This is a genomic window from Parasphingomonas halimpatiens, assembly GCF_036663795.1.
Taxonomy (GTDB): Bacteria; Pseudomonadota; Alphaproteobacteria; order Sphingomonadales; family Sphingomonadaceae; genus Sphingomonas.
The window spans coordinates 1-57,671 of sequence record NZ_JAXOJP010000025.1 but is presented as its reverse complement, the minus strand read 5'-3'; the positions used below and the strand labels follow the sequence as shown (position 1 = coordinate 57,671).

Below are 57,671 nucleotides of genomic sequence, written 5' to 3'. Positions count from 1 at the left end.
TGCATGGCAGCTTCAATCGCCCTCCCAAGCCGATCGACCCCGGCGCGGCAACATTGTTCGACCTGGTCAAGTTGGCTGGCGCTGATCTCGGTCTGGTCATCGGCTGGCGCGCGACCGGCGGGGTGTGCGACGGCAACAACATCGCGGCGTGCGGTGTGCCGGTGGTCGACACGATGGGCGCGCGCGGCGGCGCGATCCATTCTCCGCAAGAATTCATGATCGTCGATAGCCTGGCGGAGCGCGCCGCGCTTTCCGCCGTGACGATATTGCGCATTGCCGAACGAGGTGGCCTGTGACCTTCCTGATCCGCGCCGCGCGCGATTCCGACCTGCAACCGCTCTATGAAATGGCCAAGCTGACCGGGGGCGGTTTCACCAACCTGCCGGCGGACCGCAAGGCGCTACAGGCCAAGCTCGACCGCAGCCGCGCCGCCTTCGGACGCGAGGACGATGCGCTCGCCGACGACCTGTTCGTGCTGGTGCTCGAGAATAGCGAGACCGGCGAGGTGCGCGGCACCTGCCAGATCTTCACCCATGTCGGCCAGCAATATCCCTTTTACAGCTATCGCATCGGCACGCTGACGCAGCATAGCCGCGAACTCAACCGCACCTTCCGCGCCGACATGCTCGGCCTGACCACCGATCTCGAAGGGTCGAGCGAGGTCGGCGGGCTGTTCCTCCATCCCGGCGAGCGCGCCGGCGGGCTCGGCATGCTGCTCGCGCGCAGCCGCTATCTGTTCATCGCCGCACACCGCGCGCGCTTCGCGGATCGCATCCTGGCGGAACTGCGCGGGATCATCGACGAGGCCGGCGGCTCGCCCTTCTGGGACGGCCTTGCCGGGCGCTTCTTCGGGATGAATTTCCAGGACGCCGACCAGTTCAACGCGATCCACGGCCACCAGTTCATCGCCGACCTGTTCCCCAAGCACCCGGTCTATATCGCCATGCTGTCGGAAAGCGCCCGTGCCGCGATCGGGCTGCCGCACCCTTCCGGCCGCGCCGCGATGCGCATGCTCGAAAATGAGGGCTTCTCGTTCGAGCAATATGTCGACATTTTCGACGGCGGCCCGACGATGACCGCACGCACCGATCAGGTCCGCACGATCCGCGAGGCGCGAACGCATGAGATCGTCGCGATCGATGACGATGGCGGCGAGCAGGCGTTGGTCGCTGCGGGCCGGCGCACGGCGTTCCGCTCGGCCTATGGCCGGGTGCGCGAATGCGGCCACGGCATCGCGCTGAGCCGCGCCTGCGCCGCCGCGCTCGGCGTGGTCGAGGGAGACAGCGTCAGCCACGTCGCGCGGGTCTAGCTCCCCGGACGCGGCGCTCCAGGCGTCGGATTAACTTACAGCTAACCATCTGCGTTAAGGCGAAAGCACGCGAATCCGCGCTTGGCCCGGTCATTGCTTAGCGAACGGCATGTGGACCAGGATCGCCCGGCTGTTCATCATCAAGACCAAGTTCGAGGCGTTTGCCGTGATCTATGGCCTCGGCACCGGCGCGGTCGAGCGCGGCGTGCACTATCTCCAGCAATATCCCGGCATCGGCGGATGGATGCTGTTCGCGGTCTGCCCGGTCGCGGTGTTCATGGCCGGCGCGCGCATTCTCGATTCGGTCGAACGGAGCCAACGACCATGAGCACGGCTTGTTCGCCGCACAGCAATCGTTGGTCGCACATCGCACAAAGCACGCTATCAGGCGCAGCCATGACCAGCACCGCTCCCGCCGTCGATCAACGCACCGACGGTCAAATTGCCCGCGACGTCGCGCTCGCCGCCGCCGCCCTGCTGCGCGACCTCGGCGCCCCGGGGGGATGCCCCGACGCCGACTTGCGCGCGCGCGGGGACAGCGAGGCCAACACGCTGATCCTCGATCTGCTGCACGCCGCGCGCCCGGATGATTTCATCCTGTCGGAAGAATCGCATGACGATGGCGCGCGCTGTGCCGCGCGCCGCGTGTGGATCGTCGATCCGCTCGACGGCACGCGCGAGTTCGGCGAGCGGCGCGACGACTGGGCGGTGCATATCGGGTTGGCGATCGATGGCGCCCCGGCCGCCGGCGCGGTCGCGCTGCCCGCGCTGAACAAGGTGTTCACCACCGACGATCCCGCGCCGGTCTTTGCCGCGCTGCCTGCGCGGCCGCGCATGCTGGTCAGCCGCTCGCGCGCACACGCCATGGTCAACGCGGTGGCGCGCGCGATCGATGCCGAACTCGTCCCGATGGGATCGGCCGGCGCCAAGGCGATGGCGGTGGTCGCGGGCGACGCGGAAATCTATCTCCATGCCGGCGGGCAATATGAATGGGACAATTGCGCGCCGGTGGCGGTCGCCGCCGCGGCGGGTCTCCACACCTCGCGCATCGATGGCGCGGCGCTGGTCTATAATTGTCGCGATCCGCTGCTGCCCGACCTGCTGATCTGCCGTCCGGAATATGCCGCGACGGTGCTCGCCGCCGTGGCGGCATGGGTGCCGGCGTGCGAATGAGGGACATCGGTCCGATTTGATTGTTTCGCGTTGCTATCCACGCTAGCTCGCATGGGGGTCTCCGGGGGGCGGCCTGAAATAGGGGAATGGTACGTTGCGCTTGTTCGCCGGCCTTTACGTACGTCTGACCGCACAGGCCCTGCTCGCCGCGGCGTTGCCCGGCGCGCTGCTGGTATGGAATCTCGGTCGCGGGCATGACAGCTATGTCGCCGCGCAGGACGATCAGGCGCTCGCCGCGCTGACCGCACTGGTGTCCGCCGAGATACGCGGCGGCGCACCCATGTCGGGCGCCCTCGCCGCGGCACAACGCGATTTCCGCGACAATCAGCGCGACGGCGACCCCGCCGCGCCGCTGATCGGGCGTGTCGCGCTCTATGCGCCCGGCGGCGGCCGCATCGCCGGCGCGACGCCCGACGCCGATGGCGTCCGCGCCGTCCGTCCGCTGCAGGTCGACGGGAAGGAAGTCGCGCAGGTGCGCATCGTCCGCGCCCCGGTCGGCGACGGCGCCGGCTACACCTTCATGCGCGACCAGGTCGTCGGCATCGTCGCGGCGATGGCCGCGATCCTGCTGATCCTGCTCGTCGCCGGCTACAGCATCGCCGCCGCCTGGACGCGCCCGCAGCGCGCGCTCTACCGCGCCAGTCGCGCCATCGCCCAGGGCGATTACGACGCCGATGTCAGCGAGGAAGGGCCGGCCGAGACCCGCGCGACGATGCGCAACCTCGGCCGTATCGCGCGTTCGTTCGATCGGCTCGAAACCGCCCGCCGCACATGGCTGGTCAATGTCTCGGAAGAATTGCGCAAGCCGGTCCAGCTGCTCGGCGACAAGCTGATCGCGCTGCACGCAACATCGCCGGTCGACGACCAGGTCGCGTTCGAGGACATTGTCGGCGACGTCCAGCGTCTGTCGGAAATGGCCGAGGATCTGCACGCGGTGGCGATGGCCGATCTCGGCCGGCTCCCCGTCACCTTCGCGACGGTCGATCCCTGCGCGCTGATCCGCAACGCGATCTGGACCAGTAAACGCCGCGCCGATGCGCTGCGCGTGACGCTCGAAACCGGCCAGATGCCCAGCCACACCGTGCCGGTGAAATGGGACGGCGCGCGGATCGAACAGCTGTTCACCGCGCTGATCGAGAACAGTCTGCGCTACACGCCCGCCGGAGGCCGCATCGCGCTCGGGCTCGAGGGCCAGCGCGGCGCGTGGCGCCTGATCGTCGACGACAGCGCGCCGGGCGTCGACATCGACCTCGCGCGCGAACTGTTCGAGCCCTTCTACCGCACCTCGCTCGCGCCCGGCGAGTCGGTCACAACCTACGGCCTCGGCCTCGCCACCGCGCAGTCGATCGTCGAGGCGCACCATGGCCGCATCGAGGCGAGCCCCTCGCCGCTCGGCGGTCTGCGCGTCACCGTCATCCTGCCGGCCGCGCCGCCGACAGCGTGAGCCCGGGCGCCGGGGTTGACGTATCCGCGGATGCTTGGAGCAGGATGCGATTGAGCTGCATCGTATCCTGCTCTGTAATCTTTTGTTGTCGCGGGATTGTTGCGAAAACCGGTTCCCGCTTCTTCATATCCGGCTCTAACCAAGATCGGCCGCCGCCCGCTTTGACCGCCACGCCGGTCGGGATCGGGCTTCGCGGCTGAGACCTGCGCTTCCGCGGAATCACCTTCCGGGTTAAGCTAGAGTCATCCCGCTCTAACGTTCGTTGACGGCGATGGACGCACGCAGAACCAATGCGACGACGGATGACCGACAAGAAAACGGCGCGCGTTCCGCGAGGAACGCGCGCCGTAGACCGTTCCAGGGATATCAGGGTCCCCTAGAACTTGACCTGCGCTTGCATGGTGAAGGAGCGGCCGCGCGGATCCGCCACGCGCGGTTCCCACGAGCTGCCCGCACCCGTGTTCGAGTCATAGGTGATCGCGAAGGGCGGATCGGTGTCGAACAGGTTCTTCACGCCGGCGGTGAGCGTCAGGCGATCACCGAAGCGCTGCGAGATCGTCGCATTGTAGATGATGTAGGGCTTCACGCGCGGGTTGAAGTCCGGACGCGTCGCGCTCAACGGCAACTGCTGGTTGACATAGCTGTCGCGATAGATCTGCGAGAAGGTGAGGCCGAAGCCGTTGCGCTGGTAGGTGATATAGGCGTTGTACTTGAACTTCAGGCCGAGATCGCCCGTCAGCGTGAAGACGCCGAGCGTATTGGTATAGGCCAGGTTGGGCAGCAGCTTCTCCTTCTTGAGAAGCAGCAGCGTGCCGTCGAAACCGGCGCTGAAGGTGCCGCCAAGACCATCGATGTTGCCGTTGGCGGTGAAGTCGATGCCCTGGGTGCGGCGCGATCCGAAATTGCCAGTGCGCAGATCGACCAGCGTGATGATTCCGTTGGTCCGCGTGATGCGATCGGGGAACGCGCCGATATTGGCGAGCAATTGCGGTATCGTGATCGTGCCGATCACGTTATCGACATTAATCGACCAGAAATCGGCCGATGCGCTGAAATGGCGCGAGGGCTGGAACACCGCGCCGAAGCTGTATTGCTTCGACGTTTCCGGGTGCAGAGTCAGGTTACCGCCACTGAGCGAATCCGGGGTAATCGCCGCGCATCCTGCCGAGGACCCGACGACCGAACCCGCCGGACAGGTGGTCGGGTCGACCAAGGTGTTGCCCGGGTTGGGCGACTGCGTGACGCCATTGAAGATCTGGTTGAAGCTCGGTACGCGGAAGCCGGTGTTGTACGACGCGCGGAACATCAGCCAGTCGATCGGGCGGAACTTGGCGGTGAACTTCGGATTGAAGGTCGAACCGAAGCCGGTGTAATCGTCGACGCGGCCCGCTGCCGACAGTTCGAGCATGCTGAACACGGGGATCAGGATTTCGCCATAGGCCGCCTTCACGTCGCGCGACACCTTGCTCAGCGAGTTGACGTTGTCGAACGCCACGTTGAAGATGTCGGGCGACGAGACATCCGCCGCCGAAGAGCCGTTGAACGAATAACTCTCGTGACGGAAGTCGACCCCGAGCGCGACCTTCACCATGCCGCCGGGCAGCCTGAACAGGCTGCCGGAAACCGAGGCGTCGAACTGGCGCACCTCATATTTGCCCCCATAGAGCTTGACGCCCTTGGCCGAAACGGCGTCGAGAGCTGCAAGCGCCTGCGGCGTCTGCACCAGCGAGAAGGGGTTGAGGATACCCGAGTTGAACAGACCGACGATACCCGGGGCGCTGGCGCCCGGGGCGGTCGGCGCCCGGGGATCGGGGCCGCCCAGCACGGCGTTGGGATTGCCATTGGCCTTGGCGTAGGTGACGGCGGCCGCGGTCGCATAGACGCCGCGATAGCTGTAGCCGGTGCCGAGGACGGAATTGGCGACGCTGCTCGCGTAGGACGCGCCCGCCCGATAATCCCAGCCGGCAAACAACGGTCCGTCGATACCGACCGCAGCGCGGAAGGTCTTGGTATCGGTGCTGTATTCGCGCGGACCGCAATCGATGCAGCGCCAGCGGAAGGTTATCGGCTTGCCGTAATTCACGGCGACCCCCGGCAGCGTCGCCGCGATCGTGCTGTAGACGGCATTGTAGGTCGTCGCCGTCAGGGCATTGAGCGGATAGGCGATCGGCAGCGAGGTATTGTTCGAGGTATATTGATTGTTGGAGAAGATTTTGTCCGACTTGGCGTCGGAGCCGGTGACTTCGGCATAGAGTTCGTGCGAACCGAAGCGCGCGGTCGCTCGGCCATAATAGGTCAACGTCTGGATCGGCTGCTGCAGGGTCGCGGCCCGCCCGGTATCCCATGAGCAGGCGAGCGCGGCATTCGGCGTGTTATAGAGCACGGAATCGTAGTTCATTCCGCCATCGACCGAGGCGCAGCCGGCGCCGCCGCCCAGGCGGAGCGGGTTGACGCCGCCGATTGCCGCTGTTGTGGTTCCGGGAATGAAGAACCCGGGCGCATTGGCGAGATAGGCCGGATTGAAGGTGGTGCAATTCGGCGCCGTACCGGTGAGACACTGTGTGGTGCCGCCGAGCAAGGTGCCACCCTGCGTGATGCCGACGCCGGCGGCGGTGGGATTGATCGGGAATGCGGTGGCCAAGGGGGTGCCGCGCGTGTCGATCGACAGGCCGCGGTTGGGCTGGTTGCCGTTGACGAAATCGCGCTGGTTGCCGAACAGCGCGCTGTTCCAGCTCTTGCTGACCGCGCCCATCACGTTGAAGCCCTGCTCCTCGAGCTTGCCCCAGCCGGCGGTGGCCGACAGGCGATAGATCGGCGCATCGCCGCGCTGCGTGACGTCGGAGAAGCCGCTGACGTCGATGCCGGTGAAATTGGTCTTGGTGATGAAGTTGATCACGCCGCCGACCGCGTCGGTGCCGTAGATCGCCGAGGCGCCGTCCTTCAGAACCTCGATACGCTGGATCGCCGCGAACGGAATCTGGTTCACGTCGACGGCCGAGCCCTGCAGGCCGTGGGCGGCGACGCGGCGACCGTTGAGCAGCACCAAGGTCGCGGCGCTCCCCTGGCCGCGCAGGTTCGCGGCGGACAGGCCGTTGGTGCCGCGTGCGGCGCCCGTAACGACGTCGGAGTTCGAGGCAAGGTTATCGGCACCGTTGCCGTTGGCGGAGAGGAACGAAATCAGCTGCTCGGGGCTGTTGATCCCCTCACGCCGCAGATCCTGCTGGCCGATGATCTGCAGCGGCAAGGCGCTGTTGTTGGGGTCCTGCTTGATGCGCGACCCGGTGACCACCACTTCGGTCTCAGCCGGGGCCGCTGCCTCGGCCGGCTTGTCTTTCGGCAAGCTGGCCTGCGCGTATGCGGCGGCCGGCACCATCAGTGCGGCGAGCGCGGTTCCCGAAGCGAGCATGAATTTAAGATGCGTCGAGCCAAGCATATTCAAACCCCCTGTTACGCAGCCCCACTGCGAAGGCGGCATTAAGTAACAAGAGTGTCACGGCGCGCCATAGTTTCTGTTGGTCGCTCCATAACCTGATGGCAACTCCTGCCCCGAATTCGCCCAAAGCGTGGCGCGCGCGCAACAGTGCCGCGCAGGAACGCCATTGACCCGCGCCGCCGCCCGGTCGAGCGTGGCGATCGGCGTAGTTGGGGGATGGGTGAATGACGGCTGTTGCGAGCGATGCGTCTGTGATCAGCACCTCAAGAGTCGCATCAACCGCGCAGGTTCCGAGATCGCGTCTGCTGCTTTACATGCTGCTCGGCTTTTCCGCCGGACTGCCTTTCTACATGTTCAATGCCGTGCTGTTGCTGCGGCTCGCGCGCCACGGTGTGGACATCGTCACGGTGGGCTTCTTTGCGTGGGTCGCGTTGCTGCCGACGTTCAAGTTCGCATGGGCGCCCTTGCTGGATCGCTATGATGTGCCGGGCTTCGGACGCTTCTGGGGAAAGCGGCGTGGCTGGCTGATGCTGGCGCAGCTCGGCATCTTTGCAGCGATGGTCGCGATGGCGTTCACATCGTCGGACAGGAACCTGCCGCTGACCGCGATGTTCGCGGTTCTGCTCGCCTTCTGGACGACCACCTTCGAGGTTGCGGCGGACGCATGGCGGATCGAGCTCGCGCCAACGGCGGAACAACAGGGACCGATCGTCGCGGCCAATCTGTGGGGCTATCGCAGCGCGATGGTGGCTGCCGGCAGCGGCGCGATCTACATCGCCGCCATCGCGGACTGGACCACCGCCTATCTGGTCATCGCCGCTGCGGCTTTCCTTCCCTTCCCGATCCTCGCAGCGATGCGCCCCGACCCCGGCCAGGGTGGCCAGCGAACGACGGCCCTCGTCGCCGGGGTGCTTGCCAGCCTCGCCGCCGTGGCAGGCGTCGCCGCGATCACTGCGGCGATCGGCTGGGCGTTGCTGTCGGCGATCGGGTCGGTCGGGATCGAGGACCCCAAGGTGATGAGCTATTGGGTGTTCGGCATCGCGCTGCTGCCTTTCATCGCGATGGGCGCTGCCATCCCGTGGCTCAGGCGCTTGCCGGCCAGCGCTCCGGCACGCCGGTCGGCTGCCATCGGCCCCTATGTCAACGTGGCCTGGCGCTATGACTATGCCATCATCCCGATTCTGCTGTTCGTATCGGTTTATCGAATGGGCGACGTGATGGCGCTGACCTTGTCCCACCCGTTGTTCAATGCGCTCGGTTACGGTCTCAAACAGATTAGTGTCGCAGACGGTGCGGTCGCGCTGGTGTCGAGCATGGTCGGGGTCGCGCTGGGCGGATGGCTCGCGGCTCGCGCCCCGATGGGCCGGGCGCTGGTGATCGGCGCAATCGTATCGGCGCTCAGCAACTGGGTCTTTGCGTGGCTGGCGCATCAGCAGGCCGGCGGGGCCGTGTTGCTCTCGCTCTGGGGGGTGGGCATTACCAGTGGCGATCTGAAGCTCTATCTTGCGATGGGAATCGATCAGTTCGGGCATGGCTTCGAAGGGGCGGTGTTCGTCGTCTATCTCTCGCTGCTGGTAAATCCGCGCTTTCCCGGCGCCCAATATGCCCTGTTGTCGGGACTGGCATTCCTGTTGCCGCGGCTGCTCGCCGGCCTGTCTGGCGTGTTCCAGAAGAAGTATGGCTATGACGGCTTCTTCATCATGGCAGGCGCGATGAGCATGGCGGCGATCGTCTTCATCCCCGTGATCATCCGCACTCGTCCGCGCCCGGACGACGATGAAGAGGAGCCGGTGCCGGCATGATCGAAGCTGCCTTTGCGCCCGCCGTCCGCTACGTTGCCGAGGGCCGCATTCCCGGGGCGACGCTGGGCATCGTGACGGCCGATGGCCGGCGCGCGGTCAGGGTCGTCGGCCATGCCGCGCTGGAACCCGAACGCGAGACGCTCACCGAGGATCACTGGTTCGACCTCGCCTCGGTATCGAAGGTCGTTGCCACCACGACGATGATCCTTACGCTCGCCGATCAGGGCCGGCTCGACCTCGACCGTCCGCTGACCGACGCGATCCCTGATCTGCGCCAATATGACATTGCCGGCGCGCCGGAGCGCCGGCTGACCTTTCGCGACTGTTTGTCGCACCGCACCTTCCTGCCCGCGGTCGAGCCGGTCTACACCTATGGCGACGACCCGCAGCGGCTACGCACCTTCGTGCTGCAACGCGCATGGAAGCATGGGCCACCGGTCTATTCCGACATCAACTTCATCCTGCTCGGCATCGCGATCGAGCGGCTGACGGGGCAATCGCTTGCGGCATGGCCGCTCGGTGATGGTCTGAGCTATGGGCCGCCGCCCGGCCCGGCGGTCGCGACCGAGCGCTGCCCGTGGCGCCAGCGCGTGCTCAAGGGCGAGGTGCATGACGAGAATGCCGCGGCGCTGGGCGGCGCGACCGGCCATGCCGGGCTGTTCGGCACCGTCGCCGGGGTGCTCGACTTCGCGCACGGGCTGCTCGACGGCAGCGGCGCCTCGGAGGCGATGCTATGGGCGATCCGCACGCCCTTTTACGAAGACCGCACCTGCGGCTGGGAGCGGCGCTTCGCCGGCTGGTCGGGCGGGCAGGCCTGTTCGGCCGAGACGATCGGCCATACCGGCTTCACCGGCACCGGCCTGTGGGTCGATTTCGAGCGCGGCCTCGCCTGGACGCTGCTCACCAACCGCGTCCACCCGACGCGGCATTTCGACAGCGGCATCTTCGCGCTGCGGCCGGAGACAGGCGATGCGGTGGTTGCCGAGTTCGACGCGGCCTAGCGCCATTTCCCGTTCGCCCTGAGCTTGTCGAAGGGCTGTCCTTTTCTTGCCCCGCCCGAAAGAGCGAGAACGGTGCTTCGACAAGCTCAGCACGAACGGGAGGTAGATGCTCAGCTCTCGGCCGCCACGGTAAGTATCGCCTTGTCCATCGTCTCGAGCGCGCTGGCGCCGTCGGGCACGTCGTTGGCGAGGATCGAGAAGGTCAGCGTGCGGCCGCTCTTCGCGACGAGATAACCCGACAGCGCGTTGGTGGCGTTGAGCGTGCCGGTCTTGGCGAAGACCTTGTGATCGAGCGCGGTGCCGCCGAAACGGCGCCTGAGCCCCCCTTCCCCACCGACCGGCAAGGTCGCGCGCCAAGCCGCACCCCAGGGCTGCATCGCGATCCAGCGCAGCATCATCACCGTGCCGCGCGGCGCGATGCGGTTGTAGCTCGACATCCCCGAGCCATCAGCGAAATCGAACGCCGTGCGCGGCACGCCAGCCTGCGCCAGCATCGCGCGGACCGCGACCTGCCCGTCGGCGATCGAGCCGCTGCCCGCCACGCGGCCAATACGGCGCAGCATCAGCTCCGCATGGAGGTTCTGGCTGACCTTGTTGATGATCGTCAGGTCCTCGACGAGCGGCGGCGGCGACAGTCGCGCCAGCGCGTCGGGTGCGGGTGGCCGCGCCGCAGGTGCGCCCTTGCGGATCGCGGGGTCGTCGCCGGGCAGCAGCGGCCGATGGCGCACGCCGATGGGGCCCGTCACGCGCACGCCACGCGCGACCAGCAGATCGCGGAAGCGCCACGCAGCATAGCGTGCCGGATCGTCGATCCCGAAGCGGAGCTGCTCGGGCTTGGCACCGACCGCAATCGTCCCCGTCAACCGCACGACATAGCCGTTGGGATCGCGATCATCGCCCAGGCTGGTCGCGCCGCCCGCCACCGTAACGGCGCGGTTCTCGATCGTGTAATAAGCCGGCAGCTCGACCTTGGGCGGCAGACCGAAGGCGCCGGGCGTCACCGTCGCGGCGAGTTCATTGTCGTCGAGCGTCAGCGCCGAGATGCCGGTGCCCGAGCGCGTCGGGATGTTGTTCCAGCTCATCCCCGGGCTCCAGCGCTGGTCGGGGAACCAGCTGTCGTCGCCGATCACATCGCCGACGACGCGGGTCTTCGCCGCCACCGCATCGGCGAGGGTCGCGAGGCAATCGACCTTGCAGTCGGGCGCGCTCGACAGCCGCGCATCGCCCCTGCCCTCGAGCACCACATCGGGCGCCGCATGGCCATTATGCTCCAGCCGCACACCGGTGCCGCCTTGGGGATCGGAGCCGTCGAGGCCTGCGAGCGTCGCAAAGGCCACGGCGGTGGTGAACATCTTGGTGTTGGAGGCCGGGATGAAGCGCTGGTCGGGGTTGATCGCGATGATCTCCCGTTCGGTCTCATCCACCACGACCAGCCCGAAGCGCGTGCCCGCCGGCGCGGTCGCCAGCACCGCCGCGACCTTGTCGGTCAGCGTCGGCGCCTGCTGCGCGCCGAGCGGCATGGCGGCGCCCATCAACAAGAACGTAAGCGCCGCGCCGCGCAGAAGCGTTGATCGTGTCATGACCGCAACGGTAGAGCGAATTGCTGCCGGGGCAATCATCGAGCGGACATTCAGAGTGTTGGCGCGGCCATAACTCGCGAGCATGGCGCGGCCATCGGCGCTTGCCCCGCCCCCGCATGTGCCTAGCATTGCGGCATGATCTTCCGACACGGTTTCAAACTCACCTTGTGCGTACCCGCCCTCATGCTCGGCGTCGCGCTCCACGCGCAGCCCGCCGCGGACGACCTGGCAACCCATCTCGCGCTGCCCATCGCCAGCGGCCTGGCCGGCGCGCGTGACGTGCCGCGCTTCGCCTGGATCGAGAACGAAGCGGGCGTGCGCAACATCTGGGTCGGCGGGCCCGACATGCCGGGTCACCCGCTCACCGCCTATAACCAGGACGATGGTGTCGAGCTTTTCGAGGTGACGCTGAGCCATGACGGTATGGCGCTGGCCTATGTCCGTGGCGGCGACAGCGAATATCCCGACGGCGCCTTGCCCAATACCGGCCAGGCCGGCGAGACGCCGAAACAGGAGCTGTTCGTCATGCCGGTGGCCGGCGGCGCGGCGATCCGGCTGGGCGAAGGCCATGCGCCGGCCTTTTCCGCGTCGGGCGACCGCATCGCGTTCAGCCGCAAGGGCGAGATCTGGCTGTGGGACCGGGTGAGCGGCGCGCGCAAGATCGCGACCGTGCCGGGGAGCATCGGCGAACTGACATGGTCGCCGGATGGCGCATCGCTGCTGTTCGTCAGCGATCGTGACGAGCACGCCTTCGTCACGCTGCTCGACATCGCGACGGGCAAGCCGCGCTATATCGGCGCCGGTCTCGGCTTCGCCACCGACCCGGTCTTCTCGCCCGACGGCAAGCAGATCGGCTTCATCCGCTTCGTCGATCCGCCGGCCGACGCGGCGCCCGACAGCGCGGGCTATTGGTCGCTCGCGGTTGCCGATGCCGCAACCGGCGCGACGCGCACCTTGTGGCGCGCGCCGAGCGGCATGGGCGGGGAATATTACGGCACGCGCGGGCGCAACCTGTTCTGGAGCGCCGATGGCAAGCTGGTCTTCCCATGGGAACGCAGCGGCTGGGTCCATGCCTATGCGATCGATGACGCGGCCGGCGGAGAGCCACGCGAGCTGACGCCGGGTGCGTTCGAGGTCGAGACCTTCACGCTCGGCGCCGACCGGCGCTCGCTGGTCTATGCCGCCAATGCCGGCAATCTCGACAGTCGCCACGTCTGGCGACGCGACCTGACCGGCGGGCCGGCAACGCAGCTTACGCGCGGCGACGGTTTCGAATCCGTGCCGACGCTGGCCGGCGGCGCGCTCGCCGTGATTGCCACCGATGCGACCCACCCCGCACATCCCGTGCTTGTCACGTCGGGCCTGCCGGCGCTCGGCCCCGTCCCGTCTGCGGCGGGTTTCGTCGCACCCGAGGCGGTCACTTTCACCGCCGCCGACGGCGTGACCGTCCATGGCCAGCTGTTTCGCGGACGCGGTGCAGGCAAGCATCCCGCGCTGATCTTCGTCCATGGCGGGCCGCGCCGGCAGATGCTGCCCGGCTTCAACCCGATGTATTATTATTCCAACGCCTATATCCTGAACCAGCATTTGGCCGCGCAGGGTTACGACGTTTTGTCGGTCAATTATCGCAGCGGCACTGGCTATGGCCACGCCTTCCGTGCCGCGCCCGAGATCGCGCGGGGCGGCGCGTCGGAATATCGCGACGTGCTCGCCGGTGGGCGCTGGCTGGCGGCGCGCGGCGATGTCGACCCGGCGCGGATTGGGATCTGGGGCGGGAGCTGGGGCGGTTACCTCACCGCGCTCGCGCTGGCGCGCAACAGCGACCTGTTTGCCGCCGGGGTCGATTTCCACGGCGTCCACACCATGGTCCGTCCGGTCGAAAAGACCCTGTCGCCCGATGCGGAAGCCAAGACGCGGCAGCTGCAATGGCAATCCTCGCCGATGGGCGCGGTCGATGGGTGGCGCTCGCCGGTGCTGCTGATCCATGGCGATGACGACCGCAATGTCGATTTCGGCCAGTCGCTGCTGCTCGCGCGCGCGCTGACCGCGCGGCATGTGCCGTTCCGCGAACTGGTGTTCCCCGGCGAACGCCATGACTTCTTCCGCTATGCCGACTGGCTGGCGAGCTATCACGCCGCCGACGCCTTTCTCGACCACACCCTGTTGAAGAAGCAGCCGCTGCCATGAAGATACTCCGCGCCGCCGCCGCGGCGATCCTGCTCACTGGCGTCGCCGCGCACGCCGAACCCGAGCGGTCGACGTTGATCCGCGGTGCGCGGGTGTTCGACGGGACGGGTGCGCCGGCGGTGGTGGAGAATGTCCTTGTGCGCGGCGAGCGCATCGTCGCGGTCGCCCCAAAGCTGCGCGCGCCGCGCGGCGCGCGCGTGATCGATGCGCGCGGGCTGACGCTGACCCCCGGCTTGCACGACCTGCACACCCATTTGCGCTCGCCGGCCTATGACGCGCCCGACGACATGGCCAAGAGCTGGGCTGGTTATCTCGTCAACGGCGTGACCAGCGTGAACGACTATTCGGTGTCGGGCGAGATGCTCGCGCCGATCCGCGCGATGGCAGCACCGGGCGGCATCCCTGCCCCGCACCTCCAGCTGGCGATCCGGCTCGGCGTGCCGGGCGGGCATGGCACCGAATTCGGCTGGGGCAATTTCTTCACCCTGCAGGTGGCGACACCGCGCGCGGCGCATGTCGCGATGGCGCAGGCGCGGCCCTACCGCCCCGATGTGATCAAGGTGTTCGCCGATGGCTGGCGCTATGGCCGCGACGCCGACCTCAACAGCATGAACGAGCCGACGCTGGCGGCGATCGTCGCCGATGCGCACGAGGCAGGGCTGCCGGTGATCACCCACACCGTGACGCTGGAAGGCGCCAAGGTCGCGGCGGCGGCGGGGGTCGATGCGGTCGGCCACGGCGTCGGCGATGCGCTGGTCGATGACGAGCTGATCGGGCTGATGAAGGCGCACCACACCGCCTATATCGCGACGCTGGTGGTGTACGAGCCGCAGGAGGACCGCAGTTTCGACCCCGGCGAATGGGCCAGCTTCACCCCGCCCGAACAGGCGCGCGAGACCACGCGGATGGCCAAACCGGCCGCGCCTATTCCTGACTATGAAGCGAAGCGCTGGGCAATCATGCAGGAGAATATCCGTCGCTTGAAGGCCGCCGGCATCCCGATCGGCATCGGCACCGATGCCGGGATCGAGGGGGTCTATCACGGCCCCGGTGCGCTGCGCGAAATCAGCTGGCTGAGCAAGCTCGGCCTCACGCCGAGCGAGGCGCTGGTCGCGGCGACGCGCGGCAGCGCGGCAATCATCGGGCAGGACAAGGACCATGGCCGCATCGCGGCCGGCCAGCGCGCCGATCTCGTGCTCTATGCCGGCCAGCCCGACCAGCGCATCGCCGATTTGTGGAAGGTCAGCCGCGTGTTCGTCGCCGGGCGCGAGGCGCCACTCGCCGCGCTGCGCGCGTCGCTCGCCAGCAGCACGCCGACACCGCTCCCGGTCCACAAAATGGCCGGGCCGATCGACAGCGGCGTGCGCCCCGACGGGCGGACCGATCTCGACACGCTGCCGGTCGAGAGCACCGAGGCGGGGGTCGACCACAGCCATCTCGACTTCGTCCGCCCCGACGAGGGCGCCGATCGGCGGCTGTTCATGGTCGCGCATCTCGGCGCGCGGCCCCGGCCCTTCGCGCAGCTGATCCTGCCGCTGACGCGCGGCACGGTTCAACTCGCCGATGCGCGCGGCTTCACCGGCGTGGCGTTCGATGCGCGTGGCGCGGGCGATTATGTGATGCTGTTCGACAGCTATGGCCTCGACGACGATGCGCGCTTCAAGGCCGGCTTCACCGCCGGTGCGGCGAACCGCGAGATCCGCCTGCCGTTCAGCGCCTTTCGCGGGAGCAAGGACGGCGCGCCGCTCGACCTGGCCACCCTGCGCGCGCTGATCGTGCGGTTGCAGGGCGAGCCAGGCGGCAAGGCGTGGCTGCAACTGAGCAACATCCGCTTCTATTGAGCCGCGTGCCGACCAGCATGGGTTGGAGAGTGCGGTTGGCATGGGCAAGTATTGGACGCAAGAATTCGCCGCGCTCGCCCAAGTAAAAGGGGTATTCTGGAGGGCATAAGGGCGCGATCGCGTTACTGGCGCTGAGCTTGCGAGGGTGAAATATTCGCGGGGCGCGCGGGCGCAATCCAACGGTGCTTTAACAAGAGCGATTTGCAGATTGGCCGCGCCCAAGGCGCGTGAATTGTAACGATTTACTTGAATAGTTTTGACATTGAACAATCTATTCTGACACAAATACGCGTGTACTGCGGCGCCCGAGAGGCAGCCGATCCAACGCACGCGTGCTGCGACCGACGCGCGGCGCGCCACGTGCACGATGCGGGGCAAGGCAGGACATGCGGGCATCGCCGCGACGATAACCCGTTCGGCATTGTCGCTGAATCGCCACGTCAGACGTGATCGATTCCAGCGGGCGGCGCGCGCTAGGCGCGGACGCTGCGCACCGTCAGGACGAGGCCGAACGCCAGTTCGGTCAGCGCGACCAGCAAGGGCACGGCGCCATGGAGCGGCACGACGAGAATATCGCACAGGCCGATCGCGGTGATCACGGCGGCGAGCACGACGAACAGGCGGTCACCATAGACCGTCCGGAACACGAGATAATGCGTGCCGACCGCAATCGCCGCGAGCGGCAGGACCAGCCCCGGCCTGACCGGCAGGAACAGCCAGGCGGCGAACAGGCCGCCGATCATGGCGATGGTGCTCTCCAGCGCGGTCATGCCGAGCGGATTGTCGCGCGCCTCGTTGGCGCGCCGGAAGACGAGGCGCGCGACCAGCTTGCTACCGGGAAAGATCAGCATGCCGCCGAAGAACAGCGCGACGAACGCCGTGCCGATGCCGTGACCATGCTGGATGAAGGCGGCGACAAACCACACCAGCGCCGAGATCAACACGCCGGGTCCGCCCCCGACATAGGCGCGGCCGATGTCCTGCTGTGCGTCGGAAACAAGCATCTCACCCCCCGGCTTTGTATCGTGCCGCGCCTGGTCTGCTTCGGCAGGCGCCGCGACCCGAGCATGGCGGCTTGATCGGGGGTGAGCAAGGGCGGCGCGCGTTGTGAGATTCAGAGGTTGCTGTCAAACTGCCAGTATAGTTTCGAGCGGAAGGAACGGCGGTGCTGCGCTATCTGATGTTGCTGCTTTGCGCGGTGGCGACGCTGGTCGCGCTTGAAGAGCTTGGCCTTCGCGTAAGCGCCGGGGCGGCTGGAGGCGCCGCCGCGTTCGCCACCATATTCTGGCTGAGCCGGAGAACTCGGACTTCTTCGTTGCCTTCGGTGTCTCCGTCCGGTGCCTCGGACACGGAGCACCGCGTACGATAACTGGACGGCAGAGTTGAGGTCGGAAAGTTGCCCGACGGCGAGTTCCCCAAAGTCAGTTCCTCGGGCAACAGGCCGCGCAAGCCAAATGGACGCTGGTCACACATCACGAACTGACCTCAAGATGCGTCTCACAGAATGCTCGTTCACGCACCATCGCGTCGAGCCAGCGCACGGCACGATCAATGTTGGCTCTTGCTGCGCGTCCGCCGCGATGATCCAAGGCCTGTGCCCGAGCCCTGTCGCAGGCTTCGCGCAGTTGTTCCGGATTCCCCATTTTCGCGTTCAAGCAGGCAGCATAGGGTCGAACCTGTCGAGCAGCATTCTCTCCGACACCGCGAAACGTCAGAGACGCGGCACATTCCGTACCTGCCGGTCCTGCGGATTGTATCGCAAGCAACGCCGCAACGATCAGCTTCATGGGAATGCCTTTCGAGCTACTGCATTATTCGAGAACGGCGCCAAAGATATCCTGCCGTAACACCAGTTTCCCGTTTCGATGCCATCGATCTACGCGATCCGGCTAAAGGCAGATAGACAGGTTGGGGAGCGCAAGGTTGCGGGCGCGGGCCCTCTTCTTGCCCCTCCCTTTCAGAGCATCGGGTGAACCGCGCTGTCGGTCGGCGCGACCCGCCTGATAGCCGAACCGGCAGTTATCGAGACGGAATACTGCCCGACGGCGAGCGCCCCATTGGGGATATTGACCCACGATCATATCCGATGGTGGTTAGCTCGCTGGATACACATCAGACTTTCTGCACCGCGCCCCTCGTGTCATGCTCGCCGCATGCTGTCCCGACTCCTGTTCGCCCTGTTGGCGTTGACCGCCACACCCCTGCTCGCCGCCCCGGCCAAGGAGGTTGTGCGCGAGCAGCGCAGCTTCACGGTCAACGGCACGAAGGAGGTCTGGCGACTGATCTGGCGCGGAGTGCCTAACGACAGCAACGGCTGCGGCCCGGCAAATCCGGAGATGGCGATGACGTGTCCGTGCAGCGGCGCTGCGTATGCGCAGGTCGGCGACCTGGTACTGGAGCGTAAGCGCCCCGGCGTGCCGCCCGAACGCATGGCCTTGACGCCACTATTCGGCGGGTCGGAAATGCTGTTCAACGAAAAGGGCCCGGTCGCGATACTGCCGGGCTGGCCCGCGCCCCTGCGCGACATCGACCGCAACCCCACGCCCGCTGCGATCCGCGCTCGCCCGACCGTGCCGATCATGCGCCTGCGGGATTACAACCATGACGGGATCACCGGCGAATTCCTGCTCCAGATCGACACGCTTCCCTGCGGCAAGCATGTACTCGTGGCGGTCGGCACCACGCGTGACAATCCCCACCTCCACGCCCTGACCAGCGCCGGGCACCCCGAGCGTCCGTTGGCGCTCTATCAATGGCAATGGGAGGCGCTGGCGCGCAACCCACGCCCTGGCCAGGTCATGGACTGGCCCTGTGGCGACCACGCCGCCGAGGAGGAAACCACGATGGATCTCAGGACAGACCGCGGCCGCATCCACGCCATCCACATCACCAGCACCTGCCCTGATACCACGGACGCGAATGGCGCGTGGCACCATGACGGCCATTTCCGCAAAAGGGTGCTCAAGCGAGAGGTCATGTAGTGATCCCTGGCGTTACTCACCGCACGACATTCTGCAGCTCGGACGGTCTGCCCGCCTGAAAGCCGACCGATGCGTATATCGGGACGAAGAGCTGCCCGGCTGCTCGCCCCAATCTCGGCCTTTCGCCGCCAATTGCTCCTGTCGCAATGCGGCCATCGCTCTGGAATCGGCGTTCCCCGCTACCCATGTTTCGCAATGGAAGGGGACGGCAATGGTCAGCACATCCAATGACGGCATCATGTCCGAGTATCTGATCAAATATGGTCTGGTTAAATCAAGCGAACGGGGCCGCCCTGCGGACCTCCTCGAGACGCTCTATATTTCCGAGCGCTTCCAGGCCGGTGACGATCTGAAATCGGCCCGGGAGAATTACGATCACGCCGTATGGAACGGGGTTCCGACTGCGGATATCGATCGGCGGCTTGCCGCCCTGGATGATTTCATGAGCGAGCTTGCCCGCAATCGCGCCGCGATGTGGGGCCTCAACTGATCGCAGATCGATGTCGGCTCAGCACCACTTTTCGCCCTGCCGGCGCTATCGATCAACACGACCGCCTAGTCCCGGTTCGCAATCAATCGGTCCATCTGATCACGCCAGTCCAGAGCTATCGAAGCCGCATCATCGACATCCGCTTCAATGACGGATTTCAGGTCTGGCCTTGAAAGCAGACCAGTGATCCACGGATCAGCGGCACCCTCTGAGGCGCAAAGAGCAGCGAGCGCCGCCGCGAGCTTCGCCGAGTGCCCGAGCAGCGACTGCGGCCCTTGAGCAGAATGGCGTTCGAGCATCGACATTTCGGCCATTCCGTCGGCTTGCATCTGACACCCCGATTCAAGGCGCGGGCGTGCATGTGCGAGGAAATCTCGATCCATGCGGGACGCGACAGCGGCAAGTTGCGGGGAGGTCCAACACGGACGATCCAGCGCGGACCATAGAGCTTCGACGCTGGATTGTGATTGGGCAATCAGAGCGGCGGTCGCTCCCACGAGTTGAACGCGCCAGTTCTGGTTCGAAAGCATGGACATGATCAGACGATCCGCATCCCTGCCAGCAGCTTCGACGGCCGATCGCACCTGCTCGACGATTGCAGGTGCGTCGGTGTGGAGGTTTAGAAGAACGAGATAGCCCGGCACCGTCGCAGGGCAGGGTTCGAACAACGGGTCGAACTGCTCGTAGCCCAACGAAGCCATGACTTTTCCTTCAACACAAACGTGATATTTTGTAACGAGCCGAACGACAGCTAACAACCAACGCGAACCGCTCACCAGCCTCGCGACATCTCGCCCTTCCTATTACCTGCATCCCCGCCCACCACAGCAAAGCGCAAGATCGGTCGAGCGCAACCCGTCGGCGCATGGCAATCCGGCGACGCCACGGAAGGACAGGACGATGACGGCGGCGCTCGAAAACTATCATGGCCGGATGCAGCGGGTGCTCGATCATATCGATCGGCATCTCGATGACGATCTCGACCTCGACATGGTGAGCGGGATCGCGGCGTTTTCGAAATTCCACTTTCACCGGCAGTTCAGCGCGACCTTCGGCCTGTCGCTGCATCGTTATGTCCAGCTCGCCCGCATGAAGCGTGCCTCGTACCGGCTGGCCTATAGCGACGCGCAGCGCGTCACCGAGATCGCGATGGACGCCGGTTATGACGCGCCCGACGCCTTCGCCCGCGCCTTCCGGCAACGCTTCGGGCAGTCGCCGTCATCGTTCCGTTCCTCGCCCGACTGGGCGCCGTGGCATGCGGCCTTCGAGCCACTCGACGATGCAAGGAGCAGACTGATGCAAAAGACCTTTACCCCCGACGACGTGACCATCCGCGACGTGCCGCCCACACCTGTGGCGATCATGGAGCATCGCGGCGACCCGGCGACGCTCGGCGCCACCATCCAGCGTTTCATCGTATGGCGCCGGGCGGCCGGCCTGCACCCGAGCAAGAGCCCGACCTTCACCGTCTGGCGCTCCGAACGACGCCCCGCCGCGCCGGACGATTTCAGCCTCGACCTGTGCGTCGGGACCGACCGGCCGATCGCGGCGGCGGACGAGACCGTCAGCGCCGGCGAGATCCCCGGCGGGCGCTGCGCGGTGCTGCGCGTCGTCGGCAACACCGACAATCTCGAGCCCGCCGCGCTCTATCTCTATCGCGACTGGCTGCCCGCGAGCGGCGAGGAAGCGCGCGACTTTCCGCTCTATTGCCAGCGCCTCGCCATGTTCCCCGAGGTGGCGGAGCATGAGACGGTGGCGGAGGTTTTTCTGCCACTGGTATGAAATCGCGGGACGGGGGCGCCTCGCTACGGAGTGGGGGCGCCCCCGCCATCGGCCCTGCCCATGACGGCGAGCGGCGCGAATCAGCCGAGGATCAGGCGCCGGGCATCGAAGGGCGGCTCGCCGGCGCTGTCCGCGCCGCAGGCGCACATGCGGTCGAACCATCGCGGGGGCAGCCTCCGCCACGCGTCATGGCTGGCCGCGAACCATGCGTCGACAGTCGGATCGTGCCCGGTGGCGCCCGCCAGCAGAAACAGCCGAGTCATGGGGTGAGATTGCCATGGCCGGCAACGATGGTGAAGATGGGAGCAACTCGGCAGGAAAAGTATCCGAGCGGCAAGCGCCCTAATAGCGGACGTGGCTATTCGAGTCCTCGCAGCTTGTCAGTTTGCTCACCGGCCGTTGCGGCTGCGTAGAGAAGAATGCCCGCCAGACACCAAGGCACGGCATAGAAAGCCGCAAAGAGACCGAAGGCGTTCCAATCCTCAAACATCCATAACGGATGGACAAAAAACTCCAGCGTGAGGGAAAATAGCAGCGTCGCAGGTGCCATGACCAGCGCTACGGCCGAGTTGACCATCCACTTGTTTTGGGACCGATTCTTCGAGGCGTCCCACAGAAGCGAAAGCAGGCGCCGTGACAATGACATGTTCAGCTAATACACCAAGTAAATGCTGTACTCAACAACCGCTTACCACTACTTTTCCCCGTTCCCGACCCATTGATCGATGCGATGCGCCTGAAATCCGATCGGCGAGAGCCGGATCGAGACATGCCGCGCCGGGAATCCTGGGCAAGCCCGGCATGACCCGAGCAAGGGCTAAGGGTCGTGATTTCACGTAAGCGGATCATTGCACTCTTCCGCTTATCGACTACAAACGTAGTCGAACCTCGGAGTCACGAAATGCTGCGAATTCTGAGCATCGCCTGCGCCATGGCGTTTGCGGCGCAAACCGCGCACGCGGCAACGCGAGCGGACGGGCAATAAATCCTGACGACCGATCGCTGGGGAAATCCGGAATATTCCACGCTCGACCTCACCATGACCGACGGCAAGCTTTCGGGCACATGGGATGGCGACCCGCTCGAAGGAAGGATCAGCAACGGCCGGCTGACCTTCAGCGTGCGCGATCGGCACGACGCAATCTACCGTTTCGAGGCGCTGATTGACGGGACGACGCTGCGCGGGACGAGCGATTTTCCCGACAATAATGATCCATCGCGGTGCCTGCACTATAGCATCAGCGGGCGGCGTGTCCCCGACCGGCCGGCCGGCGGGCCGCGCTTGTACAGCTTGGTACCGACATCCTTTGCCAACAGCTTCTCGGCCGAGCGCGCACCCGTGCTCACCGTCTGGCCTGGCGACACGGTACGTACGTCGACGATCGACTCGGGCGGGATCGATGCCGGGGGCACGACCCGCGCATTGTTCGGCAACCCGCAGACCGGGCCCTTCTTCATCGCCGGGGCGCAGCAAGGCGACACGGTGGTCGTCCATCTCCGCGCGCTGACGCCCAATCGCGACTGGGCCGACAGCCTCGACACGATCGTAAGCCGGGCACTGGGCAATGCTCTGGTCGCCAAGGCCGGCGCGCTGGGGCGGCCGGTCAAGTGGCGGCTCGACCGCGCCGCCGGCTATGCGACGCCCGACGGCGCGACGGGCGCGCTCAAGGATTATCGCGTGCCGCTGCGCCCGATGCTGGGGGGCCTGGCGCTCGCCACCGGGTTCGGCGCGCCGCCGCTGTCGACCGGCGACACCGGGCGCGCCGGGGGCAATATGGATTTTCCCGAGGTGGTGGCGGGGAACACGATCTATCTGCCGGTCCAGCAGCCCGGCGGCCTGTTGTACCTTGGCGACGCCCATGCCCGGCAGGGTGACGGTGAGACCAGCCAATATGCGCTGGAGACGTCGATGGACGTCGAATTCTCCGTCGACCTGATCAAGGGGCGCGCGATCGCCATGCCGCGCGTCGAATCGCCAACCGAGATCATGGTGCTGGGCCAGGCCGGGTCGCTCGACGAGGCGACCAAGGCGGCGAGCACGGGTATGATCCAGTGGTTGCAGCAGGATTATGGGCTGACGCTGTCGGAGGCCGCGCAGGTGATGGGCACGGCGTTGCGCTACTCGATCCCCAATCTGGCGGGCCGCAGCGTCGGCGTTGCCGCGCGGATCGACAAGGCGCTGCTGCCGCCGCGAACCGGCGGCTGAGCAGGCAAGGCGCGGCGCGCGGGCAATATACCCGGCGCGGTCAAAAGCCGAGCGCGCTCAGCCCGGGATGATCGTCGGGCCGGCGGCCGAGCGACCAGCGAAAGGCGCGATCCGCGGCGGCGATCGGATGCTCGTTGATGCTGGCGATGCGACGTTCCATCAGCCCCTCGGCATCGAACTGCCAGTTCTCATTGCCATAGGCGCGGTACCAGTTGCCGCTGTCGTCGCGATATTCATAGGCGAAGCGCACCGCGATGCGGTTGCCGGCATGCGCCCACACTTCCTTGACCAGCCGGTAATCGAGCTCGCGTGCCCATTTGCGCGTCAGCAGCGCTACGATCGCGTCGCGCCCGGTGACGAACTCGGCGCGGTTCCGCCACTGGCTGTCGGGGGTATAGGCGAGCGCGACGCGCGCCGGATCGCGGCTGTTCCAGGCATCCTCGGCGAGGCGCGCCTTCTCGGCGGCGGTGGCGTCGGTGAAGGGCGGCAAAGGCGGGCGGGTCATCGGGCAAGTCCTTTCAGGCGGGCAGTTTCGGCTTCGAGTTCGGCGATGCGGGCGTTGAGATGGTCGATCGCCCCCGCGACATCCGCCGCGTCGAGCTTGACCGGGATGTGCTGCGGGCAATTGGCGTCCCATGCCGCGACGGTGAACAGGATCGCCTGTTCGGGCCGTGCGCGATAATTTTCCGGCATCAGTTGCGCGATGACGGCGGGATCGTGCGACACGCGCGCGCGGCCCCACAGCTTGATCCGGCGGCGATGGGCATAGTCCATCAGGAACAGAAACGCCTGGTTATTGTCGGCGAGGTTGCCGCTCGAGATATATTGGCGGTTGCCGCTAAAGTCGGCGAAGGCGAGCGTGTGGTCGTCGAGCACGCAGATAAAGCCGCGCGGGCCACCGCGATGCTGGGCATAGGGCTGCCCGGCAAGGTTCGCGGTGGCGAGATAGGCGGTGTCGACGCCCGCCAGGAAGTCGGCCAGGTCCTCATCGACCACGGTGCGAAAGCCGCCGCGCGCCTCTTGCCGGGCATAGGCGTCGCGCGATCCGCGCTGCGCCTGAAGTGCCTTCACGGTGGGGGTGAAGGCAATGTCGCTCGAGGGTGATGGCATGGTCGCCTCCTGTTGGCGGGCGTCGTTACGGTTACTTGGCGCGCTTCACCTGCTTGTCATAAAAGCTGATGATGTGGCTGGCGATGAAGGGCAGATTGTCCTCGGTCGCGAAATGCCCGGCGTTGAGCCGGTGGATTTCGGCGCGCGGCAGGTCCTTGAGATAGGATTCGCCGCCTTCGGGGGTGAAGAACGGGTCATGCTCGCCCCAGAAGATCAGCGTCTTGGGCTGATGCTCGCGGAGGAATTTCTGCCAGGTCGGGTAGAGCGCGACGTTGTTCCGATAATCGTAGAACAGGTCGAGCTGGATGCGCAGATTGTTGGGCCGCGCGACGAAGGCGGCGTCGCTCTGGTAGCTTTCCGGCGCGATCAGTTCAGGGTGGCCGGCGCCGGTGAGATAGACGCCCTTGATCCCGTCGGGAGTGTTGAAGGCGGCAAGCGGCGCCTCGCTCGCGGCGTTGCGGTCTACCCACAGGGCCTTGCGAAAGCCGTCCCAGGCCGGGGTGAAGCCATTTTCATAGGCATTGGTGTTCTGGATGATCACCCAGTCGAGCGCTTGCGGGTTGCGCCCCATGATCCGGTAGCCGACCGGACCACCATAATCCTGCATGAACACGCCATAATGGTCGAAGCCCTTGGCGGCGAGGAACTTCTCGACCGTCACCGAGATCGCGTCGAATGAATAATGATAGCGCGCTGGATCGGGCGCGTCGCTGTTGCCGAAGCCCTGATAATCGGGCGCGATGACATGGAAGCGCGGCGCCAGCGCGACTATCAGGTCGCGATACTGGTGCGAGGAGGAGGGCCAGCCGTGGAGCAGGACGAGCTTGGGGCTCTTCGGGTCGCCGGCCTCGCGATAGGCGATGTTGAGGCCGTCGACATTGACGGTGCCGTAGCGAACCTGGGTCGCGGCGACCGGGGTGGTCAACACGGGGTGCGTGGCGGCCAGAGCGGAGGCCGAGGCGAGGAGGTTGCCGGCCGTCACTGTCACGGCAAAGGCGGCGGCGAGCAGTCGGGATTTGCGGGTCATGATCGGGTTCCTTTCGATTTTTCGGGAGGTAAGCGGGCGCCGCCGGGGGGAAGCGGCACCCGCGCCTCGTCGTCGCGCCTGGGGGGTCAGGCGGCCTTGCGGGCAGTGACGACGGGGAAGTCGATCTCGGTCTTGAAGACCTCGTTGAAATAATTGGTCCAACTGTTGAGCGCGACGTGCTGGACGATCTCGATCAGTTGCGCGTCGCTATAGCCGGCGAGCCGGACCGCCGAGAGATCGGCCTCGGCGACATGGCCGCGGGCCTGGGCGACGCGGGCGGCGAAGCGCACGGCGGCATCGGCCTTGGGATCGTTCGAGGCGCCGCTGCGGTTGGCGGTGATCTCGGCATCGTCGAGCTTGGCGAGGTTCTTGCCCATGAAGGTGTGGGCCGAGAGGCAATAGTCGCAGCCATTGATCTCGGCGACGGCGAGCGCGATCCGCTCGCGCGTGGCGGCGGGCAGCGCGCCCTTGGCGAGCGCGCCCGACATGCCGAGATAGCCTTCCAGTGCCTGCGGGCTGGTGGCGATCAGGCGGAACATGTTCGGCACGACGCCGAGCTGCTGGTTGACCGCCTCAAGCAGCGGCTGCGCCTTGGCGGGGGCGTCGGCGATCGTGGCGGGGGTCGGGATACGGGACATGGGAGCATTCCTTTCATCGGATCTGGACCAGCGCGGCCCGGCGAGGATGATCTAGGCGCTTCCATTTTAGCGCGGTATCCGGCAATATAAGGAACCTTCCTTCCATTTTTCGGGAGCCATGATGGACCGCTTCGATGCTATGGCGACGTTGATCGCGGCGATCGACGGCGGCAGCCTGTCGGCCGCGTCGCGCGCGCTGGGCATGCCGCTGGCCACCGTCAGCCGGAAGGTGTCGGATCTCGAGGCGCATCTCGGCACGCAACTCGTCATCCGCACCAGCCGCAAACTGGTGCTGACCGAGGCCGGGCAGATCTATCTCGCCGCGAGCCGGCGGATTCTCGACCAGATCGACGAGGCGGAGCGCGTCGCGTCGGGCGAATATCGCGCGCCGCGCGGCCATTTGACGATCACCGCGCCGATCATGTTTGGCAAGCTCCATGTCGCGCCGGTGGTACTGGCCTTTCTTGGCGCCTATCCCGAGATCGACGCCCGGCTCGTCCTTGCCGATCAGGTCGTCAACCTGATCGACGACCAGCTCGATGTCGCGGTGCGGATCGGGTCGCTGCCCGACAGCGCAATGCTCGCCACGCGGCTCGGCGCGGTGCGCTGGGTGACCTGCGCCAGCCCGGCCTATCTCGCCGAGCGCGGCACGCCCGAGGCGCCGGAGGCCCTTGGCGGGCACGACTGCGTGATGTTCGAGGGGCTCTACGCGTCGAACGTCTGGACCTTTGGCAGCGAGCGGCAAAGGCGGGCGGTGCCGATCAAGCCGCGCTTCGCCGTCAATACGGCGGATGCGGCAATCGCGGCGGCGATCGGCGGTGGCGGCATTACGCGCGTGCTGTCCTATCAGGTGGCCGACGCCCTCAACGCTGGCGCGCTGCGCCTGATCCTGCGCGATGCCGAGCCCGACCCCCTGCCCGTCCATCTCGTCCATGCCGGCCAGGCGCTGGTCCCGCTGAAGTTGCGGGCGTTTCTCGATTTCGCGACGCCGCGGCTCAAGGCCGTGCTAGGCGCGCTGCCAGCCTGAGGGATCAATCGGTATAATGCGGCTCGCCGCGCTCGCGCAGCGCCTCGTAATGGACCAGCGCGGGTTCGTCGCCAAACGGCACCGGCTGACCGCCCCGAAACGCCCATTCGCCGCGGTCGCAATCGGCGGCGCGGACATAGCCGTTGATGTAGAGCCGGCGGCGGTGCGTCGCATGGTTCACGCCCGAGCCATGGACGAGATAGGGGTTCCACAGCGCGAGATCGCCCGGCGCGAGGTCGAGGTCGATCGCACTGTCCGGCGCGAGACCGGCCGCCTCCAGCACGGCATCGCTCATCGCATTGCCGAGCACCTCCTGCGACGTGTCGAGTTGCAGCACGCCGTGGCGGTGGCTTTGCGGAATGAAACGCATCCCGCCCGCGCCGGGGTTGTGCGGATCGATCGCGAGGCCGGTCTGGACATAGGAGCTGCCGAGGTTGCGATAGGCCTCGGCCGGGCGGCGGAAGCGCGAATCCTGGTGCCACGCGAAATCGCCGACCGCGCCGGGCACCTTCCAGTGGAGCTGGTTGATGATCTGCTTGATGTCGCCGCCGAGCAACGGGGCGAGCAGAGCGGCGAAGCGCGGATCGAGCCGCACGGCGTTGAGCACGGGTTGATGATAAGAGGGCCACTGCGCCATACGCACCGTCGGCGCGCCGACCGCATCGGGGCCGACATTGTAGAACAGATTGCCGTGCCGGAAGCTGCGGCCGTGCGCGACGCCTTCGTCGTAGATCTGGTCGATCGCCGCGCCGATCGTGACGATCTCGTCGGGCGACATGAAGCCGCGCACCACGGCATATCCTTCGCGGCGATACTGCTCGATCGTGTCGCTGGTCGTCATGTCATGCGTCATTCGTGGACCTGTAGATGGCCTCGTCGAGTTCGCCCTCGAGCCGCGCCACCGTCGTCGCGACGGCGAGGTTGGCACTGACGCTCGGCACGGTGCGGGTCATGTCGAGCAGCCGGTCGAATGGCAGCACGAAACCGACGACGAGCGCCGTCTGTTCGGGCGGGATGCCGACCGCCGACAACACGGTGGCGAGCATGAACAGCGAGGCGGAGGGGACCGGTGCGGTGCCGAAGGCGGCAAGCGCACCGGTCAGCAGCACGGTGGCATAGACCTGCGGCGTCAGCGGCGTGCCGAAGGCCTGCAGCGCGAACATCGCGAGCAGCCCGACATACATCGCCGTTCCGTCCTTGCCGATGCTCGCACCGAGCGGCAGCGCGGTCGAATAGACCGGGCGATCGATACCGAGATTGTCGCCGGCGACGCGCATCGCAACGGGCAACGTCGCCGAGCTCGACGCGGTCGAGAAGCCGACCACCAGTGCATCGACGATGCCGTGGAAGAAGGGCAGCAACGGCAGGCGCGCGACGAGGCGCAGCAACAGGCTATGGACGACGACGATCTGGATCATCGAGCCGAGCAGCACGGCGAGCGCGAGCCAGCCGACATGGACGAACACCGCCGCACCGTTCGCCGCGACGGCATTGGCGATCAGCGCGAAGACGCCGAATGGGGTCGCCTCCATGACGATCGCGACGACCTTGAGCAGCACGGCCGAGGTCGCCTGGAGCAGCGCGGCGAACGGCTTGCCGGGCTCGCCCGCGACGACGGTGCCGATGCCGAGCAGGATCGCGACGAAGATCAGCGCGAGCATGTCGCCCTTGGCCAGCGCATCGACGATGTTGAGCGGGATGATGCCGATCAGTTGGTCATAGGGCGTGACCGGGACACCGAGCGGATGCGGCGCCGCGGTGCCGAGCGGCGCGCCGACACCGGGATGGAGCAGCACCGCGACGATCATGCCGACCGAGACGGCAATCGCCGTTGTGAGCGCGAACAGGCCAACGGTCCGCCCGCCCAGCCCGCCGAGCCGCCGCGGATCGGCGAGCGTGGTGATGCCCGAGGCGATCGTCACCAGCACGATCGGCGCGACGAGCATACGGATCGCGCGGACGAACAGGTCGCCCATGAACGCGACCTTCGGCGTGGCGGCGGGCCAGACAAGGGCAAAGATCAGGCCGAGCGCGAGCGCGCCGAGCACGCGCTGCCAGAGCGGGATGGCGAACCAGGTGCGCACTATGAGCGCCCGCCCCTAACCGTCATGCCGGACTTGTTCCGGCATCCACCGTATCGCGCATCCTGCGGCCTGAGAATTTGCGGGACGGTGGCCCCCGGAACAAGTCCGGGGTGACGGATTAATTGAAGTTTCGTCACGAACACCGGCCCGGCGTCGGCGTGTGCGGCAGCGCGCGGCCGGCGGCGCGGGCGGTGAGTTTGCCCTTGTCGACCGCCAGCACACCGTTGACGAGCACGGTGCGCACGCCCGACGCGAAGAGCGTCGGCGCCTCATAGGTGGCGCGCGACGCGTAGCTGGCCGGATCGAACACCACGACATCGGCGAAGGCGCCGGCGCGCAGATGCCCGCGGCCGGTCAGATGGAACCAGTCGGCGGTGACCGAGGAACTGCGTTCGATGAAGTCGCGCAGGGTCAGGACATGGTCGGCGACGACATATTTGGCATATTTGCGCGCGAAGGTGCCGTACATGCGTGGATGGCCGGGCGAGGCGTCGGAATCGGTCATCACCCAGGGCTGGCGCATGAAGGCGGCGATGTCGGTCTCGCTCTGGTTGAACGACACCACGCCGGGATCGGCGATGCGGATCACCGCGAGCGCCGCCGCGACGGGATCGACGCCCATCGCCTTGGCCACGTCGGAGAGCTTGCGATTGCGATAGCTGCCCTCGACGATCAGCAGCGATTCCGCCCCGCCGCGCTTGCGCATATTCTCGACGATGTCGGTCCGCAGTTTCTCCGCAAGGGCGGGATCGTCGAAGCGCTTGAGCAAGGCGGCGCGGCCACCGTCCTGCGCCCAGAGCGGGATCAGCGAGGCAACGAGGCTCGTGCCGCTCGCCGACCAGGGATATTGGCTGGCGGTGATGTCGAGCCCGGCGGCGCGCGCCGCTTCGATCCGCGCAATCACCTCGGGCGCCTTGCCCTGCACGTCGACGCCGAGCGCCTTGATGTGCGAGATATGCACCGGGATGTGCGCGTCGCGGGCAATCGCGATCGCCTCGTCGATCGCCGCCATCAGCCCGACGGTGTAGCTCGATTCGTCGCGGATATGGCTGTCATAATAGCCGCCGAACCGCGCCGCCTCGGCCGACAGCGCGACGACCTCATCGGTCTTCGAAAAGCTTTGCGGGGCGTAGAACAGGCCGGTGGAAAAGCCGAGCGCGCCGTGGCACATCGCCCGCGCGACCATCACCTTCATCCGTGCCAGCTCCGCCGGGGTCGGATCGCGCTTCGCTTCGCCGACCACCGCCGAGCGGATCGAACCGAAGCCGGTATAGCTGGCATAGTTGATGCCGACCGGCTTCGTCGCGGCGCTGCCCAGCACCTTGCCGACATCGATCGCGCCGCCACCATCATTGCCGATGAACGCCGTGGTCACGCCCTGCAGCAGGAACATCGGGATCAGCCGGCGCTTCGAATCGGGTGCGACGAGCGCATCGCCCATGTGCGTGTGCGGGTCGATGAAGCCCGGCGCGACGACCATGCCATGCGCGTCGATCGTCCGCGCCGCCGCAAGCGCAAGGTGCGGGCCGACCGCGACGATATGATCGCCGACGATCGCCACATCACCGGTGAAGGGCGCGTCGGAACCGGTAAACACCGTGCCGCCGTGGATCAGCAGGTCGACACGCTTCGGCGCGGCGCTGGCGCCCAGCGTCAGGCCGGCGACCGCCGCCGCGGCCAGCATTCGCGCGATCACCCGCATGACGTTCCCCAAAATCCCGGTGCCGGCGGAAGCAGATAGCCATGCTCGTCACGCACGCCGCCGGGATAGTCCTCCTTCAGCCAGATCGGACCGTCAAGGTCGACGAAGTCGCTCATCCGCGCGACGTGCAGCGCGGGGGCGATCGACAGCGATGAACTGACCATGCAACCGGTCATCAGGCCGAGCCCGCGTTCGCGCGCGGCATGCGCCAGTTCGAGTGCGGCGGTCAGCCCGCCAGCCTTGTCGAGCTTGACGTTAACCATCTGGTAGCGGCGCGCGATCAGCGGCAGGTCGGCCGCGACATGGACCGATTCATCGGCGCAGATCGGGATGCTCGGCGCATAACCCTCGAGCCAGGCGTCGGCCTGTGCCGGCACGGGCTGTTCGAGCAACGCCACCCGCGCCTCGACCAGCACCGCCTGCATCGCGATGACCAGCGTCTGATCCCAGCTTTCATTGGGATCGACGATCAGCGCGGCAGCCGGCGCGGCGGCACGGACCGCGCGGATCTGGCTCGCCGGGTCGTTTGCATCGACCTTGATCTTGATGACCGGCACGTCGGCGATCGCGGCAGCGGCGGCCGCCATCGCGGCGGGCGTGTCGATCACCACGGTGAGCGCGCTGGCCAGCCGTTCCAGCGCGGGCGCGCCGATCATCGTGTGAACGTCGGTACCGGCGCGCCGCGCCTCGAGGTCCCACAGCGCGCAATCGAGCGCATTGCGCGCCGCACCGGGCGGAAGCAGACCGGCCAGCGCCGCGCGATCGGCGCCCGCCGCGATCGCGGCGCGCACTGCTTCGACAGCGGCCATCGCCGTGTCGATCGTCTCGCCATAACGGGCATAGGGCACGCCCTCGCCGCGCCCCTCGACACCGCCCTCGCCCAGCGTCACCGTGATCACGTCGGCGGCGATCTTCTCGCCGCGCGCAATCCGGAACGGGCGAGTCAGCGCGAAGCGATCGTGCCGGACGCTGAGGGTTCGTAGCATAGCAACTCGTCGAGAATGGCATCGACCCCGAAGGCGATCGGGTCGGTGCAGGGCAAGCCGGTCTGCGCCTCGATCTGCGCGCAGAGCTGACGCGCGGCATGCGGTTCCATGCCCGAGGTGTTGAGACAGATTCCGACCGGACGGACATCGGGACTAGTCAGCCGCGCGACCTGGAGGTTGGCCGCCAGGCATTCGGTGAGGCCGGGCAGCAGCCGTCCGGGAATGCCGCGCATATGGGCGCGCGCCGGATCGTGACACATCACCAGCGCCTCGGGCTGCGCGCCGTGGAGCAGGCCGGTCGACACGCCGGCGAAGCTCGGGTGGAACAGCGACCCCTGCCCTTCGATCACGTCCCAGCCGTCATCGTCGCGCGCCGGGGTGAGCTGCTCGATCGCGCCGGAGATGAAATCGGCGACCACCGCATCGACCGGCACACCGCCGCCGGCGATCAGAATGCCGGTCTGCCCGGTGGCGCGAAAATCGGCGGCGATGCCGCGCGCGCGCAGCCCCTCGACCAGCGCCAGCGAGGCATACATCTTGCCGACCGAGCAATCGGTGCCGACCGTCAGCAGGCGGTGGCCGGCGCGGGCATAACCATTGCCGACGGGCAGATCGGCCGGCGGATCACGCACATCGAACAGTTGCACGCCATGTTGCTGCGCGAGCGCGGCAAGCCGGGGCACGTCGCGCAGCCGCTGGTGCAAGCCGGCGGCGACGTTCATGCCCGCCTCGATCGCGGCGGCGGCATCGTCGACCAGCGCCGCGCCCATCTTGCCGCCCGAATTGGCGATGCCGAGCACCAGCGTCCGCGCACCCGCCGCCGCCGCCTCGGCAATGGTCAGGCGCGGCAGGCCGAGCGTCAGCGGGCAATCGTCGTGGCGGAATTCGCCGACGCAATCCTGCGGACGGAAGGTCGCCAGCCCGCGCGACGTCTTGATGCCGACGAAATCGGTGCTGCTGCCGAGATAGAGGAGGTAAGGCGAGGGGATCATTGTGCGACCCTAAGCGCGCACCGTGCCGCCCGCGCATAGTGAGTGCGGGCGCGGCTATAGCCTGGATTTATGGCTTCACGGCGCGTCGATGACCTTGGCCAATGTCTTGAGAAACTCGGTCGCCAGCGCGGTCGGCGGCCGGTTGAGCAGGAACATGGCGTGGACGTCGAAAGTGATCTGCGGCTTGAGCGGCCGCATCGCCATGCCCGGGACGAGCGCGGCTTGCGCGGTGAAGCTGTCGACCACGGTGAAGCCGACGCCCTGCCGCACCAATGTCGCGGCGATGTGGAAGGTGCGCGCCGTCACCACCTCGTCGAGCTCGAGATCGACGCGATCGATTTCCTGCGTGAACAGCTGGCCGATCGGCCCGCTGCCCGCGACGGTGATGAAACGCTGGCCGCGCAGACATTCGAGTTCGACGCGCGGCGGGGCATCGGGCATGTCCTGCTCGCGGTAGAGCATGACCAGCTCACCCTCGCCGAGCCAGCGATGGCCGAGCGGCGCGGCCGGGGGCACCTCATAGGCGATCGCGACATCGGTCTCGCGCTCGTAGAGTTTGCGCAGCAGATCGTCGTGATGAACTGTCTGGAGGTCGAACTTGACGTTCTGGTGGGTGCGCAGGAAGCGCGACACCGCGGTGGGCAGCGCATCGAGCGCCAGCGACGGCAGCGCCGACAGCCGCAGCGTGCCGCCGGTGCCGCGCCGCAGGTTCCGCCCCGCCTCGCGCAGCGCATAGACGCGGTCCTGGATCTCACGCACCTCGGTGAACAGGATATGCGCGTCCTCGGTCGGCACCAGCCGCCCGGCGGTGCGCTCGAACAGCGGGAAGCCGAGCAGCGATTCGGCGTGGCGCAGCGTCTTCGAGACCGAGGGTTGCGAGATGTTGAGCGCGCGCGCCGCGCCGCTGACCGAGCCGTTGACATAGACGGCGTGGAAGATCTCGATATGGCGCAGGTTCATTGCGTACCTCGCGCAAGCATTTCCTCGGCCGGGGTATAGGCCGAGTTCGCTGCCTGCGGGCGCGCCGGCACGTCGGTGGCGAAATAGGCGACGCCGGTGCCGCGCGCACGATCGATCCACAGCCCGGAGCGGAGGCCATAGGCCTCGCCGGCATGGCCGATACGGTGGCGGCCGTCGCCGAACGGGTCGTCGCGGCACCCCGCGGCGTTGGTCGCAAGGAAAGTCACGGCAAGGCCATAGCTGCAGGTAAATCCCGCATCGGTCTCACCATTGCCTCCTGCCCCCGCTTGGCCGTTGAAGGTCCAGAGCGGCGTTTCGAGCAGCGCGACCGAGGCGGGGCTGAGCAACCGCACGCCATCGACTGCGCCGTTGCCGAGCAGCAGCCGGCCGACCCTGGCGAGATCGCGCATCGAAATGCGCAGCCCGCCCTGCGGCGCGAACATCGCGCCGTTCCTGCCGGCCTGCCAGCGGGCCAGGTCGCAACTGCCATCGGCGGCGGGGGTCACCGGGCATGTCGGCATCGCGCCCTTATTGTCGTCGCGCACCGCAACGCCGTCGCGGTACAGCACCACCGCCCGCGCAGCGCGCGCCGGCGTGCAGTTCGCCCAGTTATAGCAGGCGTCGAGCTTGAGCGGATCGAGCACGAGGCGCTTCATCAACCGGTCGAAGCGCTCGCCGGTGGCGCGCTCCATCACTGCGGCGATCACCGGGAAATTGAGGTTGGTGTAGTGAAACCAGCCGCCCGGCGCGTGCCCGGCATCCCACGCCTTCGGGTCGGCGAGCACGGTCCGCATGTCGGCATCGAGCGGCAGGACATAATCGACGCCGTCGGTGATGCTCGAGCGATGCGACAGCAGCAGGCGCAGCGTGATCGGTGCATCGGGAAAAGCCGGGTTGCGTAGCGACCAGCCAAGCTGCCCCGAAACATCGGCGTCGAGATCGAGCCGGTGCTGCTCGACCAGCCGCATCACCGCGATGGCGACGACCAGCTTCGAGATCGAGGCGACGCGGACCGGATCGTCGACGCCGACCTTGCGCTGCGCGGCGAGATCCGCCCAACCGGTTGCCCGCGCCGAGGTCTCGTGGTGGCGATCGAAGGTCACCCTGACGGTGGCGACGGGTTGCGCGACGGCGGCGAGCGCGAGGATCGGGAGCAGCATCCGTCCAGCCTAGACCCACGACGCCGCACTGCACAATGCCCGGCGGCTCTACCCGTGCGTTAAGAATTTCCTTGCCAAGCGGCGGCGAAACCGGTCGCTTGGACCGGGCGAACAGGGAGGACACATGTCGCAGGCTACACGGATCTTGCTGGCGCTGGTCGCCGGACTGCTGATCGGCATCGCCGCACGGGAGTATGCACCAACGCTGGCGATTGACGCGATCGCGTGGACCCAGCCGGTCGGCCACGCCTGGCTGCACGGACTGCAGATGGTGATCGTACCGCTGATCATCGGTCTGCTCGTGACCGGCATCGGCGCTGCTGCCAATGCCGCGCGCGCCGGACGGATCGCGCTGCGATCGGTGCTCACTTTCGTCGCAATCCTGTGGGGCACGACGATCATGTCGGCGCTGGTCATGCCGGTGCTGCTGGAATTGTGGCCGCTTTCGGCCACGCTGTCGCATGACCTGCGCCAGTCTCTGACCGGTGCGACCCCGGTCGGCACGGTGCCGACGCTGAGCGATTTCTTCGACAAGATCGTGCCGTCGAACGTGGTGGCGGCGGCGGCGAGCGACGCCTTCCTGCCACTGACGATCTTCAGCCTCGCGCTGGCCTTCGCTATCACCCAGCTCGAACCCGCCCCGCGCAAGCAGCTGACCGACCTGTTCCAGGCCTTCACCGACGCGATGTTGGTGATCATCGGCTGGGTGCTCAAGCTGGCGCCGATCGGCGTCTTCGCGCTGGCCTACGGCGTGGGCGCACAGACCGGGATCGGCGCGGTCGGCGCGCTGCTCCACTATATCGTGATGGTCTCGTCGATCGGCTTCATCGTCCTGCTGCTCGCTTATCCGATGGCCATGATCGCGGGCCGCGTCTCGCTGGTCCGCTTCGCCCGCACCGTGGCGCCGGCGCAGGCGGTGGCGATCAGCACGCAATCGTCGCTCGCCACCTTGCCGGCAATGTTGCTCGCCTCGGAAGAACTCGGCGCCCCTCCCGCCACCGCGGGCATCGTGTTGCCGATCGCGGTGGCGATCTTCCGCGCGACCAGCCCGGCGATGAACCTCGCCGTCGCGCTGTACATCGCGCACTGGCTCGGCGTGCCGATCGGACCCGGCGCGATGTTCTTCGGCGTCGTCACTGCCGCGATCACCACGATGGGCTCGATCAGTCTGCCGGGCACGATCAGCTACATCGCCTCGGTCGCGCCGGTGGCGCTGGCGATGCACGTGCCGATCGAAGCGCTCGGCCTGCTGATCGCGGTCGAGACGATCCCCGACCTGTTTCGCACGGTCGGCAATGTCACGATGGATGTAGCGGTGACGATCGGCGTGGCGCGGCGATCGAAGGGCGATGTCGGGCCGAACGACATTCCGACCCTGACGATGCAATGATGCTGCCCGGAAAAACAAACCCCCGCCAGGTCGATGACCTTGGCGGGGGTGTTGGTGCGCCCGGAACGATTCGAACGTCCGACCCTCAGATTCGTAGTCTGATGCTCTATCCAGCTGAGCTACGGGCGCTTGGGAAGTGGGTCCATAGAGGCGACATTCGGCGGGCGCAAGTGCGTTGCTTGTATCTTCTGCGCACAATAGACGGTGGCGCGATGAAACAGCTTTTCCCCCTCGCCGGTCTCGCGCTGCTGATCGGCGGTTGCGTCGGCCCCGACACGGCGCGCTATCCCTCGCTGCTGCCGCGGCCGATCGAATCGCGCAGCGACGCCGAGCCGGTGGTTACGCCGCCGGCTTTGGCCGCGGCCGACCCGGCGACCGAATCGAAGCTCGCCGCCTTCCGCTCAACGCTGGGCGACACCGACAAGGCGTTCGCCGCCGCCGCTGACCGCGCCGAGGCGGCGGCGCGGCTCGCCCAGGGCGATGCGGTCGGCAGCGACCGCTGGATCACGGCGCAGACTGCACTGGCCGAGCTCGACGGGCACCGGGCGACGCTGTCGGGGGCAGTCACCGATATCGAGCAGCTGGCGATCGAACGCGCGGCGGCCGGCGAACCGGAATATCCCGGGCTGGAGGCGCTACGCGGCGCGGTACAGGCCTCGCTCGATGCCGAATCGGCGCGAATCGCCACGATTCAGGCGATGCTCCCCGCCGGCTGAGCGATTCGCGAAGCCGCCGCCCGAATCAGTGCAGCGCCTTGATCAGCGGCAGGATGGTCGAATAATCATCGGTCCAGGGCGTGAAGCCGGGATAATGCCGCAGCCGGCGCCAGGTCGCGTCACGCGCGCGCAATGCGGCGAGCTTGGCCGGATCGTGCGACAGCGCGACCCATAGCGAACGTGTCGCGGCGCCGCCTTCGCCCGGTTTCGGCTGATAGAGCAGCTGGATCGCGTGCCAGCCGCCACCCTCCGCCGCCGCCGCGACGACGGGTTCGAGATCGAGAAAGCGGTTGGAGATGTGGACGAGCAGCAGCCCGTCCGGCGCGAGGACGCGGGCATAGCCGGCAAAGGCTTCGCGCGTCATCAGGTGCATCGGCACGGCGTCTGACGAAAAGGCGTCGAGCGTCAGCAGGTCGAATTATGCCGGGGGCGCGGCGGCGAGACTGATTCGCGCGTCGCCGAGCACGATTCGCGCGTCGGGCAGGCAATCGCGCAGAAAGTGGAACTGCCCGGTGTCGCGCGCGATTCGCACGATCGCCGGGTCGATCTCGTAGAAGACCCATTGCTGCCCCGGCTGCGCGTAACAGGCCAGCGTCCCCGCGCCGAGACCGACCACCGCGACACGCGCCTGCGCCCCGTACAGCGCCGGCAACGCCTGCATCGCCTGACCGATCCCGGCGCCGCGCACATAATAGACCGTCGGTTCGCGCTCGCGCGCCGGTGTGCCGAACAGCTCAGTGCCGTGCGCCGTGGTGCCATGGGCGAGCTGGCGGACATGCGCGTCGCCGAGCACGGTATAGACGCCGAAATAACTCCGCGTCCGCGTGCCTGGCTGGATCGACAGGACGAGCGAGCGATAGCCGCCAAAGGCGACCAGCGCGCCGATCAGCGCGATGCCGAAGGCCGGACGATAACCGATCGTCACGAGACCGAGCGGCACCATCACCGCGAGCACCAGCAGCTGCACCGCACCGGGCCGCTCCGCGCCGGCGCCGGGCAGCCTGAGCACGACGATCACCAGCAGCGCGACGATCAGCGCCGTCGCCAGCACCCAGCGCCGGCGCGATGCCGGGTACCGCCCCCAAAACCGTCCGCTCCAGCGCAGCAGGAAGCGGCGCGGCATCAACAGCCCCGCGGCGAGCAGCAGGATAGGAAATTCCCATGTCCAGTTGAACAGGATCGGCGCGACGAGCGCGGCGAACACACCGCCGAGCACGCCGCCGACCGACATGGCGAGATAGAATCCCGTCAGTCGGTCGTTCGCCGGGCGCAGCCGGTACATTTCGCCGTGCAGCGTGACCGAGACGAGGAACAACAGGGCCAGCGCAAGCGCGGCATCGAACCACGGCCAGGCCGGACCGCTGCCGACCAAGAGCCCGCCGATCAGCAACAGCGCCAGCGGGGTGATTCGCGCGATGACATCGCTCGCGCGGCGATGGGCGGCGAAGGCGATCGAGAAGCTCAGCAGATAAAGGCCGAGCGGCAGCACCCAGAGCAGCGGCATCGCGACGATATCGGTGCTGATATAGGTCGAGGTGGCAAGCATCAGCCCCGACGGCACCAGCGCGAGCACGACCCAACGCGCGACCAGCAGCGGCTTCGGACGGGCACTGGTCGGCGCCGCGACGGTGGCGCCCGATAGGCCGCGCGGCAGACGCCAGGCACAGGCTGCGACGAGCAAGGCCACCACCGCGTAGCCGATGCTCCACGACCAGCGCTGGCCGTTGACCGCCAGCTCGGGCTCGACCAGCAGCGGATAGGCGATCAGCCCGGCAAAGCTGCCGATGTTCGAGGCCGCGTAGAGCGGGTAAGGATCACCCTCCGGCGCCGCGAAGCTGAACCAGCGTTGCAGCAGCGGCGCCTGCGCCGAGATGGCGAAGAATAGCGGGCCGATCGACAGGCCGAGCAGCCACGGCACCCACAAGGCCGGTTCGGCATCGGCCGTCGGGGTCGCCGCAATCAGGCCGATCGGCAGCCACAGCGCGGCGATGGCCAGCACCGCGAGATGCGTCCCGGCTTGGAGTCGCGGCGAAAGCCGCCCGAGCCAATGGGCATAGCCGTAACCGGCGAGCAGCAGTGCCTGGTAGACCAGCATTGCCGAGTTCCACACCGCCGGCGCGCCGCCCAATCGGGGCAGCGCCATGCGCGCGATCATCGGCTGGACGAGGAAAAGCAGGAACGAACTGGCCAGCACCGCCGCGACGAACAGCGGCCGCGCGCCCCGCGTCGGGATCATGCCGGGCGATCGATCCGGTAGAGGATATGCGGGTTGAGCGGCGGCGCGGCGAGCGGATGATGAAAGTCGCCACCGACGACCCGCGTCATGCCGATCCGCTCCATCAGGCCCCAGCTGGCGGTGTTGGCCTGCACCGTGATCGCCGAGATCAAAGGTGCCGTCGTGTTCGCCCAGCCCCAGGCGAGGCTCGCCTCAGCCGCCTCGCGGGCATAGCCCTGCCCCCAATGTGCGCGGCCGAGGCGCCAGCCGATCTCGATATCCTGTTCGATCGGCGTGCCGGCCGCGCCGGGCTTGATCCCGCAAAAACCGAGCAAGGCGCCATCGGCGCGGCGCTCGACCGCCCAGAAGCAATGGCCGAGGCTGGCGAGAAAAGTGTTCTGTCGATCGAGCGCCGCCGCGCTCTGCTCGCGGCTTTCGGGCGGGCCGAGATAGCGCATCACCTCGGGATCGCGACACATGGCGTTGAACGGATCCACGTCCGTCGCGCGCCAGCCGCGCAGGATCAGCCGCTCGGTGTCGATCACGGCCGCGCGATCCGATAGGTCACGGTGTCGCGCAGCGGATCGCCCTTGGCGAACAGCGGGTGTTCGAAATCGAGCTGCGGGACGTGCGTCATGCCGAGGCGGACCATCAGTCCGCGGCTCTTGGCATTCTGCCGGGAGGTGATCGCGACGATCGCGGCGTCGTCGCGGTTGGCCCAGGCCCATGCCATGCTGGCCGCCGCTGCCTCACGGGCGAAACCCTGCTGCCAATAGGGCACGGCGAGCATCCAGCCGATTTCGAGCGCGCCGGCGATCGGCGTGTCGGGGGCACCCGGCTTCAGCCCGCAAAAACCCATCACGCCACCTTCGGCGCGATGCTCGACCACCCAGAAACCGAGCCCCTGCGGGTGGTAGGAGGCGTGCTTGGCGAGCGCCGCCTCACTGTCCGCCGCTGACTTCACCGGCCCGAGATCGGCCATCACACGCGGGTCCGCCCACATCGCGTGCAGCGCGGGGTGGTCGGCCGGCGTGTCGCGGCGCAGGATCAGCCGCTCGGTCTCGATCATCGGCCGAGCAGGCGCGCGGCATGCAGCGCGTGATAGCTCAGCACGCCCGAGCACCCGGCGCGCTTGAACGACATCAAGGTTTCCAGCACCATCGCATCGCGCTCGGCCGCGCCGGCCGCGACCGCCGCCTCGATCATCGCATATTCGCCCGACACCTGATAGGCGAACACCGGCACCGCGAACTCCGCCTTCACGCGCACGATGATGTCGAGATAAGGCAGGCCCGGCTTGACCATCACGCTGTCGGCGCCCTCGTCGAGATCGAGCGCGACCTCGCGCAGCGCCTCCTCGGCATTGGCCGAGTCCATCTGATAGGTCTTCTTGTCGCCCTTGAGCAGCCCGCGCGAGCCGACCGCGTCGCGGAACGGGCCGTAAAAGGCGCTGGCGTACTTGGCGGCGTAGGACATGATCTGGACGTTGACATGGCCCGCGCACTCCAGCGCCTCGCGGATCAGGCCGACGCGGCCATCCATCATGTCGGATGGCGCGATGATGTCGGCGCCCGCTGCCGCCTGGTTGAGCGCCTGGCCGACCAGCACGTCGGCGGTGCGGTCGTTGAGCACATAACCCTGCGGATCGAGCAGCCCGTCATGGCCATGCGCGGTATAGGGATCGAGCGCGACATCGGTCAGCACGCCGACCTCGGGCACCGCATCCTTGAGCGCCCGGATCGCGCGGCACATCAGATTGTCGGGGTTGAGCGCCTCCTCGCCACCGTCGCTGCGCAGGGCGTGCGGGGTGTTGGGGAACAATGCGATGCAGGCGATGCCCGCGTCGCGCGCTTCCTTCGCGCGGGCGACGATGCCGTCGACCGACCAGCGCGACACGCCGGGCAGGCTGGCGATCGGCTCCTCGACCCCCTGCCCTTCGGCGATGAACAGCGGCCAGATCAGATCGGCGGGGGTGAGCACGGTTTCGGCATGGAGCCGGCGGCTCCAGGCGGTGGCACGGGTGCGACGCAGGCGGAGCGCGGGATAGTGACTCATGCCGCGCTCAATGCTCGTTTAGCCGCTCGGCTGCAAGCGCCCGGCGGGTTCGCCGACGGCATGGGCATGCTCATGCCCCTCGTCGGGATCGGGCGGAACGACCAGCACCTGGCTGCGCCAGGTCCCACGGCGATAGAACAGGATCGCGAGGCCGAGCGACACCGCCGAGCCAATCGGGAAGGCCCACCACAGGGCATCGCCGCCGATCAGCCGCTGGCCGGTCAGCGCGATGCCGATGCGCACCGGATAGAGCGAGACGATCAGGATGATCAGCGGCGCGAGCGTCGCGCCATTGGCGCGGACGGTCGAGAACAGCACCATCGTCGCGCCGAACATCACGAAGGTCCAGCTGGCGATCAGCTGTATATGGCGTGCGATCGGGATCGCCGGGCTGTCGCTGCCGACGAACAGCGTCATCACCGGTCGGTCGAACAGGATGATCGCGACGATCACCACCAGCGTGATGGCCGTGTTGGAGAGAATGCCGGCGCGGGTGATTGCATCGACCCGGTCCCAGCGGCCGGCGCCGATATTCTGCGCCGCCATCGAACTGACCGCGACGCCGATCGCCATCGCCGGCATCTGGATATAGGTCCATAGCTGCTGCGACACGGCATAGGCGGCGGCAGTGTCGACGCCGAGGCGGTTGACCAGCCCGACCATCGTCAGCCCGGCGGTCGACATGACCAGCATCTGCGCGCCCATCGGCAGGCCCTTGGCGACGATCGTGCGGACGAGCGCGCGCTCGGGAAACAGCCAGCGGAATTCGCGCCCGCGCAGCCGGATCGGCAGGTCGCGCGCATAGACGTAGATGACGAGGCCGGTGGTCGAGATCGCCGCGGCGAGCAACGTCGCGGTCGCCGAGCCGGCGATGCCCATGCGCGGGAACGGGCCGATGCCTTCGATCAGCAACGGGTTCAGCGCGCTGTCGACGATCACGCTCAGCACCATGAACCACATCGGCGTGATCGAATCGCCGGCGCCGCGCAGCCCCATCTGGATCAGCACGCCGAGCATCGACAGCGGCAGGCCGAGAAAGATCACGCGCAGATAGACCAGCGCCAGCGCCTGGGCGTCGCCCGGCGTGGCGAGCAGCCGGAGGATATCGGGCGCGAAGATCCAGCCGAGGATCGAGATCAGTACCGCGCCGCCGACCACCATGCCGATCGCCGAGCCGAAGGCGCGCCGCGCAGCCTCGACATCGCGCCGTCCGATCGACTGGCCGACGAGGATCGTCGCCGCCATGCCGAAGCCGAACACCGCGCTGAACATCAGAAACATGATGATGTTGGCATTGGACGTCGCGGCAAGCGCGCCCTCCCCCAGGAAGCGCCCGACCCAGATCGAGTTGATCGAGCCGTTGAGCGACTGGAGGATGTTGGACGCGAGCGTGGGCAGCGCGAAGGTCAGCAACGTCGTGCCGATCGGCCCGACGGTCAGGTCCCTGCGGCCTGCCGGCCCATGTTGCGGCGCGTCTGCCACGAATCATCTTCCTTTGCCGCCCGCAGGCCAATTCACCGTGCGAGCGTTGGCCGATAGGGAAATGTGCGCGGAGCGACCAGCCCTGACGGCAACTTGTTACGCTGGCGAATTGACTTCGCGGCTGCGCTGTGATGCCCTCGCGGTGGGGGACATCATGACAGCAACGCTTGCCACGCGGTCGGGTTTCGCCGCGCGCCGACCATCGGACTGCGCATTCTCATTGGTGTATCTGCTGATCATCTGGGCAGCGATGGTCGGTGGCTTCGGCCTCGACATGATCCACAAGGCGGCGAAGGGGCAGCTCTCCTATCCGTGGATCATCCACCTTCATGCCGTGGTGTTCGGCGCGTGGCTCGTGCTCCTGACGGTGCAGATGCTGTTGATCCGCCGCAATCAGGTTCGCCTCCATCGCCAACTCGGCGTTGCCGCGCTCGTCATCCTGCCGCTGATGCTGATCCTCGGCCCTGCGGCATCGATGACGATGCAGCGGCTGCATTTCAACGATCCCCATCTCGACACCGCATTCATGGCCACACAATTGACCAATGTCTTCGGGTCCGTGGCGCTGTCGATCACGGGTCTGTTGATGCGACGCGACGCGGCAGCGCACAAAAGGCTGATGCTGCTCGGCATGGTCGCGCTGGCTGAACCGGGCTTCAGCCGGCTGCTTGCCGATCCGTTGTACGCGGCGCTTGGCGACGGTTTCATCAACTACATCGCCTTCACCTATATCGGCAGCATCGCGCTGGTGATCGGCATGGGTGTCTATGATCAGGTCACGCGCCGGCGCCTGCACCCGGCCTATGTCGCCGGCGCGCTGTGGATCTTCGCCAATGAGATCACCGCGGCATATCTCTACTACCAGCCCTGGTGGGCAGCGTTCACGCGCCGGCTGATCGCACCCTGATCAACCCAGGCGCGCGAGCGCCGCGCCAAGCCGTTCTGCCTCGGCGGCCTTTTCGGCATGGTCGGCGCGGGCCTTGTCGACCGCCTCGGGCTTGGCGCGTTCGACGAAGCTCGGATTGTTGAGCCGCCCGGCGAGCCCGTCGCGTTCCTTTTCGGCCGCAGCAATCGCCTTGGTCAGGCGGGTGCGCTCGGCGTCGAGGTCGATCACGCCTTCCAGCGGCAGCACGAAGGTCGCCTCGTCGACGACCACCTGCAACGCGCCACCGCTCGCTTCGCCGTCCGCGATATCGATCCGCGCAAGGCGCGCGATCACGGCGCCCTGTGTGGCAAGCCGCGCGGTCGTCTCGGGGCCGGCGTCGCGGACATAGGCGGTCAACCGGGCACCGGGCGGCACGTTGAGTTCGGTACGCGCGCCGCGAACCTCGCCGACCAGCCGGATCAGCCAGTCGATCTCCTTGCTCGCCGCAGGATCGATTGCACGCGCATCGGCCATCGGCCATTTCGCGACGATGATATCGTTCTCGCGAGGGTGGGCGGGATCGGCGAGCGCGTGCCACAGCTCTTCCGTGATGAAGGGCATGAACGGGTGGAGCAGCACGAGGATCTGGTCGAGCACCCAGCCCGCCACCTTCTTGCTCTCCTCGTCGATCGACCCGCGTTCCTCGCCGCTAAACACCGGCTTGATCAGTTCGAGATACCAGTCGCAGAAGCGGCTCCACACGAACTGGTAGATCGCGTTGGCGGCGCCGTCGAAGCGGTAGTCGGCCAGCGCGAGGTCGACCGCCTGCACCGTCGCGATCGTCTCGGCGATAATCCATTTGTTGACCGCGAGTGTCGCCTCGGGCGCCTCCAGCTGGCTGCTCGCACCGATGCCGTTGGCCTGGCAGAAGCGCGCCGCATTCCACAGCTTGGTGGCGAAGTTGCGATAACCCTCGACGCGCTTCTCATCCATCTTGATGTCGCGGCCCTGGCTTTCCATCGCCGCCATGAAGAAGCGCAGCGCATCGGCGCCATATTGATCGATCAGCCCGAGCGGGTTGACGACATTGCCCTTCGACTTGGACATCTTCTGCCCGTCGGCAGCGCGCACCAGGCCATGCAAATAGAGCGTGCGGAACGGCACGTCCTTCATGAAATGCATGCCCTGCATCATCATCCGCGCATCCCAGAAGAACAGGATGTCGAAGCCGGAGATCAGCACGTCATTGGGGTAACGCCCGTGAAGGTTGGGGTCGGTTTCCTCGGGCCAGCCCATCGTGGCGAAGGGCCACAGCGCGGAGGAGAACCAGGTGTCGAGGACGTCGTTGTCCTGCGTGAGCGCGACGTCGGCTCCGGCCTGCGCCTGCGCCTCCTCCTCGGTCAGCGCGACGAAGATGCGGCCATCCTCGGCGAACCATGCCGGAATGCGGTGCCCCCACCAGAGCTGACGCGACACGCACCAGGGCTGGATATTCTCCATCCAGTTGAAGAAGGTCTTCTCCCAGCTTTTCGGCACGATCTTGATCGCGCCCGACTGCACCGCCTCGATCGGCCCCGTGGCCAGCGTCGCGGCATCGACATACCATTGGTCGGTCAGCCACGGCTCGATCACCTCGCCCGAGCGGTCGCCATAAGGCGTCTGGATGGTGCGCGGCTCGGCGTCGTGCTCGACGCCTTCCTTGTCGACATGCGGAATGAGGAAGCCGTCCTGCTTCAGCCGCTCGACCACCTGCTTGCGCGCCCAGAAGCGGTCGACGCCGAGCAGGTCTTCGGGGATCGACCCGTCGGCGGTCTGCGTGACCTTGGCCGCGGCGTCGAGCATGTTGAGCATCTCGCCGGCCTTGAAACCGGCGCGCTTGCCGACCTCGAAGTCGTTGAAGTCGTGTCCCGGCGTGATCTTGACCGCGCCGGTGCCGAGCGCCGGATCGGCATGCTCGTCGGCGATGATCGGGATCAGGCGACCGGTGATCGGTAGCCGGACCTGCTTGCCGATCATCGCCTTGTAGCGCTCGTCCTCGGGATGCACCGCGACCGCCATGTCGGCGAGCATCGTCTCGGGCCGCGTCGTCGCGACGATGATCGAGCCAGAGCCATCGGCCAGCGGATAGCGGATCTGCCAGAAGCTGCCCTTGGTCTCGCGCGTCTCAACCTCGAGATCGCTGATCGCGGTGCCGAGGCCCGGGTCCCAGTTCACCAGCCGCTTGTCGCGGTAGATCAGGCCCTGATTGTGGAGATCGACGAACACCTTCAGCACGGCGCGGCTGAAGCCCTCGTCCATGGTGAAGCGCTCGTTCGCCCAATCCATCGAGCAGCCGAGGCGGCGGAGCTGCTGCGTGATCTCGCCGCCGCTCTCTTCCTTCCACTCCCACACCTTGGCGATGAATTCATCGCGGGTGAAATCGGTGCGCTTCTGCTGGCGTGTCCCCATCTGGCGCTCGACCACCATCTGCGTCGCGATGCCGGCATGGTCGGTGCCGACCACCCACAGCGCATCCTTGCCCTTCAAGCGCGCATGACGCGTGAGGATATCCTGCAGCGTGTTGTCGAGCGCATGCCCGATATGCAGCGAGCCGGTGACGTTGGGCGGCGGATTGACGATCGTCCACGGCTCGGCACCGGGGCGATCGGGGCGGAACAGGCCTTCGCTCTCCCAATGCTGATACCAGCGGGATTCGATGTCGGCGGGGTCGAAGGTTTTCGGGAGTTCGGTCATAGCGCCCCGCCTTTAGACAGAACGACCCCCGTCCGTCACCCCGGACTTGTTCCGGGGTCCACTGATCCGCAAAATAAGACGGTGCCGGGTTCGCGGTACGGTGGTTGCCGGAACAAGCCCGGCATGACCGGTGGGTTTATTGGACGGCCTTCCCCGTCCATCTGTCCATCCAGCCCAGCACCTCACGATACCATTGCCGGCTGTTCTTCGGCTTGAGCACCCAGTGATTCTCGTTCGGATTGACCAGCAGGCGCGAGGGAATGCCGCGTCGTTGCAGCGCGGTGAACGCCGCCAGGCCCTGCGTATAGGGAATGCGGAAGTCCTTCTCGCCGGTGATCACCAGCATCGGTGTCTTCCAGTTCTGCACGTAATTGACCGGGTTCCATTTCTCGAACGCGGCGGGGTCCTCATAATAGGCCTTGCCGCCATGTTCCCACTCGTCGAACCACAGTTCCTCGGTCTCGTACGCCATGGCGCGGGCATCGAACACGCCGTCATGCTGGACGATGCACTTGAAGCGATCGGGCCACTGCCCCTCGATCCAGTTCATCATATAGCCGCCATAGGAGGCGCCCAGCGCACAGGCATTGTCGGCGTCGAGCCAGGCGAATTTGTCGGTCGCCGCCTTGAGGCCCTTTTGCAAATCCTCGAGCGGCCAGCCGCCCCAATTGTTGCGGATCGCATCGCTGAAGCCCTGGCCGTAGCCGGTCGAGCCGTGGAAATCGATCGCCACCAGGCCATAGCCCGCGCCAGCGAACAGCGCCGGGTTCCAGCGATAGGACCAACTGTTGTTGCTACTGCCCTGCGGGCCGCCATGGACCATGAAGGCGATCGGCACCTTGCCGGTCGACCCTGCCGGCTTCACGGCATAACCCCAGACAGTGTCGTTGTTGGCGCCGGCGAAGCTGAAGCGGGTGACGCTCGGCATGTCGATGCCGGCGAGCTTTTCGGCGTTGACCGAGGTCAGCCGCGCGACCTTCTTCCCGCTCAGCAGGTAGAAATCGTCGGGCGCGGTCAGGCTGTTCATGCTGAACACCGCGCCTTTGGCGGTCGGCAGCACGGCGGTGACGTTCCCGGCATCAGTCAGGCGGGTGACCTTGCCGCCGACCGGATCGACCGACCAGATCGGATTTTCCTGCGTGTCCTCGGCAGTGACGATGATGCGCTTCGAATCGGGCGACCAGGCGATCGAACCGACCGAGCGATCCCAGCCCGCGGTAACCGCCCGCACCTTGCCGGTGGCGAGATCACGCAGCATCAGCACCTGGCGGTCGGCTTCGTAGCCGGCGCGCGCCATCGCGAACCAGGCAAGGCTTCGGCCGTCGGGCGAGACGGTCGGCAGATTGTCCATGCCCTTGTTGTCGGCGGTCAGGTTGGTCGGCGCGGCCGAGCCGTCGGCAGGTGCGGTGAAAATATCGAGATTGGTCGACAAAGGTTCGATCCGCCCCGCCTCGCGCAGCGCGAAATAGACCGTCTTGCCGTCGGCCGACCACGACACCTCCTCGCCGCCGCCCGAGGGCTTTGACGGCGTGTCGCCGACCAGACCATGTTCGATCGCCACCCCGTCGCCCGGCCCGCCATCGGCGGTCAGCGGCAGGACGAACAGTTGCGAGCGCGTGCCGTCGGCCCAGCTATCCCAGTGGCGCACGAACATTTTGTCATAGGTACGCCCCCCGCCCGCGTCCGCCGCCTTCTTGATCATCGGCGGCGCGAGACTCGGTGCGCCGGGCAGGCGATCGGCCCAGATCAATACCTTGTCACCGGTCGGCGCGACCTTGAAGCCGCCAAAACCGCCCTGGAAGCCGGTCAGCTTCTTCGGCGCGCCACCTGACACATTGATCGCCCAGACCGCGTCGTCACCGCCCTTGTCCGACTGGAAATAGACCGTCTTGCCATCGGCGGAGAATTGCGGCGCGGTTTCGTTGACGTCGGGCTCGGCGAGCAGCTTTTCTGGCTTCGCGCCCTTCTTCGCCAGGTCGAGACGCCAAAGATCATAGCGGCCCCTGTCGGCGGCGATATCGGTTTCGCGCTGCTGCCAGACGAGCCAGTGCCCATCGGCAGAGATGGCGGGGGCACCAACGCGCGACAGCGTCGTCACGTCTTCGATGGTGAGTTGGCGGGCAGCGACGGGAGTCGCGACGGCGATGGCGAGCAGGCTCGCGAACGACAGATATTTCATGGAGCGAGATTAAGCAGATGCCGCGCGCGACGGCAATCTCGGCCGCGGATCAGCGTTGCTGGCCGGTGATCCGTGAAATCTCGCGCGCGACCATCGATTCGACCATCGCCGGCAGATTGGCGTCGAGCCAGTCGCGCAACATCGGGCGGATCATCTCGCGCACCATGCCCTCGAGCGTGTCGCTGCCGGCGACCTCGGGCTTCACCACCATGCGCGACAGGGCATCGAGCGGGCCGCGAGTCGCTTCAGCGGTCCGCGGCGACAGCAATGACGGCGCGGCAACAGCAAGGGGCGCTGCCACTTCCGGCGGCGCCGGCCGGGGCTCGGGTGCCGGGCGCGGCGGCGCGGGCATTTCAGCCGCGATTCGCTCGCTCAGTTCGAGCACCTCGTCATCGTCATACGGTTCGGGCTCGGGCACCGGCGCCGGCGCCGGTCGCGGCTGGCGGCGGGCACGCGCGGCGGCCATCGCCCCATCGCCCTCTTCGGCGATGATACGTTTGATCGAGGAGAGAATCTCCTCCATCGACGGCTCGGCGCTGATGTCCCCCATCGGCAGTCCTTGCGAAAACCAAAGCGCGCGGTCGAAAACCGACCTACTTTGGGCCACCTGCGGGATTTTGGGTATCGGTGTCAACAGGAGCGGTTAACAACGGATCGAGTTTCGTCGTTACCAGCGCATTTTGTGCCGGGGTGCCGATCGTGCTGGTACCCACCGCCCGGGCCGGCTTGCCATCGCTCCAGTCGGAAATCCGGTGCTGGACGGCGTTGAAGTTCGCCACCGGATCATAGAGCGCGCCCCCATCGAGCCCGAGGTCGCGCGCCTCGGCATGGCCCATCGCGGCGAGCAGCGCGAAGCCGGCGACATAGGCGTCGCGCTGCGCCGTCACCAAAGTGACCTGCGAATTGAGCAGTTCCTGCTCGGCGTTGAGGATGTCGAGGATCGTGCGGTTGCCGACGCTGTTTTCGGCGCGCACGCCCTCAAGCGACAGCTTGTTGGCGCTGACCGCCGTCTGCGACGAGGCAATCACCTCGAGCGACGACTGCCACACGGCATAGGCCGAGCGCGTATTGGCGATCACGGTGCGTTCGGCCGCCGTCGCCTGCTCGATCGCCTGACCGCGCAGTGCCTGCGCCTGACGCACTTGCGCCGCCGGTCGACCGCCCTGGAACAGCGGCACCGTCAGCGTCAGGCCGCCGCTGGCCGATTTGCCGGACTGGCCGACGGCAACGCCCGTCCCCGAGCCGAGCGAACCGAGATAATTGTAATAGTTGCCGCCGACCCCGACGCTGAGCTTGGGCAAACGTGCCGCCCGCGCGACGTCGACATCGTAGCGCGTCGCATCGCGCGATTTTTGCGCGGCGAGCAGCGACGGATTGTCCTTCAGCGCGACATCGACCGCGGTGTCGGGCGAGGTCGGCAGATTCGGTAATAGCGGCGGCGTGTCGAGCTTTTCCGGCGGCGAGCCGACAAGGCGGATGTAATTCTCACGACTTGAGATCAACCGTGACTGGGCGGTCTGCAACTGGCCGCGCGCAACGGCGAGGCGCGCGTCCGACTGGGCGACATCGGTTCGGGTCAGGTCGCCGACCTGAAAGCGATCCTTGGACGCCTGCAAATTGACATCGAGGACGTGAACGTTCTGCTGGTTGAGGCTGACGATCGCCTCGTCGCGGATCACGTCCATATAGGCGCCGACCACCGCAGTGAACAAATCGCTCTCTGTACCGCGCAACGAATCGCGCCCCGCTTCGACGCGCGTGCGCGCGGCCGCAACCGAGTTGCGCACGGCGCCGCCCGAGTAGATCGGTACGCTAAGCTGAGTCTGCCCGGCGAGCTGGCGATCGGGCGAGACGAAGCTGTTCGCCGCCTTGACGAAGTCTTCGGTATAGCTGCCCGAGGCGTTTAGCGACGGCAGCCCGCTCGCCCGCGCGATCGGCACATTCTCGTCATTGGCGCGCTGCGCATCGCGCTGGGCGTTGATCGTCGGGTTGGTGTTATAGGCCTTGACCAATGCCTCACGCAGCGTCTCGGCCGACGCCGGCGGCACGACCAACGCCACAGCGACAGTGCCGAGCAGCAGCCGGCGCAAGGGCGAAATCCGGTCGGTCATCAAAAGGTGAAACTCCTTGGCCGGTCGAATCCCGGCAAAACCACACAGTCGATGTCGGCGAACGGCAGCAGCGCGAAGCCGCCCTCGCTGCGCCGACCATAAGCAAGGCGGGTGATGCCGCGGTCGGCGAGACCTGCCACGACCCGACCGCCGACCTTGACCTGCGCGACCAACGCATCGGGCAGTTGCTCGACGGCACCGTCGACCACCAGCACGTCATAGGGTGCGCCCGCTTCATGCCCTGCGCCAAGCGGCCCTTCGACCAGCGTCACCGAGTGATATCCCGCGAGAGTCGTCCGGGCGATCGCGGCCAGCACCGGATCGACCTCGACCGCCACCACCTCGGCGACGAGCTCCGCCAGCACCGCTGCGGTGTAGCCACCCGCCGCGCCGATCAGCAGCACGCGGTCGCGCGCGGTGAGCGTAGCCGCGGTCAGCAGCTTGCCGGTCGCGATCGGGACATTCTGCGCGCGGCCGTGCGTCAGCGGGACCGCCGTGTCGCGATAGGCGAGCGCCGCCACCTCGCCGGGCAGGAAAGCCTCGCGCGGCACTTCCGCCATGGCAGCGACGACGCGCGCATCGCTGACCGCGTTGGTGCGCAACTGGCTGGCCACCATCGCGTGGCGCATCGCGTGATAACGATCGGTCTGTGTCGCGGTCGAATTCATGAATCACCCTGTCGCACAACTGTTTTAGTCATGCAATACACTTCTGCATGCTTCGACCATCTATAGCGCGCGCCGCGCAACGCCAAGCGCGCGCCGGAGATTTTGTTGCCCCGGATCGCGTGGCGGTTGACACGAGCCCAAGTCCCGCGCATCTGCGCCCGCCTTGGCCCGATGGCGGAGTGGTGACGTAGAGGACTGCAAATCCTCGCACCCGGGTTCGATTCCCGGTCGGGCCTCCAGCTTCCAGTCCCAAAACGACCGGTACGGTGCACAACGCCACCGGACCGGTCGTATTTGTCCAAGCTTCCTCGCCCTGCTTCGGCGCATGGGGTCTCGCAAGGTCCGACCAAGTCGGGACGGGCGAACGGGGGCTGGCATGCACAATATGCGAATGAGTCGGATGCTGACGATCGGCATGGCGGGTGCCGCCATGGCGCTGGGCGCGTTGCCGGCGATGGCGCAGGACGCCGCTGCCGATATCGACCGGATGATCGACGCGACGACATCACCCGATGGCGCCCTCAAGCTGGCGCGCAACCAGGCCGATCAGAGCGACCTGACGGGTGCGGCGGCAACGCTCGAACGCGCGCTGCTCGCCCATCCCGACAAGGGCAGCGCCGATGTGCGCCTCTATTATGTCGCGATCCTGTGCCGGCTCGACGATCACGGTCGCGCGCGAATCGAGGCAAGCCGCATCGATTCCAGCAGCGCTTCGACCGCCGCAATCGGCGAGGCACGGGCCGCCTGCGGGTCGCTCGACCTGCCCGCCAGCGGCGGCGCCGCCGCGAACAGCGGCGTGATCGGCAATGTTGCGCTCGGGCTCGCCTATGACACCGACAACAGCGCCGCGCTCAGCCCGGCATTTGCTCTTCCCGGCATTGCCGTGCCGAGCAATGACGGCCTGTCGATCGTCGCATCGGCGCAGGTCGACGCGCGCACGCCGGTCGGCAGCGGTTATGCCTATGGCGGCCTTTCGGGCATGACCAAGAACGCGATCGGCGGACCGAACCTCGATTATCAATTGGGTTCGCTGCGCGCCGGCTTCGGCATGCAGGGCAGCGGCGTCGGTTTCGAAATCGGCGGCGTGCTGCGACACGGCCGGTTGTTCGGCCATCCTTTCTACACCGAATATGGCGGCCAGGGCGAACTGAGCACGGCCGCTGGCGACAGCGCGCGGGTCGCGCTGCGCGGTGAGGTCACGCATCAGGACTATGTCGGCTCCAACGCCTTTTTCGACCGCGACGGAACGCGCTTCGACCTCGCGCTCGAATATCGTGCCGGCGTTGCGCGCGACCATGGCTGGGTGATCGGCGCCGCCTTCGAGGACAAGACCGCACGCACCCGCAATCTCGGCTATCAGGGCTGGCGGCTCTACGCTGCGGCACGGCTGCCGCTGAACCAGGCCGGCACCTACAGCGCGCTGTCGGCAACCGTCCGCCATGTCGATTATCGTAACGTCGCGCTGATCGGCGACCGGGTCGAGACTCGCTGGTTCGCGCGCGCCGCGCTCGGCACGCCGCTGGGGTCGAGCCCGGTCGATCTCGAAGGCGCGGTCAGCTACACGCGCCGCAGCTATAACGCCGCCAGCCTGTTGCATGACTATGGCAGCTTCGGCGCCGAGCTTCGGCTCGTGCTGAACTTCGGCCGCTAAGGGGACACGTACCATGAACCATCGTTTCACCTTGCTCGCCACGGCCGCCGTCGTCGCCGCCTCCCCCCTTCCCGCCGTCGCGCAGACGGTCGGGGTCAACGCCGCCGTGGTCAACGACGTGCGGATGAAGACCGACGCCAATCCGAGTGTCCACCGCGCGGTGGTCAAGGAACGCGTCGCGCTCGGCAACGACATCGCCACCGGTCCGGCAAGCCGTCTGCAGGTGCTGCTGCTCGACCACACCAACTTCACGGTCGGCGCCAACGCGCGGTTGAAGGTCGATCGCTTCGTCTATGACCCCGCGAAAAGCGCCAGCGCGGTCGGCCTGTCAGTGACCAGGGGCGCTTTCCGTTTCATGTCGGGCAAGCCGCTTCACGCCAATCCCGGCCAGTCGCAAATTACCACGCCGGTCGCCTCGATCGGCATCCGCGGCACGATCGTCGAACTGGCGGTCGGTGCCGACGCGCTGGCGGTGATCGGTCATCAACCCGGCCTGCCGTCCTTCACGGCCGACCCCGAGACGGCAACGCTGATCTTCCTGCGCGGCCCCGGTGCCGGCGCGCAGGGTGGCGAGCAGCAGGGCGCGATCGACGTGACCGCCGGCGGCACCACCGGCTCGATCGCCGGATCCGGTCAGGCCTTTTTCGTAGCCGGCCCCAACCAGGCGCCGATCGGGCCCTTCACCCTCTCGGCCGAAGCATCCGACCAGCTTGCCATGCTGCTTGGCCGACGCGGCAAGAGCACCGGTCGCTTCGATAGTCCACTGGTCCAGAATCCGATCATCGATCAGTTCTTCGAGGCCGGCGAAGGCGATCCGGCCGCCCAGATCCCCTGAGACCGAAATCGGGACCGCCGCGGCATAATCTTTTGCTGTTCGACGCCCCTTGATTGAGGCAGAAAGCCTGCCGGGGCGGCGGGCCCGCGCGATCGGTCACCGGCTACCGCAAAGGGGAGTAGGCGTTGCATGGGCCCTGGTCGCCCCGGCATCGAATTTGGGCAGGGCGCGTCGGTGCTGGGGGCAGCGTTGGCGATCGGCGCCTTGTTGCTATCGTTGTTCATCACCCCGCCGAGCGGCGCCGGGGCAGCGGACCGCGTCGCGCCGGCCTTTCAAGGCGTAGCGAGCTGCGCCGGCACGACCTGTCATGGACGGCTCGAGGCGGACGGCGCGGTGGTGCGCCAGGATGAACTCAAGCTTTGGCAGGAACCCTCGACTCCCGGCGGCGCGCATAGCCGCGCGTTCACCGTGCTCGCCGGGACGCGTGCGCATCAGATCACCGCGACGCTCGGGCTGGGCGAGCCGACCAGCGCGCCGGCCTGCCTCGGTTGCCATGCCACGCCGGTCGGCGACCCGCGCGGTGCACGCTTCCTGACCAGCGACGGCGTGGGCTGCGAGGCCTGCCATGGTGCGGCCGGCGGCTGGATAGCGTCGCACTACAGCGTCGGCGCCAGCCATGCCGCCAATGTGTCGCGCGGGATGATCGCGCTCGATCGCCCGGCGACACGCGCCGCGCTGTGCCTCGATTGTCATTTCGGCAGCGCCCGCAATGGCCAGTTCGTCAGCCACCGCATGATGGCCGCCGGCCATCCGCGCATCGCTTTCGAACTCGACCTGTTCTCGACGCTGCAACTCCACCACAATGAGGACGTCGACTATGCCGCGCGAAAAGGCCGCAGCGACAGCGTGCGGATGTGGGCGGTCGGCCAGGCGATGGCGCTGGGCCGTGAAATGACGCTGTTCGCCAACCCGGCGCGCGGCAGCGAGGGCGCCTTTCCCGAATTCACTTTCTTCGACTGCCACAGCTGCCACCGCCGCATTTTCGACCAGGCCGATCGCGTGAAGACATGGGAGGCGAATCCCGGCCGCCCGATTCCTGCCGGCATGCCGCCGTTCAACGACGAGAATATGATCCTGCTCGCCGCCGCCGCGCGCGTCGGCGCCCCCGGCCTCGCACCGCGGCTCGACGCCGACAGCCGCGCTTTCCATGCTGCCATCGCACGCGATCGGGGTGCGGCGGTTGCTGCCGCCAACCGGCTCGGCGCAACCGCGAACGCGCTGGCGACCGCGCTCGGCAACGCGCCGACCGGCGGCGACAGCGCCTTTGCGATGGTCGACGTCGTCGCCGGCCCAGTGCTGTCGCCGCGCTTCACCGATTATGAAGGCTCGGCGCAGGGCGTGATGGCGGTCGACACGCTGCTCAACGCGCTGGTCAAGCAGGGCCGCGTCACGACCGGCGCGGCCGCAGGCATCCGCGCCAACATCAACCGCGCCTATGCGGCGGTGAAAGACCCCAACGCCTATCGCCCCGGCGACTTCCGCGCGTCGCTCGCCGAGGCGGTGCGTGCGATCAGGGCGCTGCGATGAGCCGGGCTTTTTCCTCCTCTTCTAGCCCCTCCCCTTCAGGGGAGGGGTTGGGGTGGGGCAGTGCCGCAAACGCGCGCTCGCGGATAGGCCCCACCCCCAACCCCTCCCCTGAAGGGGAGGGGCTGAAGAAGGCGCGAAGTAGTCCGCTCTCTACGCTACTCGCTAGCATCGGCTTGATCCTCTCGGGCTGCGGCGGCGGCGGGTCGAGCGGCAGCACGCCGACGCCCACCCCTGCCCCGGCAACCGCGCCGACCGGCCTCTACGCCGTTCCCAGCGCCGAGGCGCTCAGCGTCGCCGACGTGCAGGCGGTCATCGCCCATGCCGCCGCCGAGGCGAGCGCGCGCCATCTGCCCGGCGTGATCGCCGTCACCGACCGCGTCGGCAATGTCCTCGCCGTGTTCCGCATGACCGGCGCGCGGGCCACCGCCGTGACCAGCCCGGCCCCTAACGGCGCGAACATCGACGCGCAGAACCTCACCATCCCGGCCGAGGCGGGCGCCATCGCCAAGGCCGTTACCGGCGCCTATCTGTCGAGTAGCGGCAATGCCTTTTCGACGCGCACGGCGAGCCAGATCGTCCAGCAGAATTTTCCGCCCGGCTCTTCCACGCTCGGACTGGAAAGCGGACCCCTGTTCGGCGTGCAGTTCAGCCAATTGCCCTGCTCCGACCTGGCGGCACGTTATGGCGCGAGCGGCAGCGCCGCGCTGATCGGGCCGAAACGTTCACCGCTCGGTCTGTCGGCCGATCCCGGCGGTTTCCCGCTCTACAAGAACGGCGTCGTCGTCGGTGGAATCGGCGTGATGGCGGACGGCGCCTACGGTTTCGACGCCAATTCGATCGACATCGACAACGACCCCGAAGAAGCGATCGCGCTCGCCGGGACGCTCGGCTTCGAGGCGCCCGAGAGCGTGCGCGCCGACCATGTCTATGTCGACGGCACCCAGCTGCGCTACACCGACATCGCCTATACCGGGCTGATCGCCACGGGCGCTGCAAGCTATGCCACGACCGACCCGGCGCTTGGCTCGCTGGTGGCGGTGCGTGGTTATGCCGCGGCCGTGATCATCGTCGGCACGGCGTATGGCAGCGAGGCGTCCGGCGTACGCGCCGCGACCACCAGCGAATTTTCCAACCGCGATGCCTTCGTGCTGACCGACGGCGCGGGCAGCGACCGCTTCCCGATCCGTGCCGGCACCGATGCCGGCGACGTCGCGACACCACTGACCGCGACCGAGACCCGCGCGATCCTGGAAGAAGCCTTTACGGTGATGAGCCGCGCGCGCGCGCAGATTCGCCAGCCGCTCGACAGCCGCGCGCAGGTCACCATCTCGCTGGTCGATACGCGCGGCGCGGTGCTCGGCATCGTCCGTTCGCCCGACGCGCCGTTGTTCGGCACCGACGTTTCGCTGCAAAAAGCACGCACCGCCGCCTTCATGTCGGGCAAGAATGCTGCGCAGCAATTGCTCGCCGATCCTAGCAGCGACGTGCAGCATTTCGTCGCCGCGACGCGCACCTTCCTCAAGGGTCCGAACGCGCTGACCGGCGCCACCGCCTTCACCGATCGCGCCGGCGGCCTGCTGTCGCGCCCGCACTTCCCCGATGGCGAAGTGGCGCGCCCGAACGGCCCACTGTCGCGCCCGATCGCCCAGTTCAATCCGCTGTCGACCGGCCTGCAATCGGCGCTGGTGCTGACCAATCTCGCGCAGCATCTCGGCTTCGTCACTGGTGCCAGCGTGAGCGATACGCCGCAGCGCTGCACTTTCATTCCCGATGCGTCAGCGGGGCAAAATCGACTGCAAAACGGCCTGCAGATCTTCCCCGGCTCGGTCCCGATCTATCGCGGGACGACACTCGTCGGCGCAGTCGGCGTGTCGGGGGACGGCATCGACCAGGACGACATGATCGGCTTTCTCGGCCTCGCTTATGCCGGCACGCGCGTCGGCGGCATCGGCAACGCGCCGCTCGCAATCCGTGCCGACAATGTCGTTGTCGATCTCGGCGACGCGCAAGTGCGGCTGCGCTACGTCAACTGCCCGTTCGCGCCGTTCCTCGACACCAGTACGCAGAATGTGTGTACCGGGCTGTGATGGGGAACGACGCCCAATCCCGTTTCAAGCCCCTCCCCTTCAGGGGAGGGGTTGGGGTGGGGCCTATCCAAAGGACGACAGTCTCGTTGAGAATGAGACGCCCCACCCCCAACCCCTCCCCTGAAGGCTACAGCATTCACACATCGTGGTTGCCATGTGGTTTTTGGTCTGATTCGATGTCCTTGAGAGCGGGAGGACATGATGGAGCAGACGCTGGGCCGATTTGGAGATCGGCGCCTGGA

General features: G+C 67.1%; 48 protein-coding genes, 2 tRNA genes and 1 pseudogene (1 of these 51 running past the window's edge). 22 read left to right on the top strand and 29 right to left on the bottom strand.

What is annotated here, in order from left to right:
* From U1839_RS19775 to U1839_RS19755, 5 genes are all read left to right on the top strand, one after another.
* On the top strand, window positions 1-296 hold the final stretch of the coding sequence (locus tag U1839_RS19775; RefSeq protein ID WP_332805301.1) for a hydrolase. It extends 913 nt beyond the left edge of the window; only the last 296 of its 1,209 coding nucleotides appear in the window; its start codon lies off the left edge, out of view; it ends in the stop codon at window positions 294-296.
* The gene (locus U1839_RS19770) at window positions 293-1,309 is read left to right on the top strand and encodes an arginine N-succinyltransferase (protein ID WP_332805300.1); all 1,017 of its coding nucleotides are present in this window, start codon (window positions 293-295) and stop codon (window positions 1,307-1,309) included. The genes U1839_RS19775 and U1839_RS19770 overlap by 4 nt, the downstream gene beginning before the upstream one ends.
* Before the next feature lie 109 nt (window positions 1,310-1,418).
* Window positions 1,419-1,637, top strand: a complete 219-nt coding sequence (locus U1839_RS19765; RefSeq protein WP_332805299.1) for a hypothetical protein — start codon at window positions 1,419-1,421, stop codon at window positions 1,635-1,637.
* 68 nt (window positions 1,638-1,705) lie between these two features.
* Window positions 1,706-2,482 carry a 3'(2'),5'-bisphosphate nucleotidase CysQ gene (locus tag U1839_RS19760; protein ID WP_332805298.1) on the top strand — a complete coding sequence of 259 codons (777 nt, stop codon included), beginning with the start codon at window positions 1,706-1,708 and terminating at the stop codon, window positions 2,480-2,482.
* A 94-nt stretch (window positions 2,483-2,576) separates the two neighbouring features.
* Window positions 2,577-3,926, top strand: coding sequence for an ATP-binding protein (locus U1839_RS19755; protein WP_332805297.1), 1,350 nt, complete (start codon window positions 2,577-2,579; stop codon window positions 3,924-3,926).
* A 376-nt stretch (window positions 3,927-4,302) separates the two neighbouring features.
* On the opposite strand, the gene U1839_RS19750 is transcribed toward U1839_RS19755, so the two are convergent.
* Window positions 4,303-7,332 (bottom strand): TonB-dependent receptor domain-containing protein, encoded by a 3,030-nt coding sequence (locus U1839_RS19750; RefSeq protein WP_332805296.1) that lies wholly within the window; start codon window positions 7,330-7,332, stop codon window positions 4,303-4,305.
* A 341-nt stretch (window positions 7,333-7,673) separates the two neighbouring features.
* On the opposite strand from U1839_RS19750, the gene U1839_RS19745 reads away from it, so the two are divergent.
* Window positions 7,674-9,161, top strand: coding sequence for an MFS transporter (locus tag U1839_RS19745; RefSeq protein WP_332805295.1), 1,488 nt, complete (start codon window positions 7,674-7,676; stop codon window positions 9,159-9,161).
* Window positions 9,158-10,162, top strand: a complete 1,005-nt coding sequence (locus U1839_RS19740; protein ID WP_332805294.1) for a serine hydrolase domain-containing protein — start codon at window positions 9,158-9,160, stop codon at window positions 10,160-10,162. The genes U1839_RS19745 and U1839_RS19740 overlap by 4 nt, the downstream gene beginning before the upstream one ends.
* A gap of 110 nt (window positions 10,163-10,272) precedes the next feature.
* On the opposite strand, the gene dacB is transcribed toward U1839_RS19740, so the two are convergent.
* The gene (gene dacB / locus U1839_RS19735; RefSeq protein ID WP_332805293.1) at window positions 10,273-11,742 is read right to left on the bottom strand and encodes a D-alanyl-D-alanine carboxypeptidase/D-alanyl-D-alanine endopeptidase; all 1,470 of its coding nucleotides are present in this window, start codon (window positions 11,740-11,742) and stop codon (window positions 10,273-10,275) included.
* 135 nt (window positions 11,743-11,877) lie between these two features.
* On the opposite strand from dacB, the gene U1839_RS19730 reads away from it, so the two are divergent.
* Window positions 11,878-13,929: a S9 family peptidase gene (locus tag U1839_RS19730; RefSeq protein ID WP_332805292.1), complete on the top strand. Its 2,052-nt coding sequence runs from the start codon at window positions 11,878-11,880 to the stop codon at window positions 13,927-13,929.
* Window positions 13,926-15,770, top strand: coding sequence for an amidohydrolase family protein (locus U1839_RS19725; protein WP_332805291.1), 1,845 nt, complete (start codon window positions 13,926-13,928; stop codon window positions 15,768-15,770). Before U1839_RS19730 ends, U1839_RS19725 begins: the two co-directional genes overlap by 4 nt.
* Before the next feature lie 473 nt (window positions 15,771-16,243).
* Here U1839_RS19725 and U1839_RS19720 read toward each other — a convergent pair whose 3' ends face one another.
* Window positions 16,244-16,774, bottom strand: coding sequence for a DUF7010 family protein (locus tag U1839_RS19720; RefSeq protein ID WP_332805290.1), 531 nt, complete (start codon window positions 16,772-16,774; stop codon window positions 16,244-16,246).
* A 468-nt stretch (window positions 16,775-17,242) separates the two neighbouring features.
* The gene (locus tag U1839_RS19715) at window positions 17,243-17,557 is read right to left on the bottom strand and encodes a hypothetical protein (RefSeq protein ID WP_332805289.1); all 315 of its coding nucleotides are present in this window, start codon (window positions 17,555-17,557) and stop codon (window positions 17,243-17,245) included.
* Window positions 17,558-17,923: 366 nt separating this feature from the next.
* On the opposite strand from U1839_RS19715, the gene U1839_RS19710 reads away from it, so the two are divergent.
* Together U1839_RS19710 and U1839_RS19705 are read left to right on the top strand one after the other, a co-directional pair.
* Window positions 17,924-18,751, top strand: a complete 828-nt coding sequence (locus U1839_RS19710; protein ID WP_332805288.1) for a hypothetical protein — start codon at window positions 17,924-17,926, stop codon at window positions 18,749-18,751.
* Between the two features lie 211 nt (window positions 18,752-18,962).
* The gene (locus tag U1839_RS19705) at window positions 18,963-19,241 is read left to right on the top strand and encodes a hypothetical protein (protein ID WP_281124833.1); all 279 of its coding nucleotides are present in this window, start codon (window positions 18,963-18,965) and stop codon (window positions 19,239-19,241) included.
* Between the two features lie 65 nt (window positions 19,242-19,306).
* Here U1839_RS19705 and U1839_RS19700 read toward each other — a convergent pair whose 3' ends face one another.
* On the bottom strand, window positions 19,307-19,942 hold the full coding sequence (locus U1839_RS19700; protein WP_332805287.1) for a hypothetical protein: 636 nt from the start codon (window positions 19,940-19,942) through the stop codon (window positions 19,307-19,309).
* Window positions 19,943-20,141: 199 nt separating this feature from the next.
* Between U1839_RS19700 and U1839_RS19695 the strand changes: the two genes are divergently transcribed.
* Window positions 20,142-21,023 carry an AraC family transcriptional regulator gene (locus U1839_RS19695; RefSeq protein WP_332805286.1) on the top strand — a complete coding sequence of 294 codons (882 nt, stop codon included), beginning with the start codon at window positions 20,142-20,144 and terminating at the stop codon, window positions 21,021-21,023.
* Between the two features lie 80 nt (window positions 21,024-21,103).
* Here U1839_RS19695 and U1839_RS19690 read toward each other — a convergent pair whose 3' ends face one another.
* Window positions 21,104-21,286, bottom strand: coding sequence for a hypothetical protein (locus U1839_RS19690; protein ID WP_332805285.1), 183 nt, complete (start codon window positions 21,284-21,286; stop codon window positions 21,104-21,106).
* Window positions 21,287-21,381: 95 nt separating this feature from the next.
* Window positions 21,382-21,669 (bottom strand): hypothetical protein, encoded by a 288-nt coding sequence (locus U1839_RS19685; RefSeq protein WP_332805284.1) that lies wholly within the window; start codon window positions 21,667-21,669, stop codon window positions 21,382-21,384.
* A gap of 393 nt (window positions 21,670-22,062) precedes the next feature.
* Here U1839_RS19685 and U1839_RS19680 point away from each other — a divergent pair, with 393 nt between their 5' ends.
* On the top strand, window positions 22,063-23,229 hold the full coding sequence (locus U1839_RS19680) for an acetamidase/formamidase family protein (protein ID WP_332805283.1): 1,167 nt from the start codon (window positions 22,063-22,065) through the stop codon (window positions 23,227-23,229).
* A 40-nt stretch (window positions 23,230-23,269) separates the two neighbouring features.
* Here the strand turns inward: U1839_RS19680 and U1839_RS19675 are convergent, their stop codons facing one another.
* From U1839_RS19675 to U1839_RS19660, 4 genes are all read right to left on the bottom strand, one after another.
* Window positions 23,270-23,734, bottom strand: coding sequence for a nuclear transport factor 2 family protein (locus U1839_RS19675; RefSeq protein ID WP_332805282.1), 465 nt, complete (start codon window positions 23,732-23,734; stop codon window positions 23,270-23,272).
* Window positions 23,731-24,339, bottom strand: a complete 609-nt coding sequence (locus U1839_RS19670; RefSeq protein WP_332805281.1) for a pyridoxamine 5'-phosphate oxidase family protein — start codon at window positions 24,337-24,339, stop codon at window positions 23,731-23,733. Before U1839_RS19670 ends, U1839_RS19675 begins: the two co-directional genes overlap by 4 nt.
* A gap of 31 nt (window positions 24,340-24,370) precedes the next feature.
* Complete coding sequence (locus U1839_RS19665) at window positions 24,371-25,366, bottom strand: alpha/beta fold hydrolase (RefSeq protein ID WP_332805280.1); 996 nt, start codon at window positions 25,364-25,366, stop codon at window positions 24,371-24,373.
* An 86-nt stretch (window positions 25,367-25,452) separates the two neighbouring features.
* Window positions 25,453-26,004, bottom strand: coding sequence for a carboxymuconolactone decarboxylase family protein (locus U1839_RS19660; protein WP_332805279.1), 552 nt, complete (start codon window positions 26,002-26,004; stop codon window positions 25,453-25,455).
* A 121-nt stretch (window positions 26,005-26,125) separates the two neighbouring features.
* Between U1839_RS19660 and U1839_RS19655 the strand changes: the two genes are divergently transcribed.
* On the top strand, window positions 26,126-27,031 hold the full coding sequence (locus U1839_RS19655; protein ID WP_332805278.1) for a LysR family transcriptional regulator: 906 nt from the start codon (window positions 26,126-26,128) through the stop codon (window positions 27,029-27,031).
* Window positions 27,032-27,035: 4 nt separating this feature from the next.
* Here U1839_RS19655 and U1839_RS19650 read toward each other — a convergent pair whose 3' ends face one another.
* The 7 genes from U1839_RS19650 to U1839_RS19620 form a co-directional block, all read right to left on the bottom strand.
* On the bottom strand, window positions 27,036-27,872 hold the full coding sequence (locus U1839_RS19650; protein WP_332805277.1) for a phytanoyl-CoA dioxygenase family protein: 837 nt from the start codon (window positions 27,870-27,872) through the stop codon (window positions 27,036-27,038).
* Window position 27,873: 1 nt separating this feature from the next.
* Window positions 27,874-29,115 (bottom strand): dicarboxylate/amino acid:cation symporter, encoded by a 1,242-nt coding sequence (locus U1839_RS19645; protein ID WP_332805276.1) that lies wholly within the window; start codon window positions 29,113-29,115, stop codon window positions 27,874-27,876.
* Window positions 29,116-29,248: 133 nt separating this feature from the next.
* Window positions 29,249-30,817, bottom strand: a complete 1,569-nt coding sequence (locus U1839_RS19640; protein WP_443030643.1) for an N-acyl-D-amino-acid deacylase family protein — start codon at window positions 30,815-30,817, stop codon at window positions 29,249-29,251.
* On the bottom strand, window positions 30,808-31,803 hold the full coding sequence (dgcA, locus tag U1839_RS19635) for an N-acetyl-D-Glu racemase DgcA (protein WP_332805274.1): 996 nt from the start codon (window positions 31,801-31,803) through the stop codon (window positions 30,808-30,810). The genes U1839_RS19640 and dgcA overlap by 10 nt, the downstream gene beginning before the upstream one ends.
* Window positions 31,761-32,795 (bottom strand): N-acetyltransferase DgcN, encoded by a 1,035-nt coding sequence (gene dgcN, locus U1839_RS19630; protein ID WP_332805273.1) that lies wholly within the window; start codon window positions 32,793-32,795, stop codon window positions 31,761-31,763. The genes dgcA and dgcN overlap by 43 nt, the downstream gene beginning before the upstream one ends.
* A 75-nt stretch (window positions 32,796-32,870) precedes the next feature.
* On the bottom strand, window positions 32,871-33,755 hold the full coding sequence (locus U1839_RS19625; protein ID WP_332805272.1) for a LysR family transcriptional regulator: 885 nt from the start codon (window positions 33,753-33,755) through the stop codon (window positions 32,871-32,873).
* On the bottom strand, window positions 33,752-34,915 hold the full coding sequence (locus U1839_RS19620; RefSeq protein ID WP_332805271.1) for a serine hydrolase domain-containing protein: 1,164 nt from the start codon (window positions 34,913-34,915) through the stop codon (window positions 33,752-33,754). Before U1839_RS19620 ends, U1839_RS19625 begins: the two co-directional genes overlap by 4 nt.
* 124 nt (window positions 34,916-35,039) lie before the next feature.
* On the opposite strand from U1839_RS19620, the gene U1839_RS19615 reads away from it, so the two are divergent.
* On the top strand, window positions 35,040-36,305 hold the full coding sequence (locus tag U1839_RS19615; protein WP_332805270.1) for a dicarboxylate/amino acid:cation symporter: 1,266 nt from the start codon (window positions 35,040-35,042) through the stop codon (window positions 36,303-36,305).
* 52 nt (window positions 36,306-36,357) lie between these two features.
* Here the strand turns inward: U1839_RS19615 and U1839_RS19610 are convergent.
* Window positions 36,358-36,434: transfer RNA gene (locus U1839_RS19610), tRNA-Arg, on the bottom strand.
* 83 nt (window positions 36,435-36,517) lie between these two features.
* On the opposite strand from U1839_RS19610, the gene U1839_RS19605 reads away from it, so the two are divergent.
* Entirely contained in the window at window positions 36,518-37,021 is a 504-nt protein-coding gene (locus U1839_RS19605) for a hypothetical protein (RefSeq protein ID WP_332805269.1), read from the top strand.
* Between the two features lie 25 nt (window positions 37,022-37,046).
* Here U1839_RS19605 and U1839_RS19600 read toward each other — a convergent pair.
* The 5 genes and pseudogenes from U1839_RS19600 to U1839_RS19580 all read right to left on the bottom strand — a co-directional run bounded on the left by U1839_RS19600 (window position 37,047) and on the right by U1839_RS19580 (window position 42,773).
* A pseudogene (locus tag U1839_RS19600) lies at window positions 37,047-39,257 on the bottom strand (spermidine synthase).
* Window positions 39,254-39,781: a GNAT family N-acetyltransferase gene (locus tag U1839_RS19595; RefSeq protein WP_332805268.1), complete on the bottom strand. Its 528-nt coding sequence runs from the start codon at window positions 39,779-39,781 to the stop codon at window positions 39,254-39,256. The pseudogene U1839_RS19600 and the gene U1839_RS19595 overlap by 4 nt, the downstream one beginning before the upstream one ends.
* A complete protein-coding gene (locus U1839_RS19590) occupies window positions 39,778-40,305 on the bottom strand; it encodes a GNAT family N-acetyltransferase (protein WP_332805267.1) in 528 nt (175 codons plus the stop codon). The genes U1839_RS19595 and U1839_RS19590 overlap by 4 nt, the downstream gene beginning before the upstream one ends.
* Entirely contained in the window at window positions 40,302-41,291 is a 990-nt protein-coding gene (gene hemB / locus U1839_RS19585; protein ID WP_332805266.1) for a porphobilinogen synthase, read from the bottom strand. The genes U1839_RS19590 and hemB overlap by 4 nt, the downstream gene beginning before the upstream one ends.
* Before the next feature lie 18 nt (window positions 41,292-41,309).
* Window positions 41,310-42,773, bottom strand: coding sequence for an MATE family efflux transporter (locus tag U1839_RS19580; RefSeq protein WP_332805265.1), 1,464 nt, complete (start codon window positions 42,771-42,773; stop codon window positions 41,310-41,312).
* Window positions 42,774-42,996: 223 nt separating this feature from the next.
* Between U1839_RS19580 and U1839_RS19575 the strand changes: the two genes are divergently transcribed.
* A complete protein-coding gene (locus U1839_RS19575) occupies window positions 42,997-43,680 on the top strand; it encodes a hypothetical protein (protein WP_332805264.1) in 684 nt (227 codons plus the stop codon).
* Here the strand turns inward: U1839_RS19575 and U1839_RS19570 are convergent, their stop codons facing one another.
* The 5 genes from U1839_RS19570 to U1839_RS19550 form a co-directional block, all read right to left on the bottom strand.
* Window positions 43,681-46,371 (bottom strand): valine--tRNA ligase, encoded by a 2,691-nt coding sequence (locus U1839_RS19570; protein WP_332805263.1) that lies wholly within the window; start codon window positions 46,369-46,371, stop codon window positions 43,681-43,683.
* Window positions 46,372-46,507: 136 nt separating this feature from the next.
* Window positions 46,508-48,550 (bottom strand): S9 family peptidase, encoded by a 2,043-nt coding sequence (locus U1839_RS19565; protein WP_332805262.1) that lies wholly within the window; start codon window positions 48,548-48,550, stop codon window positions 46,508-46,510.
* A gap of 49 nt (window positions 48,551-48,599) precedes the next feature.
* Window positions 48,600-49,100 (bottom strand): DUF2497 domain-containing protein, encoded by a 501-nt coding sequence (locus U1839_RS19560; protein ID WP_332805261.1) that lies wholly within the window; start codon window positions 49,098-49,100, stop codon window positions 48,600-48,602.
* 43 nt (window positions 49,101-49,143) lie between these two features.
* Entirely contained in the window at window positions 49,144-50,661 is a 1,518-nt protein-coding gene (locus U1839_RS19555; protein WP_332805260.1) for a TolC family outer membrane protein, read from the bottom strand.
* The gene (locus U1839_RS19550; RefSeq protein ID WP_332805259.1) at window positions 50,661-51,329 is read right to left on the bottom strand and encodes a protein-L-isoaspartate O-methyltransferase family protein; all 669 of its coding nucleotides are present in this window, start codon (window positions 51,327-51,329) and stop codon (window positions 50,661-50,663) included. Before U1839_RS19550 ends, U1839_RS19555 begins: the two co-directional genes overlap by 1 nt.
* 165 nt (window positions 51,330-51,494) lie before the next feature.
* On the opposite strand from U1839_RS19550, the gene U1839_RS19545 reads away from it, so the two are divergent.
* The 5 genes from U1839_RS19545 (at window position 51,495) to U1839_RS19525 (ending at window position 57,429) form a co-directional block, all read left to right on the top strand.
* Window positions 51,495-51,568 (top strand) — tRNA-Cys (locus U1839_RS19545).
* A 152-nt stretch (window positions 51,569-51,720) separates the two neighbouring features.
* The gene (locus U1839_RS19540) at window positions 51,721-52,980 is read left to right on the top strand and encodes a hypothetical protein (RefSeq protein ID WP_332805258.1); all 1,260 of its coding nucleotides are present in this window, start codon (window positions 51,721-51,723) and stop codon (window positions 52,978-52,980) included.
* A 13-nt stretch (window positions 52,981-52,993) separates the two neighbouring features.
* Entirely contained in the window at window positions 52,994-53,815 is an 822-nt protein-coding gene (locus tag U1839_RS19535) for a FecR family protein (protein WP_332805257.1), read from the top strand.
* Between the two features lie 129 nt (window positions 53,816-53,944).
* Entirely contained in the window at window positions 53,945-55,342 is a 1,398-nt protein-coding gene (locus tag U1839_RS19530) for a multiheme c-type cytochrome (RefSeq protein ID WP_332805256.1), read from the top strand.
* Window positions 55,343-55,509: 167 nt separating this feature from the next.
* A complete protein-coding gene (locus U1839_RS19525) occupies window positions 55,510-57,429 on the top strand; it encodes a heme-binding protein (protein ID WP_443030644.1) in 1,920 nt (639 codons plus the stop codon).
* Window positions 57,430-57,671: the final 242 nt, after the last annotated feature.

Bases quoted from the DNA above. Each gene is read 5' to 3' on its own strand.
- U1839_RS19765 (WP_332805299.1), top strand. From the start codon at position 1,419: ATGTGGACCAGGATCGCCCGGCTGTTCATCATCAAGACCAAGTTCGAG.
- U1839_RS19760 (WP_332805298.1), top strand. From the start codon at position 1,706: ATGACCAGCACCGCTCCCGCCGTCGATCAACGCACCGACGGTCAAATT.
- U1839_RS19750 (WP_332805296.1), bottom strand. From the start codon at position 7,332: ATGCTCGCTTCGGGAACCGCGCTCGCCGCACTGATGGTGCCGGCCGCC.
- U1839_RS19745 (WP_332805295.1), top strand. From the start codon at position 7,674: ATGCTGCTCGGCTTTTCCGCCGGACTGCCTTTCTACATGTTCAATGCC.
- U1839_RS19740 (WP_332805294.1), top strand. From the start codon at position 9,158: ATGATCGAAGCTGCCTTTGCGCCCGCCGTCCGCTACGTTGCCGAGGGC.
- dacB (WP_332805293.1), bottom strand. From the start codon at position 11,742: ATGACACGATCAACGCTTCTGCGCGGCGCGGCGCTTACGTTCTTGTTG.
- U1839_RS19730 (WP_332805292.1), top strand. From the start codon at position 11,878: ATGATCTTCCGACACGGTTTCAAACTCACCTTGTGCGTACCCGCCCTC.
- U1839_RS19725 (WP_332805291.1), top strand. From the start codon at position 13,926: ATGAAGATACTCCGCGCCGCCGCCGCGGCGATCCTGCTCACTGGCGTC.
- U1839_RS19720 (WP_332805290.1), bottom strand. From the start codon at position 16,774: ATGCTTGTTTCCGACGCACAGCAGGACATCGGCCGCGCCTATGTCGGG.
- U1839_RS19715 (WP_332805289.1), bottom strand. From the start codon at position 17,557: ATGAAGCTGATCGTTGCGGCGTTGCTTGCGATACAATCCGCAGGACCG.
- U1839_RS19710 (WP_332805288.1), top strand. From the start codon at position 17,924: ATGCTGTCCCGACTCCTGTTCGCCCTGTTGGCGTTGACCGCCACACCC.
- U1839_RS19705 (WP_281124833.1), top strand. From the start codon at position 18,963: ATGGTCAGCACATCCAATGACGGCATCATGTCCGAGTATCTGATCAAA.
- U1839_RS19700 (WP_332805287.1), bottom strand. From the start codon at position 19,942: ATGGCTTCGTTGGGCTACGAGCAGTTCGACCCGTTGTTCGAACCCTGC.
- U1839_RS19695 (WP_332805286.1), top strand. From the start codon at position 20,142: ATGACGGCGGCGCTCGAAAACTATCATGGCCGGATGCAGCGGGTGCTC.
- U1839_RS19690 (WP_332805285.1), bottom strand. From the start codon at position 21,286: ATGACTCGGCTGTTTCTGCTGGCGGGCGCCACCGGGCACGATCCGACT.
- U1839_RS19685 (WP_332805284.1), bottom strand. From the start codon at position 21,669: ATGTCATTGTCACGGCGCCTGCTTTCGCTTCTGTGGGACGCCTCGAAG.
- U1839_RS19680 (WP_332805283.1), top strand. From the start codon at position 22,063: ATGACCGACGGCAAGCTTTCGGGCACATGGGATGGCGACCCGCTCGAA.
- U1839_RS19675 (WP_332805282.1), bottom strand. From the start codon at position 23,734: ATGACCCGCCCGCCTTTGCCGCCCTTCACCGACGCCACCGCCGCCGAG.
- U1839_RS19670 (WP_332805281.1), bottom strand. From the start codon at position 24,339: ATGCCATCACCCTCGAGCGACATTGCCTTCACCCCCACCGTGAAGGCA.
- U1839_RS19665 (WP_332805280.1), bottom strand. From the start codon at position 25,366: ATGACCCGCAAATCCCGACTGCTCGCCGCCGCCTTTGCCGTGACAGTG.
- U1839_RS19660 (WP_332805279.1), bottom strand. From the start codon at position 26,004: ATGTCCCGTATCCCGACCCCCGCCACGATCGCCGACGCCCCCGCCAAG.
- U1839_RS19655 (WP_332805278.1), top strand. From the start codon at position 26,126: ATGGACCGCTTCGATGCTATGGCGACGTTGATCGCGGCGATCGACGGC.
- U1839_RS19650 (WP_332805277.1), bottom strand. From the start codon at position 27,872: ATGACGACCAGCGACACGATCGAGCAGTATCGCCGCGAAGGATATGCC.
- U1839_RS19640 (WP_443030643.1), bottom strand. From the start codon at position 30,817: ATGCGGGTGATCGCGCGAATGCTGGCCGCGGCGGCGGTCGCCGGCCTG.
- dgcA (WP_332805274.1), bottom strand. From the start codon at position 31,803: ATGCTACGAACCCTCAGCGTCCGGCACGATCGCTTCGCGCTGACTCGC.
- dgcN (WP_332805273.1), bottom strand. From the start codon at position 32,795: ATGATCCCCTCGCCTTACCTCCTCTATCTCGGCAGCAGCACCGATTTC.
- U1839_RS19625 (WP_332805272.1), bottom strand. From the start codon at position 33,755: ATGAACCTGCGCCATATCGAGATCTTCCACGCCGTCTATGTCAACGGC.
- U1839_RS19620 (WP_332805271.1), bottom strand. From the start codon at position 34,915: ATGCTGCTCCCGATCCTCGCGCTCGCCGCCGTCGCGCAACCCGTCGCC.
- U1839_RS19615 (WP_332805270.1), top strand. From the start codon at position 35,040: ATGTCGCAGGCTACACGGATCTTGCTGGCGCTGGTCGCCGGACTGCTG.
- U1839_RS19605 (WP_332805269.1), top strand. From the start codon at position 36,518: ATGAAACAGCTTTTCCCCCTCGCCGGTCTCGCGCTGCTGATCGGCGGT.
- U1839_RS19590 (WP_332805267.1), bottom strand. From the start codon at position 40,305: ATGATCGAGACCGAGCGGCTGATCCTGCGCCGCGACACGCCGGCCGAC.
- hemB (WP_332805266.1), bottom strand. From the start codon at position 41,291: ATGAGTCACTATCCCGCGCTCCGCCTGCGTCGCACCCGTGCCACCGCC.
- U1839_RS19570 (WP_332805263.1), bottom strand. From the start codon at position 46,371: ATGACCGAACTCCCGAAAACCTTCGACCCCGCCGACATCGAATCCCGC.
- U1839_RS19565 (WP_332805262.1), bottom strand. From the start codon at position 48,550: ATGAAATATCTGTCGTTCGCGAGCCTGCTCGCCATCGCCGTCGCGACT.
- U1839_RS19560 (WP_332805261.1), bottom strand. From the start codon at position 49,100: ATGGGGGACATCAGCGCCGAGCCGTCGATGGAGGAGATTCTCTCCTCG.
- U1839_RS19555 (WP_332805260.1), bottom strand. From the start codon at position 50,661: ATGACCGACCGGATTTCGCCCTTGCGCCGGCTGCTGCTCGGCACTGTC.
- U1839_RS19550 (WP_332805259.1), bottom strand. From the start codon at position 51,329: ATGAATTCGACCGCGACACAGACCGATCGTTATCACGCGATGCGCCAC.
- U1839_RS19540 (WP_332805258.1), top strand. From the start codon at position 51,721: ATGAGTCGGATGCTGACGATCGGCATGGCGGGTGCCGCCATGGCGCTG.
- U1839_RS19535 (WP_332805257.1), top strand. From the start codon at position 52,994: ATGAACCATCGTTTCACCTTGCTCGCCACGGCCGCCGTCGTCGCCGCC.
- U1839_RS19530 (WP_332805256.1), top strand. From the start codon at position 53,945: ATGGGCCCTGGTCGCCCCGGCATCGAATTTGGGCAGGGCGCGTCGGTG.